General features: G+C 53.8%; 55 protein-coding genes and 1 tRNA gene (1 of these 56 only partly in view). 19 read left to right on the top strand and 37 right to left on the bottom strand.

The genetic code is table 11. The features are described 5' to 3' along the window. Window positions 1-56 precede the first annotated feature (56 nt). The gene (gene proC / locus AK59_RS0107780) at window positions 57-866 is read left to right on the top strand and encodes a pyrroline-5-carboxylate reductase (protein WP_013095814.1); all 810 of its coding nucleotides are present in this window, start codon (window positions 57-59) and stop codon (window positions 864-866) included. Between the two features lie 17 nt (window positions 867-883). Here proC and adrA read toward each other — a convergent pair whose 3' ends face one another. The 5 genes from adrA to AK59_RS0107755 form a co-directional block, all read right to left on the bottom strand. Next, window positions 884-1,987: a diguanylate cyclase AdrA gene (gene adrA / locus AK59_RS0107775; RefSeq protein WP_029882459.1), complete on the bottom strand. Its 1,104-nt coding sequence runs from the start codon at window positions 1,985-1,987 to the stop codon at window positions 884-886. A 103-nt stretch (window positions 1,988-2,090) separates the two neighbouring features. After that, complete coding sequence (psiF, locus tag AK59_RS0107770; RefSeq protein WP_013095812.1) at window positions 2,091-2,411, bottom strand: phosphate starvation-inducible protein PsiF; 321 nt, start codon at window positions 2,409-2,411, stop codon at window positions 2,091-2,093. A gap of 292 nt (window positions 2,412-2,703) precedes the next feature. Further along, window positions 2,704-2,964, bottom strand: a complete 261-nt coding sequence (gene iraP, locus AK59_RS0107765; RefSeq protein ID WP_013095810.1) for an anti-adapter protein IraP — start codon at window positions 2,962-2,964, stop codon at window positions 2,704-2,706. 211 nt (window positions 2,965-3,175) lie between these two features. Continuing rightward, window positions 3,176-4,390, bottom strand: coding sequence for a multidrug efflux MFS transporter (locus AK59_RS0107760; RefSeq protein WP_029882458.1), 1,215 nt, complete (start codon window positions 4,388-4,390; stop codon window positions 3,176-3,178). Window positions 4,391-4,559: 169 nt separating this feature from the next. Continuing rightward, window positions 4,560-5,243 carry an extensin-like domain-containing protein gene (locus tag AK59_RS0107755; RefSeq protein ID WP_029882457.1) on the bottom strand — a complete coding sequence of 228 codons (684 nt, stop codon included), beginning with the start codon at window positions 5,241-5,243 and terminating at the stop codon, window positions 4,560-4,562. 102 nt (window positions 5,244-5,345) lie between these two features. Here AK59_RS0107755 and ddlA point away from each other — a divergent pair, with 102 nt between their 5' ends. Beyond that, the gene (ddlA, locus tag AK59_RS0107750; RefSeq protein WP_029882456.1) at window positions 5,346-6,446 is read left to right on the top strand and encodes a D-alanine--D-alanine ligase; all 1,101 of its coding nucleotides are present in this window, start codon (window positions 5,346-5,348) and stop codon (window positions 6,444-6,446) included. Here ddlA and AK59_RS0107745 read toward each other — a convergent pair. Continuing rightward, window positions 6,443-6,679, bottom strand: a complete 237-nt coding sequence (locus AK59_RS0107745; protein ID WP_013095806.1) for a DUF2754 domain-containing protein — start codon at window positions 6,677-6,679, stop codon at window positions 6,443-6,445. The genes ddlA and AK59_RS0107745 overlap by 4 nt on opposite strands. Before the next feature lie 247 nt (window positions 6,680-6,926). On the opposite strand from AK59_RS0107745, the gene AK59_RS0107740 reads away from it, so the two are divergent. Beyond that, complete coding sequence (locus AK59_RS0107740; protein WP_013095805.1) at window positions 6,927-7,229, top strand: DUF2755 family protein; 303 nt, start codon at window positions 6,927-6,929, stop codon at window positions 7,227-7,229. Here the strand turns inward: AK59_RS0107740 and AK59_RS0107735 are convergent. From AK59_RS0107735 to AK59_RS0107725, 3 genes are all read right to left on the bottom strand, one after another. Then, complete coding sequence (locus AK59_RS0107735) at window positions 7,226-8,323, bottom strand: DUF1615 domain-containing protein (protein WP_029882455.1); 1,098 nt, start codon at window positions 8,321-8,323, stop codon at window positions 7,226-7,228. The genes AK59_RS0107740 and AK59_RS0107735 overlap by 4 nt on opposite strands. Before the next feature lie 14 nt (window positions 8,324-8,337). Then, window positions 8,338-9,558, bottom strand: a complete 1,221-nt coding sequence (gene sbmA, locus AK59_RS0107730; RefSeq protein ID WP_013095803.1) for a peptide antibiotic transporter SbmA — start codon at window positions 9,556-9,558, stop codon at window positions 8,338-8,340. A gap of 115 nt (window positions 9,559-9,673) precedes the next feature. After that, the gene (locus AK59_RS0107725) at window positions 9,674-10,207 is read right to left on the bottom strand and encodes an isochorismatase family protein (protein WP_029882454.1); all 534 of its coding nucleotides are present in this window, start codon (window positions 10,205-10,207) and stop codon (window positions 9,674-9,676) included. A gap of 204 nt (window positions 10,208-10,411) precedes the next feature. Between AK59_RS0107725 and ampH the strand changes: the two genes are divergently transcribed. Continuing rightward, window positions 10,412-11,578 carry a D-alanyl-D-alanine-carboxypeptidase/endopeptidase AmpH gene (gene ampH, locus AK59_RS0107720; RefSeq protein WP_013095801.1) on the top strand — a complete coding sequence of 389 codons (1,167 nt, stop codon included), beginning with the start codon at window positions 10,412-10,414 and terminating at the stop codon, window positions 11,576-11,578. On the opposite strand, the gene AK59_RS0107715 is transcribed toward ampH, so the two are convergent. After that, window positions 11,575-12,198, bottom strand: coding sequence for a helix-turn-helix domain-containing protein (locus AK59_RS0107715; protein WP_013095800.1), 624 nt, complete (start codon window positions 12,196-12,198; stop codon window positions 11,575-11,577). The two genes, ampH and AK59_RS0107715, sit on opposite strands and share 4 nt — an antisense overlap. A gap of 87 nt (window positions 12,199-12,285) precedes the next feature. Next, a complete protein-coding gene (locus AK59_RS0107710) occupies window positions 12,286-15,060 on the bottom strand; it encodes an autotransporter outer membrane beta-barrel domain-containing protein (protein ID WP_029882453.1) in 2,775 nt (924 codons plus the stop codon). 451 nt (window positions 15,061-15,511) lie between these two features. Here AK59_RS0107710 and hemB point away from each other — a divergent pair, with 451 nt between their 5' ends. After that, window positions 15,512-16,486: a porphobilinogen synthase gene (hemB, locus tag AK59_RS0107705; RefSeq protein ID WP_013095798.1), complete on the top strand. Its 975-nt coding sequence runs from the start codon at window positions 15,512-15,514 to the stop codon at window positions 16,484-16,486. A 127-nt stretch (window positions 16,487-16,613) separates the two neighbouring features. Next, window positions 16,614-18,314: a lysophospholipid acyltransferase family protein gene (locus tag AK59_RS0107700; protein WP_029882452.1), complete on the top strand. Its 1,701-nt coding sequence runs from the start codon at window positions 16,614-16,616 to the stop codon at window positions 18,312-18,314. A 105-nt stretch (window positions 18,315-18,419) separates the two neighbouring features. Here the strand turns inward: AK59_RS0107700 and tauD are convergent, their stop codons facing one another. The 7 genes from tauD to AK59_RS0107665 all read right to left on the bottom strand — a co-directional run bounded on the left by tauD (window position 18,420) and on the right by AK59_RS0107665 (window position 25,472). Next, complete coding sequence (tauD, locus tag AK59_RS0107695; RefSeq protein WP_013095796.1) at window positions 18,420-19,268, bottom strand: taurine dioxygenase; 849 nt, start codon at window positions 19,266-19,268, stop codon at window positions 18,420-18,422. Continuing rightward, window positions 19,265-20,092, bottom strand: a complete 828-nt coding sequence (gene tauC / locus AK59_RS0107690; protein WP_020686348.1) for a taurine ABC transporter permease TauC — start codon at window positions 20,090-20,092, stop codon at window positions 19,265-19,267. Before tauC ends, tauD begins: the two co-directional genes overlap by 4 nt. Beyond that, entirely contained in the window at window positions 20,089-20,856 is a 768-nt protein-coding gene (tauB, locus tag AK59_RS0107685) for a taurine ABC transporter ATP-binding subunit (RefSeq protein WP_029882451.1), read from the bottom strand. Before tauB ends, tauC begins: the two co-directional genes overlap by 4 nt. A gap of 10 nt (window positions 20,857-20,866) precedes the next feature. Then, window positions 20,867-21,829 carry a taurine ABC transporter substrate-binding protein gene (gene tauA / locus AK59_RS0107680; protein ID WP_020686346.1) on the bottom strand — a complete coding sequence of 321 codons (963 nt, stop codon included), beginning with the start codon at window positions 21,827-21,829 and terminating at the stop codon, window positions 20,867-20,869. A 177-nt stretch (window positions 21,830-22,006) separates the two neighbouring features. Then, the gene (mmuM, locus tag AK59_RS0107675; RefSeq protein WP_029882450.1) at window positions 22,007-22,939 is read right to left on the bottom strand and encodes a homocysteine S-methyltransferase; all 933 of its coding nucleotides are present in this window, start codon (window positions 22,937-22,939) and stop codon (window positions 22,007-22,009) included. Beyond that, entirely contained in the window at window positions 22,926-24,326 is a 1,401-nt protein-coding gene (gene mmuP, locus AK59_RS0107670; protein ID WP_013095772.1) for an S-methylmethionine permease, read from the bottom strand. The genes mmuM and mmuP overlap by 14 nt, the downstream gene beginning before the upstream one ends. Window positions 24,327-24,563: 237 nt before the next feature. Further along, window positions 24,564-25,472, bottom strand: coding sequence for a LysR substrate-binding domain-containing protein (locus AK59_RS0107665; RefSeq protein WP_013095771.1), 909 nt, complete (start codon window positions 25,470-25,472; stop codon window positions 24,564-24,566). A gap of 127 nt (window positions 25,473-25,599) precedes the next feature. Here AK59_RS0107665 and AK59_RS0107660 point away from each other — a divergent pair, with 127 nt between their 5' ends. The 4 genes from AK59_RS0107660 to AK59_RS0107645 all read left to right on the top strand — a co-directional run bounded on the left by AK59_RS0107660 (window position 25,600) and on the right by AK59_RS0107645 (window position 31,113). Beyond that, window positions 25,600-26,787: an MFS transporter gene (locus AK59_RS0107660; RefSeq protein ID WP_029882449.1), complete on the top strand. Its 1,188-nt coding sequence runs from the start codon at window positions 25,600-25,602 to the stop codon at window positions 26,785-26,787. 11 nt (window positions 26,788-26,798) lie between these two features. After that, complete coding sequence (locus tag AK59_RS0107655) at window positions 26,799-27,980, top strand: amidohydrolase (RefSeq protein ID WP_029882448.1); 1,182 nt, start codon at window positions 26,799-26,801, stop codon at window positions 27,978-27,980. Between the two features lie 118 nt (window positions 27,981-28,098). Beyond that, window positions 28,099-29,208, top strand: a complete 1,110-nt coding sequence (locus AK59_RS0107650; RefSeq protein WP_013095768.1) for an AI-2E family transporter — start codon at window positions 28,099-28,101, stop codon at window positions 29,206-29,208. Between the two features lie 120 nt (window positions 29,209-29,328). Beyond that, complete coding sequence (locus AK59_RS0107645) at window positions 29,329-31,113, top strand: diguanylate cyclase (protein ID WP_029882447.1); 1,785 nt, start codon at window positions 29,329-29,331, stop codon at window positions 31,111-31,113. A 31-nt stretch (window positions 31,114-31,144) separates the two neighbouring features. Here AK59_RS0107645 and AK59_RS0107640 read toward each other — a convergent pair whose 3' ends face one another. Beyond that, window positions 31,145-31,654, bottom strand: coding sequence for a hypothetical protein (locus AK59_RS0107640; protein ID WP_029882446.1), 510 nt, complete (start codon window positions 31,652-31,654; stop codon window positions 31,145-31,147). 16 nt (window positions 31,655-31,670) lie between these two features. Further along, window positions 31,671-32,570, bottom strand: a complete 900-nt coding sequence (locus AK59_RS0107635; RefSeq protein ID WP_029882445.1) for a LysR family transcriptional regulator — start codon at window positions 32,568-32,570, stop codon at window positions 31,671-31,673. A gap of 99 nt (window positions 32,571-32,669) precedes the next feature. Here AK59_RS0107635 and AK59_RS0107630 point away from each other — a divergent pair, with 99 nt between their 5' ends. The 6 genes from AK59_RS0107630 (at window position 32,670) to AK59_RS0107605 (ending at window position 38,030) form a co-directional block, all read left to right on the top strand. After that, window positions 32,670-33,464, top strand: coding sequence for an SDR family NAD(P)-dependent oxidoreductase (locus AK59_RS0107630; protein WP_013095764.1), 795 nt, complete (start codon window positions 32,670-32,672; stop codon window positions 33,462-33,464). Between the two features lie 24 nt (window positions 33,465-33,488). Continuing rightward, on the top strand, window positions 33,489-34,703 hold the full coding sequence (locus tag AK59_RS0107625; protein WP_029882444.1) for an L-dopachrome tautomerase-related protein: 1,215 nt from the start codon (window positions 33,489-33,491) through the stop codon (window positions 34,701-34,703). A 218-nt stretch (window positions 34,704-34,921) separates the two neighbouring features. Beyond that, window positions 34,922-35,593: a hypothetical protein gene (locus AK59_RS0107620; RefSeq protein ID WP_029882443.1), complete on the top strand. Its 672-nt coding sequence runs from the start codon at window positions 34,922-34,924 to the stop codon at window positions 35,591-35,593. Window positions 35,594-35,986: 393 nt separating this feature from the next. After that, window positions 35,987-36,244, top strand: coding sequence for a YjhX family toxin (locus AK59_RS0107615; RefSeq protein ID WP_013095761.1), 258 nt, complete (start codon window positions 35,987-35,989; stop codon window positions 36,242-36,244). Window positions 36,245-36,254: 10 nt separating this feature from the next. Beyond that, complete coding sequence (locus AK59_RS0107610) at window positions 36,255-37,001, top strand: SAM-dependent methyltransferase (RefSeq protein WP_029882442.1); 747 nt, start codon at window positions 36,255-36,257, stop codon at window positions 36,999-37,001. A 234-nt stretch (window positions 37,002-37,235) separates the two neighbouring features. Then, window positions 37,236-38,030, top strand: coding sequence for a DUF4225 domain-containing protein (locus AK59_RS0107605; protein ID WP_029882441.1), 795 nt, complete (start codon window positions 37,236-37,238; stop codon window positions 38,028-38,030). Here AK59_RS0107605 and AK59_RS0107600 read toward each other — a convergent pair. The 7 genes from AK59_RS0107600 to proB all read right to left on the bottom strand — a co-directional run bounded on the left by AK59_RS0107600 (window position 38,027) and on the right by proB (window position 44,707). After that, window positions 38,027-38,347: a hypothetical protein gene (locus AK59_RS0107600; RefSeq protein ID WP_029882440.1), complete on the bottom strand. Its 321-nt coding sequence runs from the start codon at window positions 38,345-38,347 to the stop codon at window positions 38,027-38,029. The two genes, AK59_RS0107605 and AK59_RS0107600, sit on opposite strands and share 4 nt — an antisense overlap. 162 nt (window positions 38,348-38,509) lie before the next feature. Then, a complete protein-coding gene (locus AK59_RS0107595) occupies window positions 38,510-38,824 on the bottom strand; it encodes a hypothetical protein (protein ID WP_029882439.1) in 315 nt (104 codons plus the stop codon). Between the two features lie 368 nt (window positions 38,825-39,192). After that, the gene (locus tag AK59_RS0107590) at window positions 39,193-39,786 is read right to left on the bottom strand and encodes a hypothetical protein (protein WP_029882438.1); all 594 of its coding nucleotides are present in this window, start codon (window positions 39,784-39,786) and stop codon (window positions 39,193-39,195) included. Window positions 39,787-39,789: 3 nt separating this feature from the next. After that, window positions 39,790-41,304, bottom strand: coding sequence for an RNA-directed DNA polymerase (locus tag AK59_RS0107585; protein WP_029882437.1), 1,515 nt, complete (start codon window positions 41,302-41,304; stop codon window positions 39,790-39,792). 847 nt (window positions 41,305-42,151) lie between these two features. After that, window positions 42,152-42,227 (bottom strand) — tRNA-Thr (locus tag AK59_RS0107580). Window positions 42,228-42,338: 111 nt separating this feature from the next. Continuing rightward, entirely contained in the window at window positions 42,339-43,592 is a 1,254-nt protein-coding gene (gene proA, locus AK59_RS0107575) for a glutamate-5-semialdehyde dehydrogenase (protein ID WP_029882436.1), read from the bottom strand. Between the two features lie 11 nt (window positions 43,593-43,603). Beyond that, window positions 43,604-44,707: a glutamate 5-kinase gene (proB, locus tag AK59_RS0107570; RefSeq protein ID WP_013095745.1), complete on the bottom strand. Its 1,104-nt coding sequence runs from the start codon at window positions 44,705-44,707 to the stop codon at window positions 43,604-43,606. Window positions 44,708-45,011: 304 nt separating this feature from the next. Here proB and phoE point away from each other — a divergent pair, with 304 nt between their 5' ends. Then, window positions 45,012-46,064: a phosphoporin PhoE gene (gene phoE / locus AK59_RS0107565; protein ID WP_029882435.1), complete on the top strand. Its 1,053-nt coding sequence runs from the start codon at window positions 45,012-45,014 to the stop codon at window positions 46,062-46,064. A gap of 101 nt (window positions 46,065-46,165) precedes the next feature. On the opposite strand, the gene crl is transcribed toward phoE, so the two are convergent. From crl to gpt, 3 genes are all read right to left on the bottom strand, one after another. After that, entirely contained in the window at window positions 46,166-46,567 is a 402-nt protein-coding gene (gene crl / locus AK59_RS0107560) for a sigma factor-binding protein Crl (RefSeq protein ID WP_023620943.1), read from the bottom strand. Window positions 46,568-46,624: 57 nt separating this feature from the next. After that, window positions 46,625-47,869, bottom strand: a complete 1,245-nt coding sequence (gene frsA / locus AK59_RS0107555; RefSeq protein WP_023620942.1) for an esterase FrsA — start codon at window positions 47,867-47,869, stop codon at window positions 46,625-46,627. A 104-nt stretch (window positions 47,870-47,973) separates the two neighbouring features. Then, entirely contained in the window at window positions 47,974-48,432 is a 459-nt protein-coding gene (gene gpt / locus AK59_RS0107550; protein ID WP_003863205.1) for a xanthine phosphoribosyltransferase, read from the bottom strand. A 260-nt stretch (window positions 48,433-48,692) separates the two neighbouring features. Here gpt and pepD point away from each other — a divergent pair, with 260 nt between their 5' ends. Next, window positions 48,693-50,150: a cytosol nonspecific dipeptidase gene (gene pepD / locus AK59_RS0107545; protein WP_029882434.1), complete on the top strand. Its 1,458-nt coding sequence runs from the start codon at window positions 48,693-48,695 to the stop codon at window positions 50,148-50,150. A gap of 61 nt (window positions 50,151-50,211) precedes the next feature. Here pepD and dinB read toward each other — a convergent pair whose 3' ends face one another. Next, window positions 50,212-51,270 (bottom strand): DNA polymerase IV, encoded by a 1,059-nt coding sequence (gene dinB, locus AK59_RS0107540; protein WP_029882433.1) that lies wholly within the window; start codon window positions 51,268-51,270, stop codon window positions 50,212-50,214. A gap of 157 nt (window positions 51,271-51,427) precedes the next feature. On the opposite strand from dinB, the gene AK59_RS0107535 reads away from it, so the two are divergent. After that, window positions 51,428-52,291, top strand: coding sequence for a glycerophosphodiester phosphodiesterase family protein (locus AK59_RS0107535; RefSeq protein WP_020686316.1), 864 nt, complete (start codon window positions 51,428-51,430; stop codon window positions 52,289-52,291). 48 nt (window positions 52,292-52,339) lie between these two features. On the opposite strand, the gene nqrM is transcribed toward AK59_RS0107535, so the two are convergent. The 6 genes in view from nqrM to AK59_RS0107505 are tightly spaced (at most 10 nt apart) and all read right to left on the bottom strand, a layout consistent with a single transcriptional unit that may run on beyond the window. Beyond that, window positions 52,340-52,546, bottom strand: coding sequence for a (Na+)-NQR maturation NqrM (gene nqrM / locus AK59_RS0107530; protein ID WP_020686315.1), 207 nt, complete (start codon window positions 52,544-52,546; stop codon window positions 52,340-52,342). Continuing rightward, window positions 52,546-53,769 carry an NADH:ubiquinone reductase (Na(+)-transporting) subunit F gene (nqrF, locus tag AK59_RS0107525; RefSeq protein ID WP_013095735.1) on the bottom strand — a complete coding sequence of 408 codons (1,224 nt, stop codon included), beginning with the start codon at window positions 53,767-53,769 and terminating at the stop codon, window positions 52,546-52,548. Before nqrF ends, nqrM begins: the two co-directional genes overlap by 1 nt. Window positions 53,770-53,779: 10 nt before the next feature. Beyond that, complete coding sequence (gene nqrE / locus AK59_RS0107520) at window positions 53,780-54,376, bottom strand: NADH:ubiquinone reductase (Na(+)-transporting) subunit E (RefSeq protein ID WP_013095734.1); 597 nt, start codon at window positions 54,374-54,376, stop codon at window positions 53,780-53,782. A gap of 6 nt (window positions 54,377-54,382) precedes the next feature. Continuing rightward, on the bottom strand, window positions 54,383-55,021 hold the full coding sequence (locus tag AK59_RS0107515; RefSeq protein ID WP_013095733.1) for an NADH:ubiquinone reductase (Na(+)-transporting) subunit D: 639 nt from the start codon (window positions 55,019-55,021) through the stop codon (window positions 54,383-54,385). Continuing rightward, complete coding sequence (locus AK59_RS0107510) at window positions 55,014-55,808, bottom strand: Na(+)-translocating NADH-quinone reductase subunit C (RefSeq protein ID WP_013095732.1); 795 nt, start codon at window positions 55,806-55,808, stop codon at window positions 55,014-55,016. Before AK59_RS0107510 ends, AK59_RS0107515 begins: the two co-directional genes overlap by 8 nt. Continuing rightward, window positions 55,801-56,474, bottom strand: partial view of an NADH:ubiquinone reductase (Na(+)-transporting) subunit B gene (locus tag AK59_RS0107505; protein WP_029882432.1) — the 3' portion only. The gene runs 562 nt beyond the window's last position; only the last 674 of its 1,236 coding nucleotides appear in the window; its start codon lies off the right edge, out of view — the gene reads right to left on this strand; the stop codon is at window positions 55,801-55,803. Before AK59_RS0107505 ends, AK59_RS0107510 begins: the two co-directional genes overlap by 8 nt.

Here is a 56,474-nt window from a genome sequence, read left to right as displayed (position 1 = left end):
ATTTCGTTGTTAAGCTATCAATCAGAGAAAACAACGCATAACGACGGAGAAACGTGATGGATAAGAAAATCGGGTTTATTGGCTGCGGTAACATGGGCAAAGCCATCCTGGGTGGCCTGATCGCCAGCGGGCAGGTCCTGCCGGGTCAGATTTGGGTCTATACACCATCACCGGATAAAGTCGCGGCGTTACGTGATGAGTATGGTATTAACGCAGCCGAAAGCGCGCAGGAAGTGGCCCAGGTCGCCGATATCGTCTTTGGGGCGGTTAAACCGAATATCATGATCAAAGTCCTGAGCGAGATCACCTCCAGCCTGAATAAAGACACGCTGGTGGTGTCGATTGCCGCAGGCGTGACGCTCGATCAGCTGGCCCGTGCACTGGGTCATGACCGTAAAATTGTTCGCGCAATGCCCAATACCCCTTCGCTGGTCAACGCCGGGATGACCTCCATCACCCCTAACGCGCTGGTGACCACGGAAGATGTGGCCGATGTGCTGAACATTTTCCGCTGCTTCGGCGAAGCGGAAGTGATTGCCGAATCGATGATCCATCCGGTTGTGGGCGTGAGTGGTTCTGCTCCTGCGTATGTCTTCATGTTCCTGGAAGCGATGGCGGATGCTGCGGTGCTTGGCGGTATGCCACGTGCGCAGGCCTATAAATTTGCCGCACAGGCGGTGATGGGCTCAGCCAAAATGGTGCTGGAAACCGGTAAGCATCCAGGGGAACTGAAAGATATGGTCTGCTCGCCTGGCGGTACCACCATCGAAGCGGTGCGTGTGCTGGAAGAGCGCGGGTTCCGTGCGGCGGTCATTGAAGCGATGGCGAAATGCATGGAAAAGTCAGAGAAGCTGAGTAAGTCCTGACCAAACTAAGCCGGATGTCAGGCGGCCACCTCGGTACGTCCGCGTCCGGCATTTTTGGCTTTATAAAGCGCGATATCTGCCGCTTTTAACCATTCGCGGTAGTGGGCAAACTGTGTTCCCCATGGCGCAACCCCCACGCTGATGCGAAGCCGTTCGTTCGGGGCACAGGGTAACGACAGTTTTTTTAACCGCTCGTGGACACGGGACATCGCCGCAATTGCACTTTCTGCCGGGGTCCCGGACATGATGATCGCGAACTCATCGCCACCGAAACGGCCAATATAATCCCCGGCCCGCAGCGTCATCTGCAGTTGACGAGTGATAGCAATGATCGCTTCATCGCCCACATCATGTCCCCAGGTATCATTGATGCTCTTGAAGTGATCGATATCGATAAGCAGGATAGTGGTCTGACCATGATCCCGTCGGCACTTTTCATACTCCATCCGCAGCAACGTTTCCCAGTGGCGCCGGTTATAAACGCCCGTCATGCCATCGCGGGTACTCATCAGCTCAAGTTTTCGCTTATTTTCCGCCAGGCGAATGGCCGTCTGATGGCTCACCCAGGCAAAGAGTATTGGGTAGATCATCAAGACCGGCAGCGTCAGCCACCACTCCAGCGATCCGGAAGAGAGCACCACAACATTTCCGGTTAGCTTCAGCGTCACGACAGCGGATAACGTGGTTATGGCAATGCCTGAGAGAAACAGGCGACAGCCGCCGGATCCCATCATATTCATGCCCATCATCATAACCAGCGCAGCCGATGGCAGAGCGTTCACGCCCATCAGGCCAATCCAGATGCCGGTAAAAATAGCGTCGATCTTCAGATTGAAGATTTCACATTGATAAGGTTGAGATGAACGGCAGGTGAACTGCCAGGCAAGATGCGGCCAGATAAAAACCCAGCTCACCAGTAATAACCACCAGCCGCCGGGCAGAAAATGCGTTACCAGCACACCGGCAACAGGAAAAAACATCGCCGCCAGACCCACAATCCGCCCCAGCCGGACGCGCCGGGCAAAGCGTATGCCGGTACGGTGCGCGTCATCCTGAGAAAGGTTTTGAAGCCACTCTTCCCCAATACGCTCTTTATTGTAAAAGTTTTCGTCGTTCATCATATTTTGGGAATATTCTGAAACATTTTCCCAAATTATAGAGAGGGGGGATGCGGAGAAAGTATGAAATTTCGGGTGAGTCACCGTAAGGACTCACCCGATAGGACTATGCCTGTTTCTTCAGACAACCACTCATAAACTTGCTGCGATCGTCGCCTTTCAGCATTTGTTGCGTGGCCTGAGCGTTACATTCACGCATTTTTTGCTGCTGCGGCGTCAGGCTTTTTTCATCTGGTTTGGATGCACCATTTTTGAGGCAATCGCTCATATATGTCTTACGGGCATCCCCTTTCAGCGCTTTTGCTGTCGCCTGTTGGTTGCAGGTTGTCATACGCTGCTGTTGAGGTGTTAAGGTTTTCTCTTCCGCATGCGCTGAGGCGATCAGGCACAGGCCGGAAAACAGGGTAACCAGTATTGTTGTTTTCATTGCACCATCCTTTATGTGAAGTTCCACATTAAGTCTGGTTCGTTGCGGGAAAAAAACCACCCTGCGACAATGATTTTCTTCGGGTTTATGCATTATTTCATCTCTGGCGCGGCACGCTGTTCATTACCCGGTTTCGCCTGACGCGTTAGGGTATTTAATAGCGAGAGGCATGAGATGAAATAGAGGCTCTGTTTAAATTCTTTTCTCCCAGTGCGAAGGCCAAAAATAAAAACAGAGCGACGACAGGCATCCTGCATGACCATTCTATGACAGGCCATTCTCTTTCAGCAGGCTAGCTGCGAGGATGCCTTAATAGCTTCTTTACGTATTGCTGAAGCATCTCCGCATCTTCAGCGGGGACCAGCGAATCGGGGCGAGCCTTGTCCAGCGCGCTTTCTACATTATCGATTAACGCCTGTTGCTGCGGTTGTGTCATTTGTCGGAGCAACGCCGTAACGACAATTTCCAGCGCCTCGACCTGGGCGACCAGTTCTTTTGACTCTTCTTCCTTTTGTGCAAGCTTGACCAGCAACTCAGCAATGAGATTTTTCATCGTGCTATTTCCTTATGCGTTTTTTCTGAACTTAGCATTCAGAATGAATAATGCAAAGAGGAGAAAAGTATTATCTTATGCAAAAGTGATGCTGCTGCCAAAATAAAGATGAATGGCAAGCAGCGAAACGTTTTTCTCTTTAGAAAAAGCCGCATTTAGTTATATAAAAATGCGGCGACCATAAGAATATATAATACATTCCGACAGAAAATTAACGCGCTGCTCTCGTCTGCTCTAATTGGCGACGGCGTCTCAGCGCAATCGCCAGCTGGATAATATTGATCAACACCACAATCGCCGTGGCCGCAAATACCCAACGAAAACCGGCCATCGCCGAAACGGATGCGCCAATAAGCGGACCGGCAACGTTACCTAAATACATAAATGACTGGTTATAGCCAAAAATACGCCCTGTCACCTGGTCACTTGAATATTTCACCAGCAAGGTCTGCACCGCAGGTAACATGGCGCCATCGGCAAAGCCGAGCAGGAATCGCAGCACGCCGAGCTGAAGCGGTGAGGTGACGAACGACATCGCAAAAAAGAGCACCACGGCAAAAATCAGCGTGGCCATCAGGATACGCGCCGTACCGATCCTGTCGCCCAGTTTTCCCAGCCGCGGCGCAGAGATTAACGCCGATACGCCCGGCACGGCAGCAATCATCCCGCTGAGAAACGCAATATTGCTGCTGTCTGGCTCCATCGATTTTATAAACAGCGCCAGAATCGGGCCTACCGAACCATTACAGAGCTGGATCACCATGGTGGTTACGAACAGGCTTATCATCAGCCCGGGATATGGCAGCGAGGCGAAGACCGCTTTGCCGCTCAGGCGTTCAGATTTACTGACAACCGGGCGCCCCCCCTCCTTGATCAGAAACAGCGTCACCAGAAAACTGATCACCAGCAGGATAGCGGTAATGAAGAAGACGGCGCGCAACCCTACGTGGTCGGCCAGAAAGCCGCCTAACAACGGGCCGCCGATAACGCCACTGATCTGTGCGGTGGAGAGCGTACTCAACGCCCAGCCGCTACGTTCACGCGGCACCTGTGAAGCGACCAGCGCCATGGCGTTCGGAATATAGCCGGATGTCAGCCCCATGATCGCCCGCAGGATAAACAGCTGCCAGACGTTAGTGGCAAAGGCCTGCAGCAGGATGGCTATTGCCATTCCCAGCGAAGCGCGCAGCAGCATCAGTTTGCGCCCTTTTCGATCCGCCAGGCTCCCCCACATGGGTGACACAATGGCGGAAACCAGAAACGTCACGCTGAACGTCAGCCCCGACCACATGGAAAGGGCTTCATGCGAGGTCACACCCAGCTGCGAGACGTACAGCGGCAGAAAGGGCAAAATCTGGCTGATGGCCAGCCCGGTGAAGAAACACCCGAACCAGACCGAGATGAGGTTAACTTTCCAGGATTCCATAAAAGAAATAGTCTTCATTTTTAGGCAAATGCGCCGACAGATTAGCAAGTTACCGGCATCTACGCCGTGCCAGAGATGCGGCCTTGCTGACTTTGGTGTTTTATCTTCCCAGTCATCATATTTGTGAAATATGTCACAAATCATCCAATTTCTGGCGGAAGATTATGCTTTAGCGGCAGAGTCCAAAGCCGCGCATTCCCAGATGGAAATGGTTGGCGTGCGCCGCGTTATACTCCGGCCCCAGGCCGTTCCCGTAGTAGCCGCAGCTCGCCGTCAGCAGCGCCTGTAGCCACGGCTGCGTTTTGGTCGATCTCCAGCCGTGCAGAATGGTGACTCGTTCACCGTTCGCCAGCCGAAACGCGCTGATATCCAGCGCCTCTGCCGTGGCATGTTCGCTGCGTCTTGCATCAGGGCGGTGGTAAATATTGCGACAGGCGTAGCTGCCCAGGTGCTCAATGCGCACCAGCTCGCTTCCGGTCCAGGTTTTGGTGAGTGGCCGGGCCTGCTGGCTGACAAACAGTGCAGAACTCAGCGCCAGCGGGCAGCTGGCAAGAAAGCTGCTGTTCAGGCTGACCGGCCCGAAGTCACGCACGCGCACCACGTTGTGAAGGGGGCATGCTCCGGCGCTGTCGGCGACAGGCTGTGTGCGAATAAGGGCCTTATGATTGGCCTGCGATAACAGGCTGGCACACGCCTCGGGGGTAAGGCGCCGCAGTTTGTACTGAGTAATTGGGCCTGGCGGGTCGTCAAGCGAGAGCGGCGTAAAAGGGTTGTAGTGAGACGGCAACCAGCGGTAACCCACCGTTGCGACTGCCACCAGAATGAAAACGATCAGCAACGTTTTGCCTTTCACACTCCCCCCTCTTTACTCCCAAAACATTATGGCAGAAGGTCGCGAAACCCGCAGGGCATCGTGGTATGTTATTGGCTTTTCGTCAGACTGGAAGAGAGTGAGATGGCAAAGCAGCGCGTAGGTATTGTCTTTGGGGGAAAATCAGCGGAGCACGAGGTTTCATTGCAGTCGGCAAAAAATATTGTCGATGCGATTGATAAAAACCGTTTCGACGTAGTGCTGCTGGGCATTGATAAACAGGGCCAGTGGCATGTGAACGATGCGAGCCAGTATCTGTTAAACGCCAACGATCCGGCACATATCGCCCTTAATCCTTCTGAAATCAGCGTCGCCACCGTCCCTGGCGTAGTGAAGGGGCAACTTATCGACGCCGGTAATGCGCAGGCTCTTGCTCAGATTGACGTCGTGTTCCCAATCGTCCACGGCACGCTGGGTGAAGATGGTTCGCTGCAGGGTATGCTGCGCATGGCTAACCTGCCGTTTGTCGGCTCCGATGTGCTGGGCTCCGCCGCCTGTATGGATAAAGACGTCACCAAACGCCTGCTGCGCGATGCCGGGCTGAACGTTGCCCCGTTCGTGACACTCACCCGCGCCAACCGCGATAAATACACCTTCAACCAGATTTCCGCCCAGTTGGGTCTGCCGCAGTTCGTGAAGCCTGCGAACCAGGGCTCCTCCGTTGGCGTCAGCAAAGTGACAAGCGAAGCGCAGTTCACCGAAGCCGTTCGTCTGGCTTTTGAGTTTGACCACAAAGTCGTGGTTGAGCAGGGTATCAAAGGCCGTGAAATTGAGTGCGCGGTGCTGGGCAATGATTTCCCACAGGCAAGCACCTGCGGTGAAGTGGTGTTAAACAGCGATTTCTACTCTTACGACACCAAATACATTGATGATAAAGGCGCTCAGGTCGTCGTGCCGGCAAATATCGATCCGGCCATCAACGATAAGATCCGGGCGATCGCCATCAACGCCTATCAGGCTCTTGGCTGCTGCGGCATGGCGCGTGTGGATGTGTTCCTGACGCCAGATAATGAGGTGGTGATTAATGAAATCAACACTCTGCCGGGCTTTACCAACATCAGCATGTATCCAAAACTGTGGCAGGCCAGCGGTCTGGGTTACTCTGAGCTGATCACCCGTCTGATCGAACTGGCGCTGGAGCGTCACGCCGCTGACAGCGCACTCAAAAGTTCAGTAAACGGTTAATCGGTTCTTTTCACCGTCTCCGCCTCATCCGCTGTCGTCTCTTCCGGACGACGGCGGATAATTAACCCAGCCAGCCAGAAACTGATCACCCAGGTCACCAGCCCGACAGCATAGGTTTGCCATCCTTTGGCTTCAAACCCCAGCAGCCCTACGACACCGTTAAGAATAAAGATCAGCCCGATAGCAAAGGCGTAGTAGTGCCAGTCACGGCGTAGTTTGGACGTGAGCTTCATAACAACTCCGGCAGGAAAAAAAGACATCCTCTCACAGTTTTACGATCGGGTCTGTGGCAGATGCGGAAAATCTGAAACACGACGCAATTTCAGTTAAGTAATGAATTTGTGATGTGCTGCAGAAATCGACAATCCAGGAGAATTCCGCAGGGGAAATTACCACGATTCTGATATTGACAAATGCTATGACCTGTCAAACTCACCGTGTGCGAAGCGTATTAACAGAGTGATATTTCCGGAGGTCTTTATGGCTGACTTTACATTGTCGAAACCGATTTTTGGCGGCACACCACCAAAAACCTCCACTGCGGGTAATATTGCGTATGCCCTGTTTGTCCTGTTCTGCTTCTGGGCAGGCTCTCAGCTTCTCAACATGCTGGTTCACGCGCCTGGCGTCTATGAACATCTGATGCAGGTGCAGGATAACGGACGCCCACGGGTTGAGATTGGTTTGGGTGTGAGCACCTTGTTTGGCCTTGTCCCCTTCCTCGCGGGTTGTCTGATTCTCGGTGTTGTCGCGTTAGTCGTACGCCTGCGTCGTCGCCATTAACGTCCCATACAACGAGCCCGACGATCGTCGACGCGTTTGGCGAACCATGCCGTTGTCAGGTTACGCGTGATTTTCGGGCTTTCCAGTTGAATACCCGGCAGGATTGCCCGCGGTAACGCTTTTCCACTCTTCTTCTCGGCCAGCGCGAAAACCTTGTTGTAGAGATCCGTCTTCTCGAACGCCAGGCTATCCCCTTTCTCCAGCTGACGGCGAATGTCGCTATCGCTCATGCCAAGCGTTGTTGACAGTTTGCGCACCGCCAGTTCCGTAGTGCCCGCCTTGCTGCTGCCGTAGGCGATGAGATCGCCGTCCAGCGCCAGTTTCACCCCGCTGGCACGGCTGACCGCACTCTGAAACGCCGCGTTTCGGCTGGCATACCAGCCCGCGTTAAAGTCAGCAAAACGGTACAACGGCTCGCTGTAGCTCGCCGGATAGTTCAGCAGATGGTACGTGCCAAACCACAGTCCGCCACGCAGGGAGAAGACTTCCTGGCGCACCGTCCCGTCGATTTTCCATGGATAGCCGTCCGTATGCTGCTCGGCAAACGCAATGCTGACTTGCATCGGGCCGCCGGTATGCACCGGATTAAGCGAGCCGAACAGTTTCTGCCCCATCGGCACCATATTGATGAAATCATCAAAAATGGCGCTGAGCTGTTTCTCGGTTTTCACCGTGTCCAGCCGATCGCTATAGCTTTTGCCGTTTGGCGAGGTAATTTTAAGGGCGGTATGCACCAGGAACACAGGGATATGCATCGATTCCGCGCGACGGTCGATCTCTTTCCAGGCAATTTTGTTCAGCCCCGGCACCACCGGGTCTGACTGGTACATCGACTCCTGCTGCGCCACTGCCAGCACCGAGCAGATATTCTCCTCGGTAGGGGCAATTTTCTGACTTTCAAAGGTCTTCGCTAATGCCTCGGCCCACGCATTGCGGTCTTTCACCGTAGAGGGCATTTTTTGCCGCACCACGCTCGCCACATCTACAGGTTTCTCACCTTTTTTAAGCGGGACGGCCCCTTTTTCGGCACACCCCGCCAGCACGAGTGCGGCGAGTAAAGAGAGCGATAATGTACGCGGTACGGCAAAAGACATAGCAATTCCCTGTTTTAGCTAAATGTATTGGTGACTTCCTGCAGATCCCGATCGTCCAGCTCGCGTTCAAAGCTGCGCAGACGTTTGTAGATGGACATCAGTTCCACCAGCGTGGTCCAGGAGCTAATCAGATACTGGAACGACCCGCGAACCTGACCAAATACGTTGGTGATCTGAGTCATCAGACCCAGCGTTATCGTACCCGCAACAATGGACGGGAACAGCAGGAACAAACCGAAAACGTTATCCACCTGCAGATACAAAATGCGCGCAATGTTGAAGTACATATAGTGGAAGTAAAGACGGAAATAGTTGCGACGCACGGCGCCAAACAGTTCACGTACGGTTGGCGGCGAGGCGCGGTTGGCGTCATCTTCACCATACACCAGCTCTTTACGATACGCCGCTTCGACGCGCTGATTTTTAAACTCCAGCCCAGGTAGCTTGATCCCCACCACGGCCAGCAACCCCGTTCCCATTAATGACCAGACAATAGCGGCAATCACCAGGCCATACGGCAGATGACCAACAATCGGCAGGTCCGGCACGTGCGCCGAGAGCGTCACCAGCACCGGCAGGAAGGCAATCAGGGTCATAATGGCATTGATAAAGCTCACGCCCATGTCTTCAAGGGTCGAGGCGAAACGCATGGTGTCTTCCTGCACACGCTGTGCGGCGCCTTCGATATGACGCAGGTGTTGCCAGTGCGCCATATAATGTTCGTTCATCGCGGTACGCCAGCGGAAGACGTAGTGGCTGACAAAGAAATTGTTCATGACGCCAATCACTACCGCAATAAGGGCAATACCGAGGAAGATGCCAACTTCATGGTAGAACTGATTGATAGTCACCTTATGCGGTGAACTCAGCGCACTCTGGATCAGATCGTAGAACGGGGCATACCAGGCGTTAACCGCCACCCCCACTTCCACCAGAAACCAGGTGACAAAGATGATCAGCGACGTGCCCAGAATCGACCAGTATTGCCAGCGATGTGGCGAATAGACAAACCAGAACAGGGCAAAGAGCCCTACGCAGACCATGTAGTAGGCATAAAACAGCAGATAGCTCAGCGACCAGAAACGCGCCGCGCTAATGGGAACCTCGCCCGTCGCGCCCGTGATGCGCGTCAACCACGCTCCGCCGCCGGCCTGCCAGAAAATGACAGCGATCAGTGCCCAAATAAATGCCGACAGGAAAAATGGCCCCGGCTTTGGGAAAAAAGACTTAAACATGATACATCCTTCTTGTTGTTATGGCTGTTGCTGTGCTCAACACATCACCACACGAAAATCTTGCCTGGGCCAGGTGCCTGGCGCAGGCAAAAAGGTCAGACCCGAGGGTTTATTATTAGTTCGCTTTCCAGTTTTCAAGAATTGTTTCGGTGCGTTTCACCGCGGGCGGGTTTGCGGGCGCAATGAAGTTGCGCCAGACGTCGTTGTAGTGGTTAATCAGAATGCGGGCTTCGGCCGCCGGGCGATTCGCGGTGGTATGCGCATCCTCCGCCACGGTGATGTGGTAGCCCCGGCTGACGCCATTCTTGAACGTGGCATCGACACAGTAATCGGTGGCGCAACCGCAGATGACAAACTCCCGGATCCCCTGCTCGCGGAGCAGCGTTTCAAGCGAGGTGTTATAGAACGCATCGCAGGCCGTCTTGGTCACGTAGAGGGCATCAGCAGGCTGATGCAGTTCTGGCAGCAAGGCAAACCCGTCACTGCCCTCTTCCAGACCGCCAGGCTCAGTATGCTGAATAAAAATCACCCGATCGGCTGCCTGCGTAAGCTGATTGATCAATGAAACACATTTTTCACGCTGATGACGAGGCGTTTCGAACACCCCCTGCTGCATATCGACAACCATAACTACACGCTTTCCGGACATACTCTTCTCCGCAAGATTGAGTAACACAGCCCTCTATCATAAGGCCGATGTCACAAAATGGGAGACTGACAGTAAGTAAATTCTTCTGATTTACTCGCAGTTACGTTTTTCTGGTTATCGTTATGTAATTCGGGGCATTGCACCGTACGGTTTAGTAGTATAAATACCCATTACTTTCCTCATTCACACTATGGATGCTTTTCGTTGAAACGTTGTCTGCTCTTTTTCGCCGCGCTGTGTGCGGTGAGCTTCTCAACCGCCCAGGCAGCCCAACCGCTGACGGCGCCCGTTCTGGCATCAGATATTGCCGATCGCTACGCGAACCTGATTTATTACGGCAGCGGCGCGACGGGAATGGCGATGGTCGTCATCGACGGTAATCAGCGCGTGTTTCGCAGTTTCGGTGAAACGCGTCCCGGTAATAATGTTCATCCGCAGCTGGATTCCGTCATCCGCATCGCGTCCCTGACCAAGCTGATGACCAGCGAAATGCTGGTGAAATTGCTGGACCAGGGCGTGGTGAAACTCGACGATCCGCTCAGCAAGTATGCTCCGCCGGGCGCACGTGTCCCGACGTATCAGGGGACGCCGATAAGGCTGGTCAACCTGGCAACGCATACCAGCGCCCTGCCTCGCGAACAGCCAGGGGGTGCGGCGCATCGCGACGTTTTTGTCTGGCCAACGCGTGAACAGCGCTGGAACTACCTGAGCAAAGCCACGTTGAAGTCCGCGCCCGGTTCTCAGGCCTCTTACTCCAACCTGGCGTTTGACCTGCTGGCCGATGCGCTGTCGACGGCAGCGGGCAAACCGTATACGCAGCTGTTTGAAGAGCAGATCACGCGCCCGCTGGGCATGAAGGACACCACCTTCACCCCATCACCGGATCAGTGCCGCCGTCTGATGGTCGCCGAAAAAGGTGCCAGCCCGTGTAACAACACGCTGGCAGCCATCGGCAGCGGCGGGGTTTATTCCACCCCTGGCGACATGATGCGCTGGATGCAGCAGTTCCTCTCATCAGACTTCTACTCACGCAGCCATCAGGCCGACCGAATGCAGACGCTGATTTACCAGCGCAGCCAGTTGCACCGCGTGATCGGTATGGACGTGCCGGGCAAAGCCGACGCCCTCGGTCTGGGCTGGGTATATATGGCACCTAAAAATGGCCGTCCGGGCATTATTCAGAAAACGGGGGGTGGTGGAGGATTCATTACCTATATGGCAATGATCCCCCAGTCCAACGTAGGCGCTTTTGTGGTGGTCACCCGCTCGCCAAATACCCGTTTCGTCAATATGAGCGATGGGATCAATAACTTAGTGGCTGAGCTCAGCGCCAATAAAGCCCAGGTGCTTACCGCCTCCGTCCAGCCTTAATATTCCGTGGGCAAACGGTTGATGCTAACCAGTTTGCCCCGGCTCATATTGATGTAGTTACCCTGTCGAAGCGCAGCGAGCACCTCAGCCACAACCGAACGCGAAATGCGCGTACTTTGTTGAATATGATTCATCACACCAATTTTTGAGCGCAGGGTTTCATCCCATTCGGCCATATTCAGCAGCATGGCGCGGATTTGGTGATAGGAGTTATTTCCTACCAGTTGCCTGTCCCGCTTTTCCAGAATGGATTTAATCCAGGACAGCCAGCAGAAAGCTTCTTTCCAGAGAGAACTTTGCTGAATAAGCTGCAGAGAGGTCGAAGCAGGTAAATAAAAGCCTGTGCACGGATTTTTGGCAACGACCCGATATTCCTTGCTGTAATCAAGCATGCCTGCAGTCAGCCCCAGAATAAAGGGCGCAGTAGCAATGCCAATCAGCAACTCGTCTGAACGGCGATAGATTTCAATAACGCCGGTCTGTAATACAAAGGTGCTGGGTTCATCATTATCATCATTTGAAATAATCTGCTGGGGAGCAGATTTAAATGGGGTACTGGCTACTTTCAAACACTGTTCGAGCCGGCTTAATTCAGAAAGTGGTTTCGCATTAACTTTCATGCAGACCTCTGGACATCCGTATTTGTCGGTTCAATATTATTTTTTTTAGATGACAAAGCGGGGGATATATTCCCCCGCTTTTATACTTTACCAGGTATATTTCACACCCAAATTGGCGCCCCAGTTCTGGTCAACGTCGCCGCCGCCCAGGTAAGTGGCATCCGTGTACGCACTGAAGTTTTTGGTGAAGCTGAACTGTGTGCCCAGGCCCACACGCACCGCAGAGCCTTCAACGCCGTTATCAATGCTGTCGCCATTCACGTTCGCATTGTTATCAGCATCGTCATACACATATGCCAGTTTGACGTATGGCGTCAGAGCCTGATCGCCGCCGTAGTTGAAGGTATACCCTGCGTCGACACCGAGTTCATAGCGCAAGCTGTCGTAAGACTGGCCATCAATTCGCATGTCGTTGCTCAAGCGGTAGTCGTCACCCGACTGGAACAGCCCAGACACTGCCGCATAAGGCGTGACGTAGCCGGACAGGTTTGGTTTCCAGTCATAACCCAGTTTCATACCGAAACCAACCGCATCTGTCGTGGTATTACCGTCCACGTACTGACCGTTACTCATGGTCGCGGAGAGATCGTTATTGAAGCGGGTGTAGCTCAGGGAGCTGTCGAGGAAGACATCGTTGGCAAACTTCGCAGAGGCATAGATCATCGCCGTCTGGCTATCCTGATCAACCTGACCGGTACGATCGCTGATATCACCCTTCGCGAAACCTGCCGCGCCACCCACGATCCACTTCGCGTTGTTACCGTCAATCTGCGTATCCAGACCAACCATAATCCCGCTTACGTCCTGATCGTAGCTGATAACACCATTGTCAGCGTCAAAGTTGCCGCCGAAGTAGCTCACCCACGCCCCGCCGTTATCGGCCAGACCGTGACGGCTGTTAGTCAGACGGGTTCCAACGGTATCCTGCTGCAGATCCCAGATATTGGTATTCGCTGACGGAATGCTCAGCGCCATATTGGCGTAGTCAGTCAGCGCTTTCTGCTGCAGAACAACCGTGTCACCCTTCTGCTGCGCCTGGTAGGTATAGGCACCTAAATCGGCTTTGTTTGCTGCCGTAAAGCGGGCCGCAGTGTCTGCGTTATTGTCATAAACGCGGATGATCTCTTTGTTTTTATAATCAGCAACAGAACCGGCGCCGGTCGCATCGTCGATACGCACGGTGTAGTTACCTGCCACATCACCGTTCACCGCCAGATGACCGTCTGAGTTAAGCGCCACGACGCCATAGTCGTAATCTGCTTTGCTCTTGTCGTTGGTGATAAAGCGGGCGTTGTTCAGATCGCTGTTCAGCACGTAGTCACGGCTGGCAACGTTCAGCACACCGCCATCGGTCAGCACCATGTTGTGCGTGTCCACCTGACCCAGGCCCAGTGCCAGTTCCGCACCGTTGTCGACGGTGATGGTGTTGGCATACAGTTCAGCCGTTTCTTCCGTCAGCGCGGCACGGCTATAGCTGTCCAGATACAGGCTGTCTGTCGCCACTGCACCGCTGTCGCCAATATTCAGGGTAGAGGCGTTGGTCAGGGTGATGGAATCCGCCAGCAGGCCAGAGTTTTCAACATTGACCTGCGACTGGTTATTCACTGCCAGCGTGTCGATGTTAGACAGTTTGCGGGTATCCCACTCTGAACCGTTGTTCAGGGTGACGTTGAACAGACCGCTCTGGTAGACCTCTTCACCTGCAACGTGACCGTTGGTGTCGTAGGTGGAATCAGGCCAGATGCTGTTTGGCGACAAGGTTCTCCAGTCAACGCTGCTGTAACCCTCACCATACATCTGCGCGGTGCCGATCGCTTCAACGCTGGATTGTGCAGCGCCAACCCATTTGCTGCCGTTGGTCAGTGTAACATCCAGCTTATCGGTACCATCCCAGCCGTTGGTGGTTGGGTTATACACACCGTCTTCAGTGGTATCGGTTGCCGGGTCGCCATTCTCGTAGAAGTTATTGTCGAAGGTGCTGGAGAACAGGATATCGCCGGTAACGGTAGAGTGATCGAAGGTGGCGGTGGTTTGCATAGCGTTGTCAGACGCGCTGGCCGCGACGATCAGTGCCGCGTCATCTGCGCCGGTCGCGTTGGTTTCACCGTAGTCGCTCGGCTTCGCGGTTTGACCATAGAACCCGCTGGTACCCAGATCGCTGTATGCGCCAGAGGTCAGAACAGAGTCTTTGACCACCAGGGTGTTAGTAAAGACATTACTGCTATCCGCAACGCCTTCAACGCCGTCATACGGGGTATTGTCCAGCTCATGGTAACCCTGAGTCAGCGTGATACCTGCAACGTGGGAGTTGTTCTGGATAACAATATCCGATTCCACATCCAGCGTAATCGCATTACCCAGTCCGTAGGTATCCAGATAGTGGGTTTCGGTGTTGTCACCATTGAGAACATCATACGCATAATGCTCATAGGTATCGTTAATGGTGGAGTGATCGACGGTCAGGCTAAAACGATCGTACTGCGTATGGGTCGTGCCGTCCGTATCAACCCCATCAGCACACGTGGCGGTCATGCACTTTGAGGTGATCATGCCATTAATGGTGCTGTTAGAAATGCTCAGCGCATTCGCTCTTCCATTGACACCATCGTCAAGGTAGTACGTCGAAATAACACCGTTCACCGTTGACTTATTAATCACCGGATAAATATCACCGTCGTGGGTGGCATCCGAGTAATCCCAGTCAGCGTAGCCATAATACCAGGGTGTTGATGCTGTATTATCATATCCGAAGGTATTATATGTGGCACCAGAAATATCTTTCGCATTGGCCTGAGAAGCGATAGCCAGGGTGCAGGCTAATGCAAGTTGTGATACAACCAGTTTCTTTTTCCATGTTTGCATTGGGTCATCCCTCCTCAGGGACGTAAGCAAGTTTGTCCATCAAATCATTTGGCAACATTGTATTGCGGAGGGAATTATGCATTTTCATTTCGAAAAGGTTCAATGAATGATTCCATTAAGTCCGTATCCAGACTAATAACATGAAAAAAATGCAACGACATTAAAAATTATAAATAAACACTATAAAAACAGCGAATTAAAATCATCTGACATAAATATAGAAAATATAATAAAGAATAATAGATCATTATTAATGATGTATTTACTTCAATTTAGAAATAGCACCAATATCTCGAGCGTTTGAAAAACAGGCTGACGCTGGTTATATATATTGACCATGTGAAACATCGCAACCCCCATTTCGCATTAACAAAAAGCCTACTTTCGTAAAACCCTCTCCCCCACTTTCATGTACACTAGCCTTCTTTGTTCCACAAACGTCAGGCATATCATGACCGATTTAATTGCTCGTCCCCGTCGTCTGCGCAAGTCACCTGCACTGCGCGCTATGTTTGAAGAGACAACACTGACCTTAAACGATCTGGTGTTGCCGATTTTTGTTGAAGAAGAGATCGATGACTACAAAGCCATCGACGCCATGCCAGGCGTGATGCGCATTCCGGAAAAATATCTGGCGCGTGAGATCGAACGTATCGCCAACGCGGGGATCCGCTCGGTGATGACCTTTGGCATCTCCCACCACACTGACGCTACCGGCAGCGATGCCTGGAAAGAGGACGGTCTGGTCGCCCGGATGTCGCGGATCTGCAAAGAGACCGTGCCGGAAATGATCGTCATGTCAGACACCTGTTTCTGTGAATATACCTCTCATGGCCACTGCGGTGTGCTGTGCGATCACGGTGTCGATAACGACGCCACTTTGCTGAATCTCGGCAAGCAGGCGGTGGTAGCTGCAGCAGCCGGTGCGGATTTCATCGCACCTTCCGCTGCCATGGACGGGCAGGTTCAGGCGATCCGCCAGGCGCTTGATGCGGCCGGATTCACTGATACCGCCATCATGTCCTACTCCACCAAGTTTGCCTCTTCGTTCTACGGTCCGTTCCGTGAAGCGGCCGGTACAGCGCTGAAGGGCGATCGCAAAACCTATCAGATGAACCCGCTGAACCGCCGTGAAGCCATCCGTGAATCGCTGCTGGATGAAGCCCAGGGCGCAGATTGCCTGATGGTGAAACCGGCTGGCGCGTATCTGGATATCCTGCGCGACATTCGCGAGCGCACCGAGCTGCCGCTGGGTGCATACCAGGTGAGCGGCGAGTACGCGATGATCAAATTCGCCGCGCAGGCGGGTGCGATCGACGAAGAGAAAGTGATCCTGGAAAGCCTGGGCGCGATCAAACGTGCCGGCGCGGATCTGATCTTCAGCTACTTTGCGCTGGATCTGGCCGAGAAGAAAATTCTGCGTTAATCCGCTTTAGCGCCGGGTGGCGGCTTCGCCTTACCCGGCCTCCTCTCTGCGCTAATCTTCACCAAACTGCAATACAACCGACATCTCTCCCTTCTACTGTCTGAGCAAGACGGCAGGAGGAGTAACCATGTTTAGTCTCGATAGCGTTCTCGACGACCTTTGGCCTCAGGCGAGGCCTGCACCCTGGCAAAAAAGTCTGTTAAAAAGACTGTTCTACGAAGAAGAATTCCAGCAATTTGCCGCGACACACCGCCATCTGAAAGGCCTGGATATGGTGGAGCAGGTTCTGGAGCACCTCGATATACTCTGCACCGTTTCCGCCCGCGATCTCGAACAAATCCCTGAACATGGCCCGCTGGTCATTATTGCCAACCACCCAACCGGAACGCTGGACGGGCTGGCGCTGATGTATGCCGTTTCCCGTGTACGGCGCGATGTGAAAGTCGTCACTAACCGGATGCTGACCCACCTTGAACCGCTTAGCTCGCTGTTTATTCCGGTGGACAATATGGGCGGCAGAACGGCAAAAACGTCCCTGATGCAGATGGAACAGCATCTGCAAAACGCAGGGGTGCTGATCTTCTTCCCGGCGGGAGAAGTGTCCCGTCCTACGCGCAAAGGGATCCGCGATAAAAAATGGCACCCCGGCTTTATTAAACTCGCCAGTAAGCTGCGCGTACCGCTGCTGCCGGTGCATATTCAGGCACACAACAGCCTGCTCTTTTATGCCAGCACGCTGGTGTCCCCCACCGTATCGATGCTCTTACTGATGCAGCAGATGTTCCGCCGCCGCCACAGCCAGCTACCGATAAAGATCGGCCAGCAGATAGCCTGGCATCACTGGTATAGCACAACCCTTTCATCGCGTGAGATGGCCGAGCAGTGCCGTCAGCACGTGATACGTCTTGGCAAGGGAGTACCTGGCGTCTTTAAAACCCAATGCGCCATTGCCCGTCCGGAAGACCGGGCCACGCTGAAGCGCGAGCTGGCCCAGGCCGAATGTCTGGGCAAAACCAGCGATGGCAAAACCATTTATCTATGGCAACGCAACGGGCAGGAAGAGGCTCCCCTGCTGCGCGAGCTGGGACGCCTGCGCGAGGTCGCGTTTCGCGCCGTGGAGGAAGGGAGCGGTAAACGTCGGGACACCGACAGTTACGACGATGACTATCTGCACCTGATCCTGTGGGATGAAGACGATCTGGAGATCGTCGGCGCCTATCGCTTTATGCCCACTGCCAGACAGGTCGAGCAACGCGGTCTGGAAGGGCTTTATAGCTACAGTCTGTTCCACTACGACGATAAAATGCAGGACGTGCTGGAACACGGTATTGAACTGGGGCGCAGCTTTATTCAACCGCGCTACTGGGGTCGTCGCGGTCTGGACTATCTGTGGTCCGGTATTGGTGCCTATCTGGCACGTTATCCGCACTACCGCTACCTCTTTGGCCCGGTCTCGATTTCCGGTGGCTTACCGCCTGCCGCACGGGATCTGCTGGTGGCGTTTTACCGCCTCTGGTTCCCGGCGACACATCCCTTAGCCGCGTCACGTCAGCCTTATCCGGCCTCACTGCCGGACGTGTTGGCGCAGTTTGGCGGGGTCGATTACGTGGATGACCTGACGAAGCTGAAATCCCTGCTCGGTAATCTGGGGTGCTGTATTCCACCGCTCTACAAACAGTATTCCGAGCTGTGTGAACCCGGCGGCGTGCAGTTTATCGATTTTGGCAGCGACCCGGCGTTCAACAACTGCATCGACGGGCTGGTACTGGTGGACTTGTGCTACCTCAAGGCAAACCGCTATCAGCGGTATATTGAGGCGCACCTTTAACTGTGCGGTTTTTTGTAGGCCGGGTAAGCGCAGCGCCACCCGGCAAGAACGGTGCACAATTGCCGGGTGGCGGCTACGCCTTACCCGGCCTACGGGTGCGATGGTTCAAGGACGGTAAAACGGCTTATCCCCCAAAATTGTCGCCCGCTGCATAATCCGACGCTGTGGCAGATAATCCGCATTCGCATAGTGCTGCGTCACGCGGTTATCCCAGATCGCCAGATCGTTCTCCTGCCAGCGCCAGCGCACCTGAAACTCCGGTTTGGTGATATGCGCAAACAGGAAACGTAACAGCGCCTCGCTCTCTTTTTCCGTCACGTCCACAATCCGCGTCGTGAATCCCTCATTCACAAACAGCGCCTGCTTGCCGGTTACCGGATGGGTGCGCACGACCGGATGCAGCAGCGGCGGATGTTTCGCAACCGCCTCCTGCCAGCGCTGATGCTCCGCTTCTGTTTTGCGGTACTTGTACTCCTGGAACGATTTTTTGAAGTCATGCTCCGCCCGCAGGCCGCTCAGCAGGGTACGGAAGGGTGCGGATAGCGCCTCAAAGGCCGCAATGCCGCTGGCCCACAGCGTATCGCCGCCCGTCTCCGGCAGCAGCTTCGCCGAAAGAATCGCCCCTGCAGGTGGCGTCTCGATAAACGTCACATCCGTGTGCCAGTTGTCGTTGTCCGGCGGGTTATCGTTATGCGTGTCGAGCACAATAATCTCCTCCACCCCTTCCGCATGCGGATAAACCGGATGGATATGCAGATCGCCAAAGCGCAGTGCCAGGGCGCGCTGCTGCTGCGGGGTGATTGCCTGTTCGCGCAGGAATACCACCTGATGGCGCAGCACCGCATGATAAAGCTGCTCAAACTGGTTATCGCTCAGCGGACGGGTCACATCCAGGCCCGACACCTGCGCACCAATATATGGCCCCAGCGGGGTAATGGTCAGACGTTCACTCATTGTATTTCTCCATGCCAGGGCGTCAGACGACGCTGCAGCGCGCGCAGCCCCAGTTCTAATCCAAAGGCGATCACGGCGATAACCGCAATCCCGGCCAGTACCACGTCAGTCGCCAGAAACTCCCCCGCCGACTGCACCATAAACCCTAACCCTCGGGTGGCGGCGATCAGCTCTGCCGCCACCAGCGTTGACCAGCCCACGCCAAGGCCGATGCGTAATCCGGTTAAAATCTCCGGCAGTGCGCCCGGTAAAATCACAAACAGCAGCACCTGTGTCCGGCTGGCTCCCAGCGACTGCGCCGCGCGGATCCGCACCTGCTGAGCGCTTTTAACACCCGCCAGAGCCGACATGGCAACCGGGGCGAAAATCGCCAGATAAATCAGCAGGATTTTTGACGTTTCACCGATGCCGAACCAGATCACCATCAGCGGCAGATAGGCCAGCGGCGGCACCGGACGGTAAAGCTCAATCAGCGGGTCGAGGATCCCGCGCACCGTCGGGCTTAAGCCCATCGCGATCCCGACCGGAATGCCGATTATCACCGCAGCCAGTAGCGCCACCAGAATGCGCGCCAGGCTTGCCCCTAAGTGCTGCCAGAGCGTGGCGTCCATAAAGCCCTGCGGCCCGGCAATGGTGATGAGTTTTGCCAGCACCTGCCCCGGCGGCGGCAGAAACAGCGGGCTGATCCATGCCTGCGCGGCAACCAGCCACCACACCGCCAGCAGCACCAGCAGCGTGCCGACACTGAGTGTTATCTGGCGCGAGAAAGGCCAGCGTAATGCCGGGCGAGCGCGTCGCGTTTTCTCGCTGAAGACGATGCTCATGAGAAGGCCTCCCGTTGTTCAAACACACGGCTTAAGACGTATTCACGCTGTTCAATAAACCGCGGATCGGATTTGATGCTGCGCACCGGCTCCCCCGCGACATAGCGACGGGCAAACTCAAGCGGCAGCCGCTCCAGCACGCGCCCCGGGCCAGGGGACAACAGCACCAGCTCGGTCGCCATAAACACCGCCTCTTCGATATCGTGGGTAATCAGCAGCACCTGTTTACCCGTTTCATGCCACAGGCGTAAAAGCAGGGTTTGCATCTGCTCGCGGGTAAAGGCATCCAGCGCCCCGAACGGCTCATCCAACAGCAAAAGCTGCGGATTGGCCGCCAGCGCGCGGGCAATACCAACCCGCTGACGCTGGCCGCCGGAAAGCTGCCAGATAAACCGTTTTTCAGCCCCTTCAAGACCGACCTTTTTGAGCATGTCCCGTGCTGTTGCCAGCCGTTGCTCGCGGCTTACGCCCACCAGTTGCAACCCAAACGCCACGTTTTCCTGCACGTTGCGCCAGGGAAGCAGACCTTCGTTCTGAAAGACCACCCCACGCTCAGCGCCCGGGCCTTCCACTTTTTTCCCTTCCAGTTGAATGGAGCCATGCTGATATGGCACAAACCCGGCAATCAGATTCAGCAGCGTGGTTTTCCCGCACCCGGACGGGCCAAGCACAACCAGCAGCTCACCGCTCTCCAGCGTCAGGTTGATGTTCTCCAGGGCCGGTTTGCCACCGTAATCAGCAGACAGATTTGTAATAGTCAGCATCGCAGCCCCCTTATTTCACAAAGCGATCGGTCACGTACTGGCTGTAGTCCGCCGCCACCGCCGGCACTTTGCCCTGCTCTTTCAGGAACGTGGCGGTATCGACAATCGCTTTGTTTACCGGCCCGGTCAGCTGTTGTACCTGCTGGGCAGGCGTGAGATAGGTATTCCCTTTCACCAGCCCCGGAACGTCCGCTTGCGGCACGCCGCTCAGACGGGACAGTTTTTCGAGATTGGCAGGCTGCTTCAGCCATGCATCCGGGTTGCTGATATAGGGCTGCTGAGCGTCGATGGCGCTTTTGGCAAAGGCCTTCACGACCTCAGGATGTTTCTCGGCAAAATCTTTGCGCACCACCCACACGTCAAGCGTTGGCGCGCCCCACTGGCCCACTTTTTCGGAGTCGGTCAGCACGGTGCCGTCTTTTTCCAGCTCATTGACGGCCGGTGCCCAGACGTATGCGCCATCAATATCGCCGCGCTGCCAGGCCGCAATAATCGCCGGTGGCTGCAGATTAATGATTTGCACCTGGCCTGGCTTGATGCCCCAGTGTTTCAGCGCCGCCAGCAGGCTGTAGTGAGTGGTCGAAATGAACGGCACGGCGATGCGCTTGCCGATCAGGTCTTCCGGTTTGGTGATGTTTTTCTTCACCACCAGCGCTTCGGAGTTGCCCAGCTGTGAAGCGAGGAGGAAAACTTCAATCGGCACCTGCTGGCTGGCCGCTACCGCCAGCGGGCTGGAGCCGATATTACCAATCTGCACGTCGCCGGACGCAAGCGCACGCACCACGGCCGCCCCGCTGTCGAACTTACGCCAGTCGACGTTTGCGCCGCTCTCTTTGGCAAAGGTGTTATCCGCCTGCGCGACTTTCGCAGGCTCTGCGGAGGTCTGATACGCAACGGTGACGTCCACCGCCTGCGCCTGAAATGCCCACAGCGCCAGCGCGCCGAGTAATGTAATTCGCGATGTAATTGCCATCCTGTCTGCTCCCCTTGTTGTTATGAGGGCAGTATTTCCGGCGCGGGAATTTTGATAAAGGAATTAAAACGAATCGCTAATAACGATTCGTTTTTAGAAAAAAAGCGGGAAAGGATAGTTGGTTTTGTGCGGTTGTTTTTTTCCCTCTCCCTGTGGGAGAGGGTCAGGGTGAGGGCTTCAGCGCTGCGCGTTAAGCTCAGCAATATCTTTCGGCGTGGTGCGACAGCATCCACCGATTAATCTGGCACCGGCCTCCAGCCACTGGGGCAAATATCCCGCCAGCGTCTCGCACGCTTCACCGTGATGGTGCCAGGTTTTGGTCACCGCATCATAATGCTCGCCCGAGTTCGGATAGACCACCAGCGGCAGTCTCGTCAGGCTGTGCAGGTGTTTCAGCGCCGCGGTGGTGTTTTCCAGCGCGATACAGTTGATGCCCAGAGCCACGACCTGCGAATTATCTTTCAGGGCCGCGACAACTTCCCGCAGCGGTGTCCCGTCGCTCAGGTGCTCGCTGTCGCGCAGGGTAAACGAGAACCATGCCCGGGTGCGGGGATACTCAGCCACAAGTGCTGCCAGCGCCTTGATCTCCTCAAAGGAGGGCAGCGTTTCGCAAGCCAGCAGATCCGCCCCCGCATCCAGCAACGCCTCAATGCGCGGACGATGAAACGCGGTAAACTCTTCGGCGCGACGCACATAATCTCCGCGATACTCAGAGCCATCCGCCAGATAGGCGCCATACGGCCCAACGGACCCCGCCACCAGCAGCGTGCCCGCATGCGGATTTTCCGCCAGATACGCTTCACGCGCCTTACGCGCCAGCTCCACGCTTTTGCCGACCAACGTGCGGGACTGCGCCTCATCCAGACCGCGCGCCGCAAAGCCCGCAGGCGTGGCCTGATAGCTGGCGGTGATCGCCACCTGCGCACCCGCACGGTAGTAGTCGAGGTGGACTTCACGGATAAGCTCCGGGTTTTCCATCAATACTTTGGCAGACCAGAGGTTGTCTGCAAGGTTGCACCCGCGCGCTTCCAGTTCAGTTGCCATTGCGCCATCCAGCACCACAAACGGCTGCTTTTCAAGGAGGGCGGTAAGCGGATTATTCTGCGACATGTTCAGGCTCCTGCGATGTCAGGTTTCGGGTCAGGTAGTAGGCACCATAACACAGGGCGACGAACGGCAGGCCACAATAAAGGGCAATGCGCTGGCTCGGATCAAACCACAGACCGATACATGCCACCACGCAGAGGATAAACCCGAGCACCGGCACCAGCGGATACCACGGCGCGCGATAGTGCAGAGCAGACAGCGGCTGTCCGGACTGCAGATGACGACGACGGAAGACAAAGTGCGACGCGCAGATGCTGATCCACACCGCCACCACCGCAAAACCGGAAATGGCCGACAGCGCCACAAACACCGTGTCCGGCGCAACCACGCTTGAGAAGAGCGCCAGCACGCCACCGAGCATGGAAACGGAGAGCGCCGTCAGCGGCACGCCGTTTTTATTGACGCGGGCAAAGCAGCGCGGCAGCGTTTTCTCGTTAGAAAGCGACCACAGCATGCGCCCTGAGGCGTACAAGCCGGAGTTTGCCGCCGAGAGGATCGCGGTCAAAATCACAAAGTTAAAGATATCTGCCGCATACGGGATCCCGACTTTTTCAAACACCAGCACAAACGGGCTCTTTTCCACCCCGGCCTGCTGCATCGGGATCAGCGCCGCCAGCACAAACACGGTGCCGATAAAGAAGATGATCAACCGGGCAATGGTCGCACGGATCGCCACCGGAATAACCTTATGCGGGTTTTCCGTTTCGCCCGCCGCAATGCCGATAAGCTCGGTGCCGGAGAAGGCAAAGTTCACCGCCACCATGGTCATCAGGATCGGCAGGCCGCCATGCGGGAACCAGCCTTCAGCGGTAATGTTGCTCAGACCCGGCGCAGGCGAACCGTCCTGCATTGGAATAAAGCCAAAGATCGCCGCGCCGCCAAGAATAATAAAGGCGATGATGGTGATAACTTTCACCAGCGAGAACCAGAATTCGCCCTCGGCAAAGAAACGCGTGGAGATAACGTTAAGGCCAAAAATTACCACGCAGAAGACCACGCACCATACCCAGACGGGCACCTGTGGGAACCAGTACTGCATACAAAACCCGGCGGCGGTAAAGCTCGACCCTAGCGCCACCGTCCAGGTGAGCCAGTACAGCCACGCCACGGTATAGCCCGTCGCCGGGCCGAGGTAACGAGCGGCATAGACGTGAAACGCGCCGGTTTCCGGCATCGCCACCGACAGTTCGCCCAGACACTGCATCACCAGCCAGACTACCAGTGCGCCAATGAGATAGGCCAGCAGCGTGCCTGCGGCCCCGGTTGTCGAAATGATATAACCGGTATTAAAGAATAACCCTGTGCCAATCACGCCACCCAGCGAGAGCATAATCAGGTGGCGTGTTTTCATGGTGCGCTTTAGCTGCCCATTTTCTTGTTGTGTTTGCATATTACCTTCTATACGTATGGACATCTAAACATCCAAAGAAGGTGTGTTATACCGCGATTAACATAAAAAAGCTAGACGACCAGACGCAACCGGGCGCGTCGCGCACTGAGTCGGGGATGGGTTGTGAGGATCACATACAGAATCGGACGCCAGGCCATAAGCACCTCCGCAAGCAGATACTTACAGCATGGCGCGGACGGCTGTGATTCTGGCTCAGACAAAAGTCGTATCTGTCCGCTACCAGCTAAACCCTCTGCATGCTTCGCGCAGGCGAATCAAAAACTGACGCGCGTTGGTGGTCATCGCCGACTTTTGCGACCACACCGCGCAATACTGCGCCGACGGCAGTTGGGTGATGGGCAACGCCACCAGCTTGTCATCAAGCTGCAGCGGCTGACACATTGCCCGCGCGACCACCGTCAGATAGTCCGCGTTAAGCACCATATTCAGCCCCGTGATGACGGAATCGGTGCGCAGCGGGGTGATATCCACCTGTCGATAAAAATGGCTGAGCTCATTTTGTAGCTGCTGGTAGTAGCCCATGGATGACTCCGGCAGCAGCCATTTGGCCTGACGCAGCGCCATCAGATCGCGGGCTTCTGCCAGTGGGTGCCCCTTGCGTGCGATGATGCAAAATGGCGAGGTAAACAGCGGTTCGATCATCACCCCTTCCGGCGGCGCCATCGGATCCACAGAGCCGATAGCCATATCTATTTCACCGTTTCGTACGCCAGGCAGGAGCGAGGAGAGCTGCCCCTCCTTCACCGTCAGCAAGACCTGGGGCAGCGTTTTCTTGAACGCCTCGGCCACATCGGGAAAGACGGTCAGCGCAATAAGCGAAGAGAACCCCACCGTCAGACGCCCGTGAGTAAAATGGTTAATCTGCTCCACTTCATCCGCCGCACGCCGCAGCTCTTCAAGCACCCACTCCGCCCGTTGGGAAAACGCCATTCCCGCCTCGGTAAGGGCAATCCCCTCTTTGCTGCGCAATAAAAGTTGGGTGCCTAAAGTTTGCTCAAGCTCACGCAATGTACGGCTCAATCCGGGCTGCGAAACGCCCAGTTCCCGTGCGGCCGAACGGATACTGCCGCTGCGCGCCACCTGACGAAAGGCCTGAAGATGGCCGAGTTTTGGCAGATATTTCATCGCTCGCCCTATAACAAAAAAGCATCACCTATAGCAAAATTATATCTTCCCGCCTGTCTGGTAAACCCCTAGATTCAGAGTGCACACAACAATTCTCATCACACTCTGACGTCAGGCGGAAAACACAATGAAAAGCCAGTCACAGATGATTTTTTTACTTTTTATCGGCTATGTCGTGGTCTACATCGATAAAACCGTAATGGGTTTTGCCCTGCTGCCGATCGAAAAAGAGTTCGGGCTTACCACCGCGCAGCTGGGCTATATCACCGGGATCTTCTTTCTCGCCTACTCTCTCTTTCAGGTGCCTGCTGGCTGGCTAAACGACCGAATCGGCTACAAAACCATGCTGATCCTTTCTCTGTGTGCACTGGGGATCTTCGCCCTCTGCTTTGGCGCGCTGGGTATGAGCGTTGGCCTGCTGCTGGTGTTTCGCTTTCTCTCCGGCGTGGGGCATTCCGGCTATCTCTGCTCCTGCGCGAAAGCGGTGGTCAGCAATTTTACGCTGGAAAAACGCACCTTCGCCCAGTCGGTCCTGCTCTCCTCCGCCGGGCTGGCGATGACCGTCGGGCCGATTGTGGCCGTCTCGGCGCTGGAACACCTGGGCTGGCACGCCTCGTTTGTGGCATTAGGGATCGTTGCCTGCGCCATCGCCCTGCTGATCGCCTTGCGCGTGCCGTATCAGAAACCCGCGCCACGCCAGGCCGCACATGGCCAACGCGAGGCGCTGTGGCGTAACCCCACGGTGCTGCTGCTGTTTTTCTCGGTGTTTTGCATCAATATCCCAAGCTATGGCCTGTTGGCCTGGCTGCCTAAATTCTTTGTCCAGAGCATGGGCATGCCGATTGAGGTGTCCGGTTATATCGTGGCGGCTGGCGGCGCGGGGATCTGGCTTTCGTCGTTGTGCACCGGCTGGCTGGTCGGAAAATACTTCCACCACCGCGAGCCACAGGTGATTTTGATCTGCGCACTGGTGAGCGCTGCTGCTATTCTCGGCATCTTCCACACCGCCACGGCGGTGAGTGCCAGCATCCTGCTGTTTGTGGGGGAGATCTTCCTGATGGCCACCTTTGTGACCGCGTTTACCCTGCCAATGAAACGCCTGCCGGAGAACATCATGGGCTCGGCCATCGGGCTGATAAACACCGGAGGGACGCTGGGGGGCTTCGTTTCACCGGTTGTTATTGGCTATCTCGTTGGAAAAAGCCACAGTTATGAAAGCGCATTTATTTTCTTGTCACTGGCAATGGTGTGCGCGGGCGTGGCGATAGTGCCACTGATAAAAAAACCTGCGCCCTCACTGCCGGTGACTGACTGAAGGAGACTGTCATGAAAAGTAGCACTGAAAACCTTATCCGCGACGTTCACGACGAGGTGATCCGCTGGCGCAGGCATATTCATGCCAACCCGGATCTCTCATTTCAGGAAAAGCCGACCGCAGATTTTATCGCCCGTGAACTGGCTAATCTGCCGGAGCTGACGATTAGCCGCCCGCTGGAGAACAGCGTGGTGGCGGTATTACAGGGTGAAAAACCCGGCCCGATGTGGGCACTGCGTGCTGATATCGACGCCCTGCCGCTGCAGGAAGAGAGCGGTGAAGCATTCAGCTCAACCAAACCCGGCGTAATGCACGCCTGCGGTCACGATGCCCACACCGCCATGCTGATGGGCGCGGCGAAAGTGCTTTGCCACCTGCGCAGCCAGCTGTGCGGCAGCATCAAGTTTATCTTCCAGCCTGCCGAAGAAGTGCCGCCGGGCGGCGCGCGCGAACTGGTGGAGAAAGGCGTGGTTGACGATGTCGAGAAGATCTTCGGTCTGCACGTTTTCCCGACCAGTCCTACCGGTAACATTACGCTGAAAGAAGGGGTCTATGTCGCCTCCAGCGATAATTTTGATATCACGATCTTCGGCCGGGGCGGACATGGCTCAATGCCGCAGTTCTGCATCGACCCGGTGGTAATCGGCGCTGAAGTTGTCACCGCGCTGCAAAACGTGGTGGCGCGTAATCTCGACCCGATTAACGCCCCGGTGCTGACCATCGCGACCTTCCAGGCCGGTGACAGCTATAACGTGATTCCGGACAGCGCCCGCCTGGCCGGAACGGTGCGTACTCATAATCAGCAGGTACGCGAGCAGGTACCGCAGCTGGTGCAGCGTATTGTCGAGGGCGTCGTCAGTGCCCACGGCGCGCGCTGTGAGATCCGCTGGCAGCAGGGTTACGCCGTTGGCAACAACCATGCCGACACCAATGCCATCGCCAAAGCGGCGATTGCAGCGCACTTCGAAGAAGGAACGCTGCAGCTTGCCGATCGGGCCCTGTTTGGCAGCGAGGATTTCTCCTCGTATCAGGAGAAAGTCCCGGGAACGTTTCTGTTCATCGGCTGCGGCAACGAGGAAAAAGGCGCGGTCTGGAACGTCCACAATCCACACTTTCGCATCGACGAGGCCGCGCTGGCAGTGGGCGTGAAAACGCACGTTGCGCTGGTGAGCCCGCTGTTTGAGGAGATTTGACCCCTCCCATCCTGACATTGCCCGGCGGCGCGTCGCCTGCGCAGGCCGGCGCAATGGTTGGTAAATCCGTCAATCAGTTCTATAGTCGTCACAGTTTCTTAGTAACCAGGACTGACTGATGCGCTTTAACGGACTGACCAAAGGTTTCTTTATCTTTATTCTCGCCCTCGTGACGTGGGCGTTTTTCGACGTGCTGTCGCCCTACTTTTCCGCCATTCTGTGGGCCGCCATTCTGACCGTTATCTTTAACCCGGTAAAAAACAAGCTGCGCGCCGCGCTGGGGGATCGCAACGGGCTGGCCTCGCTGCTGACCATCGGCATTATCTGCCTGATTGTCTTTATCCCGTTGATGGTGATCTTCTCCTCGCTCGCCATAGAGCTGAACGTGGTGTACACCAAACTGCAGGAGAACAACACCCAGTTCCCGGAGGTGGTGGCGAGCATCTTTAACCATCTGCCGGACTGGGCCAGCGGTTTCCTCGCGGATCACAACCTGACCAACGCCGCGCAGATCCAGAAAAAACTCTCCGATGTCGCTCTGCAGGGCGGGCAGTATCTGGCGGGCAGCGCGTTTCTGATCGGCAAAGGGACGTTCGGCTTTGCCATTAGCTTCGGCATCATGCTGTATCTGCTGTTCTTCCTGCTGAAAGACGGGCCGTTCCTGGTGCGCCAGATCCTCGACTCCCTGCCTCTGTCCGATTTCGCCAAGCAGCACCTGTTCGCCAAGTTTGTCGGCGTCTCGCGGGCGACGGTAAAAGGCACGGCGGTTGTCGCTGTGGTTCAGGGTACGCTTGGCGGGATTGCGTTTGCCATTGCCGGTATCGACGGCAGCATCCTCTGGGGAGCACTGATGGCCTTCCTCTCCCTGGTGCCTGCGGTGGGGTCGGCGATTGTCTGGGTTCCGGCCGCCATTTTCCTCTTCGCGACGCATCAGATCTGGCAGGGGCTGTTCATTGTCGGCTTCTTCGTGATTATCGTCGGGCTGGTGGACAATATCCTGCGCCCGCTGCTGGTAGGCAAAGACACCAAAATGCCGGACTACCTGATCCTGATCTCAACGCTTGGCGGCATGGAGCTGTACGGCATTAACGGCTTCGTGATTGGCCCGCTGATTGCCGCGCTGTTTATCGCCTGCTGGAACCTCTTCTCCGGTCGCGATCACGCGGGTAACGCCGAAGAGCTGGATGCCGCGTTTATTGAAGAAGGGAAAAATCCTCCAGATTTATAAACCGCTGACGATAACCTTCCCAACAGGCGGCGCTGTGCCGCCTTTTTTTTCGCCTTAAATCAAACGTTTTCTATAATTTGAAAGAACGCCATCCTTCTTTGGTCGTAAAAGGATCACCAGGTGCGAATCGCGACGATAACAAACTGGGCCTACGGTGCCACGGTCTGCCTGACCCTCGCTTCCGGCATCATCATGCTGATGGCGTCCAATGCTGACACCCTTGAGCGTCAGGCCGTTGAACAGCGGCAGATATTTGATCAACTTACGGAAGAAATCGAAATCGAGGTCTGGGCACAGTCCGATTTAGCCCGCCTGTACGTGATTAAAAAAGATCCGCAAATTCTCAGGGAATATAACCAGTCAGAGAACAAGCTGAAGAGTACCGAACTCCGGCTGGAAAAACTGCAGGATGTCGGCGCGTCAGACGATGAGCTGTCCCTGCTGCATGAAGGGATAAAAATCGTCGATGCGTTACAGGACGAACAGCAGGCCGCCCTCACCCACACGGCGCAGGGAGAAGATGCGCAGGCCATCGCCCTGCTCTACGGTGCGCCCTATGAGCAGGAGCTGGAACGCGCCCAGAATCAGATCGATCACTTCCGCCAGATACTCGACAAGCGGGTGATCGCTTCCGTTCAGGAGGCAACCAAAAAATCAAAAACGCTGCGGACAATCTCTGAAATGATGGTTGGCCTGACCGCCCTGCTGTTCCTGTTTGTGCTTGGCTTTATCTTAAAACGCCGCGTGCTGCGCCCGGTGGTACGCCTGAGCGATGTGGTGCACCGTCTCGCGTCGCAGGATTACGCGGTTGAAACACCCAATTTCAACCAGATCGATGAGATTGGCGATATGGCGCAGGCAATTCGTATCTTTCGTGAGAATGGCCTTGCGCGGCAGCGTCTGGAAAAAGAGCGCGACGCCGACTGGGCCATCCGCGAGCTGCTGGCGCGCATGACCCAGCGGCTGCAGGGGTGTGAGAACTTTGCGGACGTGATTAACGTAGCGGAGCTGTTCGCCCCCAATATCGCGCCGGGAATTGCCGGGCGGCTCTATATCCTCGACCGCGATCCGTGGCAGATGCGCTGCGTCGCGCAGTGGCTTTCGCCGCCAGGAGAGGATACGCCTTTTCATCCCGATGAGTGCTGGGCGGTCAGACGTGGGCAGAGCCATCCTCCGGTGAACGGCGAGCCGGATATCGCCTGCTACCATCTGCCGGCGTCGCACACGCATACGTCGCTCTGCGTTCCTATGATTGCCCAGGGCGAAGCCATTGGGTTGCTCTCCTTCCAGAACATCACTGCGGACAATGCCCCTTCCCGCGCCTATCTGGAGCTGATGGCTGAAGCGCTCGGCCTGGCGCTGGCCAACCAACGTCTGCGCGATGCCCTGCTGGAAAAAGCCCTCTTCGATCCGCTCACCGGCTTGCGTAACCGCCATCATCTGGAAGATACCCTGCGCACCCAAATGGCGCAGGCGGTGCGCAATGAAGAGCCGGTAAGCTGCCTGATGATCGACATCGACCACTTCAAAAGCATCAATGACCGCTTTGGTCATGAAGCGGGCGATCAGGTCATCAAAAGCGTGGCCACCATCATTCAACGCGCCGTACACGACAGCGGTCTGGCATTCCGCTATGGCGGCGAAGAGTTTCTGGTGCTGCTTTCCGGCGTCGATGAAGAGGCGGCGCAGGCGTGCGCCAAAGAGATTTATAACGGCGTGCATGAACTGTCGCTGCGCTATGGGCTTTCAGAGATTGGCCCGGTGGATGTGTCGATTGGCGTCGCCAGCTATCCGCAGCACGCTCAGAGCGATAACCTGCTGCGCGCTGCCGACGTGGCCTTATACCGGGCGAAAGAGCTGGGCCGTTCGCGTATTGTAAGCTTTGGGATGCTGGAGGCGGGCTAACGGTGATTTTCGCGCCCTGAGCTTCACCGATTCAGGCGCGCGTGATCGCCCAGAGCACCACAATCCCCAGCGCATTACTCCGCTTTTCCACGTACAGGGTAGAGTTGGAATAGACGTTACCCTTCGGGTTACAGATGCGGATCTCTTTTTTTAACTCCGGCTCGTAAACATCTGCCCCCGAGCAGCTGTGGCGGGTACTGGATTCATACCGGTAAGGTTTGCTCCATGAGGAATAGTCTCCCTCCAGTAGCCAGGCCGTTGTAAAAATCACGAACATGGCAACCGGCAGGCTGCAAATGAAGAAGCCGAGGTATAGTTTTATCGCGCCAGCAATACGCTTGCCTTTCAGTCGTCCCTTTCTGATAAAAATAACCATCGGCACCAGCGCCAGCAGCAACGCCCCTCCGGCCAGATACTGCTCCCCGCGGATCGTAAGGTATGTCACGCGATAAACGTTAACTGACCAGACCACAAAACCAGATAGCAGGGCTATACCGCCCGCGATGAGTGGGAGCCAAAAGGTATAAGTCTCTTTTTTCATGGTGGACATATCCTTGTCATTTTTGGGTGGTGAGAAGATCAATCATCGCCCGGGTGGCCGCCGACTGGCGTCGATGTGGCGCAAAGAGCACGGAGAACGGCCGCGACCGTCCACGCAGGTGTGGCAGCACCTCGACTAACTGACCGCGCTGTATCCTGTCGCGGACGATAAATTCATAGCTCTGGCAGATCCCCATCCCCTGCTCCGCCAGCGAAACCACGCCGAGTACATCGTCTGAGATTTCGATAGTTGAACCCGGCAGCCAGTCAATATCACGTTCCTCATCACGAAACACCCAGGGGGCAATGCGTCCGGTACGCGGCATGATAAAGGGCAGACAGGTGTGACGATGCAACTCCTCCAGCGTCTGCGGGCTCCCCATGCGGTGCAGGTAATCAGGCGATGCGACCAGCAGCAGCGCCGCGTCCTCCAGCTTGCGCGCAACTAACCCACTGTCGGGCAACTGCCCCAGGCGAATCGCCAGATCGAATCCCTCCGCAATCAGATCAACGTTGCGATTGGTGATGTTCAGCTCCACCTGAACGCGTGGATAGTGTTGGGCAAAGCGCGCCAGCAGCGGCGGCAGACGGTAGTGCCCGTAGGTGGTTGGAACGCTCATTCGCACGCGACCGGTCAGATCGCCTTCCTGGCCCCGCCCCTCGCGTTCGGCGTCATCAAGCAGTGCAAACGCAGACCGCGCCTGCTCCAGATAAACGCGTCCGGCCTCCGTCAGCCCCACGCGGCGGGTCGTTCGCTGTAATAACTGCCGTCCAAGCCGCGCTTCCAGGCGGGAAACCGCGCGACTCAGGACAGAGGGTGTGGTGGAAAGGACAACCGCTGCGGCAGTAAAAGAGCCGTGTTCAACGACAGTAATGAAGACTTCAACGTCTCCGAGATAATCGAATTTGCGGCTCATTTTGCTCTTTCAGGAACAAATGTTTTTCAATCTGGCTAATTTATCCCCTCCGGAGTGATGAGTAAAGTGAGCTGCATTCATCATCAGAGGGTAAACACTATGGATCTTCAACTCACCGGTAAGACCGCGCTGGTTACGGGCGCAACCGCAGGCATTGGTTTGGCCATCGCCCGCACGCTCGCTCAAGAAGGGGTTGCCGTCACCCTTACCGGACGCGACCCGGCAAAGCTGCAAAAAGCCGCGGCCACCATCACCGACGCGACGCCTGACGCACAGGTCTCCACCGTTGTCGTTGACCTCGGTACCATGAATGGAGCAGAAGCCCTGTTCGCCGCCTGCCCTGATACCGATATTCTGATAAATAACCTGGGGTTCTACGAAGCCAAAGCCTTCGCGGATATTAACGACGAAGACTGGCTGCGCATGTTCAACACCAATGTGATGTCCGGCGTCCGCCTCTCACGCCACTACTTCCCGCGCATGCTGGAACGGAACTGGGGACGGGTGATTTTTATATCCAGCGAAGTGGGCGCCTTTACGCCGCCAGATATGGTGCATTACGGCGTCAGCAAATCAGCGCAGCTTGCTGTTTCGCGCGGTATGGCCGAACTGACCCGGGGAACCGGCGTGACGGTTAACAGCGTGCTGCCGTCGGCGACGCGCTCGGACGGCATTATTGAGTACCTTCGCCAGACCGCGCCTGCCCCGGATATGACCGATCGGGAGATCGAAGCGCATTTCTTCCAGACCTACCGCCCCAGCTCGTTGATCGCCAGAATGATTGAGGCAGACGAGATCGCGGCGATGGTCGCTTTGTTAGCCAGCCCCCTGGGCGCGGCATCCAACGGGGCGGCTGTACGCGTTGAGGGCGGCACGTTCCGTTCCATCCTTTAATGCTGAACTCACCGGAGCCTTTCCATGTTCATTCGCACCCGTAGTCTGTCCGCCATTGCGCTGGCGGCGCTGATCGCTTTCCCGAGTCTCGCCAGTGCGGCGACGCTCCAGCCCCTTGAACGCTGGCGCAGCTATGCTGGCGTGAGCTGGGATACCCCGCAGAATGGGCAAACGCCGACGCGCTTTTCCGGCTCGGTTAACGCGCCCATTGCCGGTATCCATTTTGATGCAAAGGGCCGGGCCTTTGTCAGTACGCCCCGGCTGGTTTCTGCCGCCGCCCCCGCCACGCTGAGCATTCTGGATACGACTGTTCAGTCCGGCCCTGCCCGCCTGACGGCGTTTCCGTCCCGCGAGGGGAACGCGGTAAACACCGATCCCGCGCAGAACCTGCGCAACGTGCTTGGCTTTTATATTGATCGTCAAAACGGCTGGCTATGGGCGCTGGACATGGGGTTTGTCGCAGGCGAAACAGAGTCGCCCGTGGGCTCGCAGAAACTGGTCGTGCTGGATCTCAACACAGGCCGCACCCTTAAACGTATCGCCCTGGATGGCGTGGCGGACCGCAAAGCCAGCTTCCTGAACGATGTGGTTGTCGATGAGAAACGCCGCGTCGCCTATATCTCCGACAGCGGCTCGCGGAGCGCACCGGAAAACCGCGTGGGCCTTATCGTCGTAGATTTCACCACCGGCACGGCGCGACGCGTGCTCGACCGTCACCCTGCGCTACAGATTGAGCCGGGCGTCAACGTGGTTTCACACGGTGCGGAGGTCTGGCCGGGTAAACCCTTATTAATTGGCATCAACGGTATTGCGCTCTCCCCGGATGCGGACACGCTGTACTGGACGGTCACAACGGGAACCCATGCCTGGGCAGTGCCCACGGCATTGCTGAGGCAGGCAGGATCAACCGATGCGCAGATTGCCGCCAGTATCCAGGATCTTGGCGTGGTGGGCGGTAACACCGACGGTCTTGTAACCGATGCAAAGGGCAACCTCTATATCACGGATGTTACCCGCAACGGCATTGTCCGGTTTGATCCGAAGCACCGCGCTATGTCGCTTATCGCCGCCAGCGAAGACGTTTACTGGCCAGACACACCGGCAATCCGTCCGGACGGGGATTTGATCTTTACCTCGAGTCGCCTCAATGACCACTTCGCGGGAGCCGTTAAACCCGGAGAGGAACGCTATGATTTGTGGCGTTTGCCTCTCGGTGCGTCACATAATACGGCCGAATAATAAAATACCCGTGGCTGGATAATCGCGAACGATTATTGATGCGAGTCAAAGGAATGTGGCTGATTGACTAAAGAACAGGGTCAGGGAGTCGATATTTATCTGGATAGTTGTCAGCCTGTGTCTGCAGGCTGGCAACTCTGTCGGGCAAGATAAACGGCCCTTTTCGGCTCAGGATCATCCACGCAGCCACCTAAATAAAATTATCTCATGGAGAGAAAATGAAAGTTCGTCTTCTAGCGATTGTATTTGCATCCTTAATTCTTGCGGGCTGTGCTGGCTCGGTAAAACCCGACACCGTGAAAGCGGCAAATGGCAGCGCAATTGATATTTATAGCGTATCAGCACTGCCGGAACTGAATGACAACCGTATCGCCGACAACACGCTGCGCGAAGTGACCCCGACGCATGCCGCAGCCGGTATGGGGCTTGCCGTTCTCGGCGCGTTAACCGGTAACATTAACTCCGGTGACTTTGATAAAGAGAACTATAAAGGGACATCCATTGAAACCCTGCAAAACCCGACGAACAGCTGGTTTGTTCCTAAAGCGAAACAAAATATCAGCAAGTGGCTGAACGAAAAAGGCAATGGCCACGTTTACAAGCAGCCGCTCTATATTGGTAAAGCAACCTGGGCGCTGATCTATAAAGACGCCACCGCGACCACGCCTCTCTATCAGCTGAAATACAAAGTCCTCTTCTATAAGCGCCCGGAAAGCGGAAATATGTTCTCTGCATTTACGGTAGCGGAATGCGCCCCTACGCCAGTTGAAGCGCCACTGAGCGAGTGGAGTGCAAATAATTACCAAAAAGTGACCAGCCAAACTGAAAGCTACATGAAAAGCTGCCTGCTTGAGCTGGACAACCAGCTGCCGCGTTTGCTGAAGCTGTGATGTGATGTACGGCCCGCTTCGTGCGGGCTTGTGTGGGAGTACGCTCATCCTGAAATACCATGGGGTTTCAGGATAAAAAAGATAGATAGCCGGACCACAGGCTTACCTTTTCACTTCCAGCCTGCCGGGAATACAACATTCTGGCGCCGCACCCTACCCTTCTGGATCACACTTTTTATCCCTGGCTATTCACTTACCAAAAAGCGGTGTTATCATTCGCCTCGTAAATACCTTTCAACTCTACCCGAGGCTTTGATGCTGGAGAATGTAATCATCTGATAATCAGCACCCCGACCTTTCAGGCCGGACTGATTATCAATGCGCTGAAATCGAATGCGGACACCGCTGTGTGTTTGCACGTTTTGCACATGATGATTAAACAGGTTTTCCAGTATGAATTTATCCCGTCAGGAACAACGTACCTTACACGTTCTCGCTAAAGGTGGACGTATTGTGCACGTCCGCGATGCATCTGGCCGCGTCACTTCTGTTGAATGCTACAGCCGGGAAGGGCTTCTGCTCACCGACTGCACACTCGCTGTCTTTAAAAAACTCAAAACCAAAAAGCTGATCAAATCCGTCAACGGTCAGCCCTACCGCATCAATACCACCGGGCTGAACAACGTTCGCGCCCAGCCTGATAATCGATAAGGAGAGGATTATGGATATCCCACGTATTTTTACTATCAGCGAAAGTGAACACCGCATTCACAACCCCTTCACGCCAGAGAAGTACGCCACGCTGGGCCGCGTGTTACGCATGAAGCCAGGCGCGCGCATTCTCGATCTCGGCAGCGGCTCGGGAGAGATGCTGTGTACCTGGGCACGTGACTACGGCATTACCGGTACCGGCATCGACATGAGCCCGCTCTTCACCGCACAGGCAAAGCTGCGCGCAGAAGAGCTTGGCGTCAGTGAATACGTTCATTTTATTCATAACGACGCGGCGGGCTATGTGGCGGATGAAAAATGCGACGTGGCGGCCTGCGTAGGGGCCACCTGGATTGCGGGCGGCGTCGCCGGGACGATCGAACTGCTGGCAAAGAGCCTTAAGCCAGGCGGACTGGTGCTTATCGGCGAACCGTACTGGCGTCAGGTACCTGCAACGGAAGAGATTGCCCAGGCCTGTGGCGTTTCATCGGTGGCCGATTTCCTCACCCTGCCCGACCTTGTCGCCTCTTTCGCTGAACAGGGCTATGACCTGGTCGAAATGGTACTGGCAGACCAGGAAGGCTGGGATCGGTATGAAGCGGCTAAATGGCTGACCATGCGCCGCTGGCTGGAGGAGAACCCTGACGATGACTTTGCGCATGAGGTTCGGGCAGAGCTGACGAATGCGCCTAAACGCCATGTGACGTATACGCGGGAATACTTTGGTTGGGGCGTGTTTGCCTTAATCGCACGATAAAAAGGAGCAGGCGATATAACCCAAAGGTTATATCGCCTTTTTGCAGGGTGCGCACAATATTATGCCTGTCGTACTTAATTATCGTTAATTGTTCCCTTTATTCGTCATCGTAATTACGGGTGGTTATTCTTTTACTGGCGTGAGATGAATACCAGGGGATCGTCTATTGAGAAAAACCGATGAGGAGAATATATTGCCCATAAAACAGCCAGGCACATTAATGAAGGAAGCATGATGGATATTGCGCTGCTTAACAGGGGATGGAATAGAACCTGGTCAGATACGATGGTGAATCTGGAAGCCCGAAAGGTCATCGAAACTGCAAATCGACTGTCAGCCTACTATTTACAAGATGGTCTAACACGCATCAAGTTTGTTGAGGGAATAAAACAGGTCGTAGAAAAAGAGTTCGCGACAGCACGGCGGGCGAAAACCGATGAAGAATGCATTGAATGCCTCAAAAATCTGCGTGCTGAAAAAGAGAATCTTCTTGAGCAAGAGCGCTTGTTAAGGACCAGGTCCGCTCAGCTTTATGCGAAGGTCGAGTTTGTTTGGGAAAACAATAAAATTGTGGGGTATGTGATTTCGGCAGTAAATATTGTGATATCCGGAGTGACCACATTTGGTGGGGCTATGCTCATGTTTACCGGGACACCTATTGGTATTCTTGCAGGTGCAATTCTTGTTATAGATGGTATGAATGGAATATCAAAAGAGTTTATTAATTTTAAAAGAGACAGCAATGCAAAGTCAGAGGGAATAGCTGCTGATCAATCAATGGAAATAGCAAAATTCATGGGATTTAAGCCTGAAACTGGACTCGCTGTTTACAAATCTTTTTCTTTAAGCGCAAGCGTTTACACCATCTTTGGCTTGTCGAGGAAAGCTGAAGCGTGGAGGCTTTTCCGTTATATACCAAGCGACTACTATCGGAAAGTGACAACTATGAGCACTCCAAAACTCACAATGAAAATCGTGGGATATGGTTTGAAGGCCAAGGTCATCTTTGATCTGATGAGTATTGATTAACTTTTTTCAGACCTGACATGCCGCCATGATTTGTAGGAAATGATTGGTGGCTGAGCAAAACTACATATCAAGAAAACAATCAGTATTGAAATCCCTCCTGAGAAAACATACCAATGATCATCCTGTTTTGAAAAAACGAGATAGATGAAAAAAAGTATGCCACAAGAGAAAATCCATAGTAGAGTTTTAAATCTTCTTGCTAAATCGTGGACTACCTCATCAAGATCCCCGCCATAATTCGCGATATTATTATTCAACTTTTGTATTTCTTTGCGAGTAAATCCAGAATGCAACAAAGAGTCTTCTGTGATCTTCATCCTTCTCTCCTCTGTTCATGCAATGTCCGTTTCGAGGGATGAGTATACTGATGTACTTTATCGCAATCCAGCCGAAACTTTGCGGCAAGCACCACGCTAGCCCTCTTGCTATGGTGAACAATCATAATTGTTTGTTCTTCTGACGACTGAGAATGGTACTGATTATTTTTTACTCACCCTACAGAATCGCCACGATTTATAGGCAAGCAAAGGTGGTTGGATAATAATTGCAACCGCGATACCACAAGAAAGGCCAATACCACCAGAAAAAACACTTTCTTCAGATGCGAATATCATCAGAAAAATGAATACAGCAAGGCAACCAGATACAACCCACACAGTGAGAACAAAACGCGTGGCCAGATCCTTGATGGCATTCCCCAGCGTTCCACCGTAGCTTTCAACGTTGTTCTTCATCTTCTGCAAGTCCGATCGTGTAAACCCAGAATTCAACAAAGTCTCATCAGTCACTTTCATGTCGTATCGTCCTTTATATTCCAGAAAGGTATTTTTCATTCACTGATTGTGCGAGCAATCATACTGATGAACTTTGCAGCAATCCAGCCGAAACTTTGCGGCACTCTCTATCCCTTTTATTATAGCTATCCCCCGTGATGTATCACTATGCGCATGTAGATTCTAGGATAATCCAGTAGAATTCAGTTGTGGGCTTTAATTAGAAGGTTCCAATGGATTTGAGAAGACTTTGTGAGATGCTTGAGTGGTGCGATTATAGGAATAAAAATAATAATATAACACTATGTTTTTATGATTATTTTATTTTAGATAAATCCAAAGTGCCCCCTTAAGTGCCCCCATTGGGTTGCTGCTTAGGGGCATTTAGATCAAGTATGGTCTCTCTTGTAGTTGCGGGTAAACTCAACAAACATATTATGAGCAGCCTGCTCATCTCCTAACGCCACTTCGCGCATGACCTGTAAGAGAAGTACGGTCATAGGCATCACTTCATTAAGATCCAGATCTGCGGGATAGCTCTCTGGGTCAATGGCCATATCGAGATTATAAAACCACCATAATTCAATCTTTCGTGTGAGAGAAATTATTGTATTAATCTCATCGATTACATTAAGCAAATCAGCCTCAGGAATTAAATAAAACATTTCGTGAGAAAGTTTATTCCTGATTTTTTTTAGGCGTTCAATTGTTTCGATATCACACTTGTCTAAGGCATTATGTTCCGTCAACCAGCTTATCGATGCATAAAGCCTACTTTTATTTCTATCTAAAACTTTTTCCCTGTACTCTACGAATTCATCTTCGTTTCCAAAACTTAAGTAAAATCGTTCTAACTTTCCAATTACTATTTCTTTTAGCAATTCAAAGGAAGCAATAAAAATAGAATAAGAAATAACTCTTTCCTTCAATGCTTTTGGCTCTAATATTCGTGCCCATTTTTTATAATTCTCATCTTCATTCATAACTTAATCCCTTTTAAATAAATCAACATATTCAATCAACTTAATCTCGTTAAGATCTTTAGGCTTTTTAAATAATGCATATTTATTATCAAGGAATATGGATTTATTATTAACAAGGCATTGATAAAATTTATTACCATTAATAAATAAACTATCAACATACTTAGATACATCACCTATTCCGAATTGTCTAAACTTGGTAAAAAAAACCAGCCAAAGAACATCAAAAACAGAGTCTTTGGCTGAAGAACGTTTAACATCATCAATAATAATATTTTTAATAAAGTCTTTTAATTCTGGATGCGTTTTTTTGTGCTCAAGAAAAATCAGATCGATAATAGCAAGAACATTTCCCATTACTTTCTCAGACTCTCTTTTTATCATGAAAAGCAGACTTATTAATTTCTTAATTTCCTTGAACTGCTTGGCTTTATCTTTGGAAAAAATAATCTTTAATCTATCTTTTTTAGTTAATTCAGAAATAAATTTATTTAGTATACTTGTGCCTGGATATTCATAATGAATGTCCAACGCCTTGAGTGCCGCTTGCTCAAATTCTCTAAATGAAAAAGATTCTGCTCCAGACAATGAATATGGGTGATACTTTTTAGAATGCTCTCTGTACAACCCATTCGGCAGCTTATTTATTTTTGTTTTAGCTTCGTTGATATTTAAGTTGTACTTACCCAGTTCAAGAGAAATAACTTTTAAAATTTTCTTAGCATCAGATTCACTATTACAAAGGATCCTATAATCATCCTTAAATCTCACGCCAACAAATTCGATATCCTTGAGTTTTAATGACACATCTCTATCAACTTTAGAAAGAATTATTTCCGCAATCAAATCACTTAAAGCAGACCCAACTGATATACCATTTGTTTTTTTATCATTTGAATATTGTAGCAATCTATCAAGCTTATTACCTAACAGAGTGTATTCTTTATCGTCACGTGACTCATTCTTCTCATGTAATGCCCAAGGAATGCTATGAGTATATATTGAGGCATAAAAATTGGTAATATCAGTTCTAACTAAATAACTATAATTCACAGCATCAACAATCAGATCCCTTTCTGCCATCTCAATCCACTCATATATCATCCTCCCAGATCGTATGGGTGAAAGATATATTCCCTCAGTCTTAGTAACGGGAATAGGCAAACTGTATGTAAAAATTTTAGTTTCATCATTAAAAAGGTGATTTATTACTAACTGCCAATCTTTGAAAAGCCAATAAACCATATCATGATAAAATTTGGGATGCTGTATACCAAAAATACGATGAGTGAGTGATGTTTTAGGATATGAAACATTAACAATCTCTTTCTCTTTGAGAGTATTTAAATTATCAAAAAACGGTTTTCGGTTTAATTTAACCCCTCCGACTTTGAAGCAAGGGGGTAAAACATATTCCTCTGGAAAATAGCCATCATTCAATAACCATTTACCAACTACTCTTGGCTTAATATTATTGAGAAGTTTTTTAGTTTCTTGATAGTGTTCCCTAACTAACATGCAACCCTCGCCTACTCAAACGTTATCATTTTGCCATGAAAATAGTAGTTTTATTCTACATCACTTTTCAAGTGAAACATCACCATAGTTACTGACTGGCATTGATTTTTACCACACATTGAAAGCATGCAATGCAGCAGACTGGCAAAAAATACTTCCCTGACCAAAATCGCGCTACACCGCACCCGCCTCAGGTTTTCAGATCGCAAAAGTTTTCAGTTGGGATTTATTATAAATAATAGCGCCAGACCGCGCCACAACTGGGGATATACAGCGAACAGGGAATTGAAAAGAGAGAAAAGAATTTCAGCTTTTTCAGTTCAGTTTTACTCCAGCATTTTAATCACTTCAGTTAAACTATTGATAGTAAAGAGATATAAAATTTCAAGTGAAACTATTCATGCTACTAACGAGAAATTTAAATTATAAAAACTTGATTCTTATATATATTTTTTCTTAAGCACTTGAAATTTTATGAACCGAAGCCGGGAAAATTTTCGCTATTACCGGCGAGTCGTTTACTGGCTTTCTTTGGCTGCCAGTCAGAGTTCTAATGCTTTTTGTCGCTCGTTCGGTGGCAAGGCATCATTAGCTCTTTAATCCGTCCCTGGCCGCTCAGAGCGCCACGGCTAATCATGTGTGAGAAGGATACGTTCATCACAAACATATACCCGTACTCTACATTTGAAAAATAGCAGTACACATCTGTCATATTAGGGGGCGGTTTGTTTTCATCACTGTAGACCGACATGCGCAAAGAAATAACTCAATTTCGGGTCTTCTGTCCCAAATCTGTCCCACAGTCAAAATAAGGAAGGTACAAATGATGCGAAACTTCTTGAAAAGATGGTGCCGATAATAGGAGTCGAACCTACGACCTTCGCATTACGAATGCGCTGCTCTACCAACTGAGCTATATCGGCCCTGAGAGGCCGGTTACGAGCGTAACCACGGGGCAAAAGGTTAGATCTATCCGGGTGATGCGTCAATGCCCTTTTGAATCAAACGGCTATTTTTGCATCACCCGTGATTATTTACGCACGAATCGTATCGTCGCCGATGCCAATCCACTTGTAGGTGGTCAACGCTTCCAGGCCCATCGGACCCCGCGCGTGCAGTTTCTGCGTGCTCACGGCCACTTCCGCGCCCAGACCAAATTGTCCACCGTCGGTGAAGCGGGTTGATGCGTTCACGTACACGGCAGAAGAATCCACTTCGTTTATAAAGCGGTCGGCATTGCGCAGCGTGCGCGTCAGGATGGCGTCAGAGTGCTGAGTACCATGCTCACGGATGTGCGCGATAGCGTCGTCGAGATCGGCTACGATCTTCACGTTCAGATCCAAAGACAGGAACTCGTCGTCATACTGCTCCGCGTTTACCGGCACCACCGTCGCCGGGCCGTCTTTCAGCAGCGCCAGCGCCTTCTCGTCCGCGTGCAGCGTGACGCCACTCTCGTCCATCTGCTTGCTCAGGGCTGGCAGGAAGGTGTTTGCAATGCCCTGATGCACCAGCAGCGTTTCCACCGTATTACAGGTGCTTGGACGCTGGGTTTTGGCATTCACAATAATCTTCAGCGCCGGTGCAATTTCGGCGCTCTCGTCCACCACGATATGGCACACGCCGATACCGCCGGTGATCACCGGGATCGTCGACTGCTCGCGGCACAGCTTGTGCAGGCCCGCGCCACCGCGTGGGATCAGCATGTCGATGTATTTGTCCATGCGCAGCATCTCGTTCACCAGCGCACGGTCCGGGCTTTCGATAGCCTGCACGGCACCTGCCGGTAAACCGCACTCCTGCAGCGCCTGCTGGATGACTTTCACGGTCGCGGCGTTGGTGCGCCAGGTCTCTTTCCCACCGCGCAGAATGGCGGCGTTTCCGGTCTTCAGGCACAGGGAAGCGACATCCACCGTCACGTTCGGACGGGCTTCATAAATCACGCCGATAACGCCGAGCGGCACGCGACGGCGCTCCAGACGTAAACCGCTGTCGAGCAGTCCGCCGTCAATCACTTGCCCGACCGGGTCGGCCAGATTACAAACCTGACGGACATCGTCGGCGATGCCTTTCAGGCGTGCCGGGGTCAACGCCAGACGGTCGAGCATCGCTTCGCTCAGACCATTGCGGCGCGCTTCCAGCAGATCCTGTTCGTTGGCGAGGAGGATTTCCTGCGACTGCGATTCCAGATAATCAGCGATTTTTTCCAGCACGCGGTTTTTCTCGCGGCTGGAAAGGAGCGCCAGTTTGTAAGAGGCGGCCTTGGCGGCGGCACCCATTTGTTCCAGCATTTTCTGGCTCCTTAACGAATAATCATATCGTCACGATGCACGGCAACCGGGCCATACTCGTAGCCCAGAATGGCGTCGATCTGCTGCGAGTGGTGACCCGCAATACGGCGCAGAGCATCGCTGTTGTAGCGGCTGACGCCGTGAGCGATGTCGCGACCTTCAAGGTTACGGATACGGATCACTTCACCACGGGAGAAGTTGCCTGTCACGTTTTTAATTCCTTTAGGAAGCAATGAACTCCCTCTTTCCAGAATCGCCGCGGTCGCCCCTTCATCCACGGTCAGTTCACCTGCCGGCGGCGCGCCGAAAATCCAGCGTTTGCGGTTTTCCAGCGGGGATTCCTGGGCGTGGAAGCGCGTGCCAACTGAAATGCCTTCCATCACGTCGCCAATGACGCCAGGACGGCTGCCCGCCGCAATGATGGTGTCGATCCCGGCGCGGCAGGCCACATCCGCCGCCTGCAGTTTAGTGCCCATGCCGCCCGTTCCCAGGCCAGAGACGCTGTCGCCGGCGATGGCGCGCAGCGCATCGTCAATGCCGTGTACATCGGTAATCAGTTCAGCTTCCGGGTTGGAGCGCGGGTCTGCGGTAAACAGCCCCTGCTGGTCGGTCAGGAGCAAGAGCTTGTCGGCACCGGCCAGGATCGCCGCCAGCGCAGAGAGGTTATCGTTATCACCCACTTTGATTTCAGCGGTAGCCACGGCGTCGTTTTCGTTAATCACCGGGACGATATTGTTGTCCAGCAGCGCGCGCAGCGTATCGCGGGCGTTCAGGAAGCGTTCTCTGTCTTCCATATCCGCGCGCGTCAGCAGCATCTGCCCGACGTGAATGCCATAGATTGAGAACAACTGTTCCCAGAGTTGAATGAGTCGGCTTTGTCCCACGGCGGCCAGCAGCTGTTTAGAGGCGATCGTCGCGGGGAGTTCGGGGTAACCCAGATGTTCACGCCCGGCGGCAATCGCCCCGGAGGTCACGATAACAATACGATGCCCTGCGGCATGCAGCTGAGCGCACTGACGTACAAGCTCAACAATGTGGGCGCGATTTAGGCGGCGCGATCCGCCTGTTAAAACACTGGTGCCGAGTTTTACCACCAGCGTCTGGCTGTCACTCATGATTCTCTGCCGTTCAACGATAAGGGAAAGTGATGTCGAACGAACGTTTTAACAGGTGTCAGGCCCGTTGCCAACTGCCACAGCACATCGCGAAACACTTTGTTGCGCGGGATCAGGAAGCGTAGCGGCGGATTTTGACAATTTTATTACCGAAATAATAAATCACAGTTTTTTAAAATTAATCTTAATTTGTCATAAAAGTTTCATTCCGTAACGTTAAAACCCTTTCTGTTTTTTCACGGGACTTAAGCATGAGCTTATCGTCCAGCGAATTTTTAAGCGCGTTTATAAGACAGGATCGAAAATGAAAAAGAGCACTCTGGCATTAATGGTTATGGGCGTTGTGGCTTCCGCATCTGTTCACGCTGCCGAAGTTTATAATAAAAACGGCAACAAACTGGACGTGTACGGCAAAGTTAAAGCAATGCACTACATCAGTGATGACGATTCAAAAGATGGTGACCAGACATACGTGCGTTTCGGTTTTAAAGGTGAAACTCAGATTAACGATCAGCTGACGGGCTATGGCCGTTGGGAAGCGGAATTTGCAGGCAACAAAGCAGAGAGCGATTCCACTCAGAAAACGCGTCTGGCGTTCGCCGGTATTAAACTGAAAGATTTTGGTTCTTTTGATTACGGTCGTAACCTGGGCGCACTGTATGACGTCGCTGCATATACCGATATGTTCCCTGAATTCGGCGGTGACGGCCTGGCGCAGACCGATAACTTCATGACGAAACGTGCTTCCGGTCTGGCCACATACCGTAATACTGACTTCTTTGGTCTGGTTGACGGCCTTGATATGACCCTGCAATACCAGGGTAAAAATGAAAACCGTGACGTCAAAAAGCAGAACGGTGACGGCTTCGGTACGTCTCTGAGCTATGACTTCGGCGGTAGCGATTTTTCTGTGATTGGTGCATATGCCAACTCTGATCGCACCAACGAGCAGAACCTGCAGGCACGCGGTGAAGGTAAAAAAGCGGAAGGCTGGGCAACCGGTCTGAAGTATGATGCCAACGATATTTATCTGGCCACGATCTATTCCGAAACACGCAATATGGCGCCAATCTCCGGCGGTTTTGCCAATAAAGCGCAAAACTTCGAAGTGGTCGCACAATATCAGTTCGATTTCGGTCTGCGTCCGTCCCTGGGTTATGTCCAGTCTAAAGGCAAGGATATCGAAGGCATTGGTGATGAAGATATCGTGAAATATATCGACGTCGGCGCGACCTATTATTTCAACAAAAATATGTCCGCGTTTGTTGATTATAAAATCAACCAGATTGATGACGATAACAAACTGGGCGTGAGCAGCGATGATATCGTTGCCCTGGGTATGACCTACCAGTTCTGAGTCGGCAGTAATAAAAAAACCGGCATTAAGCCGGTTTTTTTGTGCCCGGTGGCGCTGCGCTTACCGGGCCTACGGGATCATCACCCGGCATTATTTCATCTTTACGCCGTCAATTTCGCCTTTTCACTGGAAAAATCATCGGCAGGCTCAAGCTTCAGGTCCAGCGTGGCCAGTAAATCGCGCGCCTTGTCGTGGAACTCTTTCAGGGTATATTCCAGGCGGTCAATTACTTCCTGATCTTTGATGGTAGTGGCCTGCCAGTTGCCGTCTTTATTAAACAGGCCAAACTGGTAGCTATAGGTAAAACGTTTCTCTTCTGCTTCCATTTCCATCCACCAGCCCCAGAATTCACGTTTTTCGGGTGCAGGCTTCACGTTGACGCATACAGCCAGGCAGTCGAAAAAAAAGCGATTCTCTTCACACTGCTCTTCTCGAATATACGGGCCAAGAGCCATGAACTTCTTAATCAATCTACTTTTCGGGTGTCCACTCGGTAACGTCATTACGATCTCCTTTTGTGAAGCCACTGTTTTACCAAACCATCAAAATTTAGCAATCTCTTAACACAATCTCTGGGCGATCCAACGCGTAATCTCTTTTAATGCTTTGTCAAAATTCTGATACACCGGGCTGAAGGGAACTTCCAGCAATTTGCCATCCGCAGATGACGATGTGATTAAGCGTGACTCCTCTTCCGGGCTGAACGGATCGTTTTTCCAGAAGCCGGACAGCATCGGCGTTGGACACCGGCGTCCCAGCAGGCCCTGCGTTTTTAACGAATAGCGATTGAGTTCCACGCGCAGCGCTTCGTCTGAAGCATCATGCATGCCAAGGCGGCTGGCCAGTACGTCGAGGTACATTTCCGGCACGCTGCCCTGACGGGCAGGATCGCTGAGCAGAGCGTGAACCACCGGCCCAAGACAGGCTACGGCCTTCAGGCGTGACGCCTCAAGATAGGCCAGACGCACGGCCACGTTCGCCCCAAAGCGGAAACCAAACGCCGCGACGCGGGTGTGGTCGACCCAGGGAATGTTTTCCAGCGCTTTTAGCGCATGCTGGTGCAGAAGACTGGAATCCTGCGTCAATTTCCATTTAGAGGAAAAACCGATAGAGGGCATATCAAGCGTCAGCATCGCGATCCCTTTTGGGGCGAAGTAACGCTCATACAGGCTGTAATAGTCGATTTGCAGCGAATCCAGCCCACCGCACATCAGCACGGTCGGAAACGGGCCGTCGCCTTCAGGCATATGCAGGAATCCGGTCACGGGCGCGCCGCCGGGGATGGTGAACTCAAGCTCGCGCATCCGGCCCGGCAAGCGTTGGGCAGCCTCTTCATAGGCACGGTTTGCCAGCGCCTGCGCCTGCTCCGCCAGCTCATCCCCTTTTAAGTGCGGATAGGCGGCAATGGCGTAAAGGTTGGCTGCGTGCAGCCAGTGCTTGCCGCTGAGGGTGGCGTCCTCTTCCTGGCTGGCTTTTTGCTGCCAGAGCATCGCCTGTTTCGACCATTCGTAGATCCAGTTGCCGCCGCGGTAACCCACCACCGTATCGTAGAGTTCGCTGTCGGTACGCTCGGCTTCACTCATGACGATACGCGCCTGCACATCGAGGATTTCACGCGGATCAATACCGCGCCAGATCCACATCAGGCGGTTAATCATGCGATACCAGTGAGGCACGTTTTTACCGTCTAATGCAGACTGGACGGCAGGCTGGTTCCCCGGATTGAAGCGACGCACCAGCGTCGAGGTTTCAGGGTGCTTGAAACGGGGTTTGAAGAGTGTCTCGGTGAGATTCGCCTGCGTCATTGCGTTGCCTCCATGGATACGTCATATAGTGTCCATTGTAACGCGTGGCAGGATAAAAAGAACAACGCCCGGCATAGCCGGGCGTGTAAAGTTACGTACGGAAATTAACGGCCGGAAATAGGCGGTACGAAGACCACGCCCATGTCCCATGGCTGTTCAATCCAGGTATCCTGTGGGATATCAATCACGTAATCATCCACCAGTGGGCGGCCCGCCGGTTTCGCGAAGATGGTGACGAAGTGTGCTTTTGGGTACATTTCGCGGATAGCCACCGCGGTACCGCCGGTATCCACCAGGTCATCAATAACGATGAAACCTTCACCGTCGCCTTCCGCGCGTTTCAGCACTTTCAGCTCACGCTGGTTGTCGTGGTCATAGCTGGAGATGCAGACGGTATCGACATGACGAATACCCAGCTCACGCGCCAGCAGCGCCCCCGGTACCAGACCGCCACGGCTAACGGCAATAATGCCTTTCCACTGTTCAGAAGGCATCAGACGCGCGGCCAGTTTGCGTGCGTGGATCTGCAACATGTCCCAGGTGACGACGTATTTTTCGCTCATGTGAAGTGTCCCAGCCTGTTTTTATACGGCTTAAAAAGTGTTCGAGGGGGAAATAGGTTGCGCGAGATTATAGAGATCTGACGCACTAAAAACCAGTGTTTAGCGCCCTCTGCCTGAGTTTTTACATGCTTTATGCTACCAGCCATCGGAGAAAGTGGTATTCTCAGTTGCATCTCGCAAGCCTGACTTGTGGTAACTATTAACCTGCTAACCCTGTGACCTGCAACTCGCTTTGCAGGGCATCGACAAGGAGACTTATCGTGTCTGAACTGTCTCAATTATCTCCCCAGCCGCTGTGGGATATTTTTGCCAAAATCTGCTCCATTCCACACCCGTCTTACCATGAAGAACAGCTTGCCGAACATATTATGGGTTGGGCGAAGGAAAAAGGTCTGCACGCTGAACGCGACCAGGTTGGCAACATTCTGATCCGCAAACCGGCGACCGCAGGCATGGAAAACCGTAAACCGGTTGTGCTGCAGGCGCACCTGGACATGGTGCCACAGAAAAACAACGACACCGTTCACGACTTCACGAAAGACCCGATCCAGCCGTACATCGACGGCGACTGGGTGAAAGCGCGCGGTACCACGCTGGGTGCAGATAACGGTATCGGTATGGCCTCTGCGCTGGCGGTACTGGCGGACGACAGCGTTCAGCACGGTCCACTGGAAGTGCTGCTGACCATGACCGAAGAAGCGGGCATGGACGGTGCGTTCGGTCTGCAGGCGAACTGGCTGCAGGCGGATATTCTGATCAACACCGACTCCGAAGAAGAAGGCGAGATCTACATGGGCTGCGCGGGCGGGATTGATTTTATCTCTACCCTGCCGCTCTCCCGTGAAGCGGTGCCTGCTGGCTTCCAGACCTTCAAGCTGACGCTGAAAGGGCTGAAAGGCGGCCACTCCGGCGGTGATATTCACTTAGGCCTGGGCAACGCCAACAAACTGCTGGCACGCTTCCTGGCGGGCCACGCGGCTGAGCTGGACCTGCGTCTGGTCGATTTCAACGGCGGTACGCTGCGCAACGCAATCCCACGTGAAGCGTTCGCGACGGTAGCCGTTCCAGCCGCCAAAGCGGACGAGCTGAAAAAGCTCTCCAGCGTCTATCTGGATATCCTGAAAAACGAACTGTCCGCGAAAGAGAAGAACCTGACCGTGGTGCTGGAGTCCGTGTCCACGGATAAAGCCGCGCTGACCACCCAGTCTCGTGACACCTTTATTCAGCTGTTAAACGCGACGCCAAACGGCGTGATCCGCAACTCAGACGTCGCGAAAGGCGTGGTTGAAACCTCTCTGAACCTGGGCGTGGTCACCATGGGCGACGACAGCGCAGAGATCATCTGCCTGATCCGATCGCTTATCGACACCGGTAAAGAGTACGTAGTGAGCATGCTGGAATCTCTGGGCACGCTGGCTGGTGCGAAAACCTCTGCCAAAGGCAGCTACCCAGGCTGGCAGCCGGACGCAAGCTCTCCGGTGATGGCACTGGTGCGTGAAACATACCAGCGTCTGTTCAACAGCACCCCGAACATTCAGGTGATCCACGCGGGTCTGGAATGTGGTCTGTTCAAGAAGCCGTACCCGAACATGGATATGGTCTCCATTGGGCCAACCATTACCGGGCCGCACTCGCCGGATGAGCAGGTTCACATTGAAAGCGTGGGCCATTACTGGACCCTGCTGACTGAACTGCTGAAAGCGATTCCTGCTAAGTAATACCCTCACCCCAGCCCTCTCCCAAAGGGAGAGGGTGAACAACGTCGCGCCACTGGCCTTTTTACAATCCCAATACCAGTTGACGTTCCAGCTGCGGATCCAGCAAGGTAACGTGTAACCCCACCAGCCTGACCCCTCGCCCGCCCCGACGTTCATCCCAGGCCCTTTTCGCCGTCGCGATGAGATCCTCTTTATTCAGGCGCGGCCAGACGTGCTCCTGAGTCGTCTGCTGAAAATCATTGAACTTAAGCTTCACGCCCTGACGGGCAATCAGCAGGTCCGGTTTTACCTTGATTAAGCGCCGTTCCAGCTCAGGATAGAGCTGCTCCGTAATGATGGTTTCGCATTCAGACCAGGCATGAATATCTTCAATCAGTGTGCGTTCAACCCCGACCGACTTTCGCAGCCGTTCGCTGCTGACACTGCGCTCGTCTATCCCCTGACTGCGCTCCCACAGCACGCGGCCAAATTTTCCAAAGCGTTTAAGCAGCATGGCTAAATCGCTGCGCTGTACATCTTCGCAGGTTCGCAGCCCCATGCTTTCCAGCTTTGCCGCAGAGACTTTGCCTACGCCCGGGATTTTGCCGAGCGGCAGCGTTTTTAAAAACGCCGGGACCTCTTCCGGGGTAATAACGTACTGGCCGTCGGGCTTGTTGAGATCGGACGCTATTTTGGCGAGGAATTTCACCGGTGCGACACCTGCCGACGCGGTCAGATTCAGCTCCTGGAAGATAGTCCGGCGGATCTCCTGCGCCATCAGCGTCGCGGAGCCGTGACAGTGCACGCTGTCGGTGACATCAAGATAAGCTTCGTCCAGCGACAGAGGTTCAATTAGTGAGGTGTAGCGAGAGAAGATTTCGCGGATATGCAGGGACGCTTCTTTGTACGCCTCAAGGCGACCGGGTAAAAGCGTGAGATGAGGACAGAGCTTAAGGGCCATGGCGGTAGGCATGGCGCTGCGCACGCCAAATTTGCGCGCAGGATAGTTGGCGGTGCTGATTACACCGCGCTGGACACGGCTACCGCCAATGGCAATAGGAATATCCCGCAGCGCCGGGTTGTCACGCATCTCCACTGCGGCAAAAAAACAGTCCATATCGACATGGATTATTTTGCGCATTACGACCACCACACATGTATTTATATACAGTATATCAAAGTCTAAAAAATGCGACAGCAGATTTACCTTCTCTTATTTGTCATAAAAATATGATACAAAAAACAACACGTAACTTGTTGTATATATTAATTTTTTATGTGAATAAGGATATAGATTCATGAGAAAAATACTCGCGCTCTCTCTGCTGCTCGTGACGGGAACGAGCTTCGCTGGCCCACAGATCGTTGCCCACCGGGGCGGAACAGCCGACGCACCAGAAAACACAGTACAAGCGATCAAACTGGCCTTAGAGAATCAGGCTCAGGCAGTCTGGATAACCGTGCAGCTCAGTAAAGATGGCGTTCCGGTCCTGTATCGTCCTTCTGATTTAAAAGCGCTGACGAACAAAACAGGCAAAATCTCGGACTACACGCTTGCGGAGTTATCGGCAGTTGACGCTGGCTGGAGCTGGGGCGGTGAAACCCATCCGTGGCGTGGCAAAGGGGTGACGATCCCCACCCTGAAAAGCGTACTGGAAACCTGGCCACAAACCCGGTTTTATATTGATATCAAATCACCTGATGCCGATCCGGCCACGATGGGAAAAGCGCTTCTTGCGGTGCTTAATGAGACCCAGAGTCTGGGGCGGGTGAGGGTTTATTCTACTGAGGACCGTTATCTTGCCTCGCTTCCGGCAGCAATCCCACGCTTTGTTACCCGCAGTGAAACGCGCTCCCGGCTGGTAACGGTATCGCTGAGCCACCAGTGCCTGCCACCAGAGCAGACGATGCAGGAGTACTGGTACGCGCTAGAGCTGAACAGAACCGTTGACGTGGTTGAGAAATTCACCCTTGGTGAAGGGGTGTCCCGCTCAACCCTCACCTGGGATAAAGAATCCATGGACTGTTTCCGCTCGCAGGGCAACAGTCACGTTATCTTGCTGGGCGTGAACACCGCCGAAGATTATAAAAAGGCAGAGGCGCTGCAGGCGGATGCGGTGATGGTCGACTCGCCCGCCGCCGCAAAAGCATGGGCTAAATAAGCCAGCAGGCCGCAATAATGCGGCCTGCTGTTATCGTTACGTCGCGATTTACAAAATTCGGCGCTGCTGCTCCCGCGCCATCCTTTTTTTACGGGCATCGCACGGTTCCGGGCAGTCGCAGACTTTTTCCATGCCAATGGACGAGATCCCACCGCAGCTGCCCTGAATGCTTTTGCGCTTGATGATCCAGCCTAACGACATGCCGAATATGACCAGTACAAAGACCGCGAAGGTTGCCAGAAACGTCAGCATCATCAGCCTCCAAAATCATCCAGCAGGATGTTCTCATCTTCCACGCCCAGATCTTTAAGCATCTTGATCACTGCGGCGTTCATCACTGGCGGACCACACATATAAAACTCGCAGTCTTCCGGCGCAGGATGCTGTTTGAGGTAGTTTTCATACAGCACGTTGTGGATGAAGCCCGTATGGCCGGTCCAGTTATCTTCCGGCTGCGGATCGGAGAGCGCCACATGGAAGGTGAAGTTAGGGTTTTCACGCGCCAGCTGTTCGAACTCATCGTCATAGAACATCTCACGCAGCGAACGCGCCCCGTACCAGAAACTGATTTTACGCTGACTGCCAAGCCGCTTGAGTTGGTCGAAAATGTGCGAACGCATCGGCGCCATACCTGCACCACCGCCGATAAATACCATTTCGGCATCTGTTTCTTTCGCAAAGAACTCGCCAAACGGGCCGGAGATGGTCACCTTGTCGCCCGGTTTTAATGACCAGATATACGATGACATGATGCCCGGCGGCGCATGCGGTACCGCTGGCGGCGGCGTGGCGATACGCACGTTAAGCATGATGATACCCTTCTCTTCCGGGTAGTTCGCCATGGAGTAAGCACGAAGCGCGGGCTCTTTAACCTCAGAGACAAAGCGGAAGAGGTTGAATTTATCCCAGTCGGCACGGTATTCATCAGGCACATCGAAGTCAGCATAGGCTACGGTGTGCTCCGGGCATTCAATCTGGATATAGCCCCCCGCCCGGAACGGAACGCTCTCTCCTTCAGGCACCCGCAGTTTAAGCTCTTTGATAAACGTGGCTTTGTTATCGTTGGAGATAACTTCGCATTCCCATTTTTTGACGCCGAAAATCTCCTCCGGCAGTTCAATTTTCATGTTCTGGCGCACCGCGACCTGGCAGGCCAGACGGCAGCCCTCTTTCGCCTCACGCTTGGTGATGTGCGACAGCTCAGTGGGCAGAATATCGCCACCGCCCTCTTTCACCTTTACGCGGCACTGCCCGCAGGAGCCACCGCCGCCGCAGGCCGAAGAGACGAAGATGCCGTTGCCGGCAAGCGTATTCAGCAGTTTATCGCCGGCTGGTGTGCGGATCTGGTTTTGCGGTTCATCGTTGATATCGATAATGACATCGCCGGAATTCACCAGCTTCGCGCGCGCCACCAGAATCAACCCCGACAGCACCAGTACAATCAGCGTGAACATCGCCACGCCAAGCATAATTTCCATCAGTTAGCCCTTATAGCTGCACACCGGAGAAGGACATAAAGCCCAGCGCCATGAGACCGGTGGTGATAAAGGTGATCCCTAAGCCACGCAGGCCTGCAGGCACGTTGGCATATTTCATTTTTTCGCGGATCCCCGCCATGGTGACGATAGCCAGCATCCAGCCGATCCCGGAGCCGAAACCATACACAATTGATTCGCTGAAGTTGTAATCACGCTGAACCATAAACGAGACGCCACCGAAGATGGCGCAGTTCACCGCGATCAACGGCAGGAAGATCCCCAGTGCGTTGTAGAGTGACGGGAAATACTTATCAAGGATCATCTCAAGGATTTGCACCAGCGCCGCAATCACACCGATAAAGGTGATGAAGTTCAGGAAGCTGAGATCCACCCCCTCCACCAGCGCGCTGTCACGCAGGACAAAGTTGTACACCAGGTTGTTGATCGGCACCGACAGGCCAAGCACCACGGTAACCGCTATGCCCAGGCCAAATGCTGTCGATACCTTTTTGGACACGGCAAGGAACGTACACATGCCGAGGAAGAACGCGAGCGCCATGTTTTCAACAAACACCGCGCGCACAAATAAACTCAGGTAATGAGCCATTGTCGGTTACTCCTTTTCCTGCTGTTCTGGCTTCAGGGTACGAATCAGCCAGATCAGCAAACCGATAATGAAAAATGCGCTTGGAGCCAGCAGGAACAGGCCGTTTGGCAGATACCAGCCGCCGTTCTGTACCGTGTCCAGCACCGTGATGCCAAACAGCTTACCGCTGCCAATCAACTCACGCAGGAACCCTACGGACAGCAGGATTACGCCGTAGCCGAGGCCGTTGCCGATGCCGTCCATAAAGCTCGCCAGCGGGGGCATTTTCATGGCATAGCCTTCTGCACGTCCCATCACGATACAGTTGGTGATAATCAGGCCCACAAATACCGAAAGCTGTTTCGATATTTCATAGGCAAAGGCTCGCAGCAGCTGATCGACCACGATCACCAGCGAGGCGATGATCGCCATCTGCACGATGATCCTCACGCTGTTGGGGATATGGTGGCGGATCATCGAGATAAACATGCTGGAAAACGCGGTTACCAGCGTTACTGCCAGCGTCATCACCACCGCCGTTTCCAGCTTGGTGGTCACCGCCAGGGCTGAACACACACCCAGCACCTGCAGCGTTATCGGGTTATTGGCTAAAAGTGGGCCAATCAGCACCTTTTTAACTTCTTTCAGTTCACCCGTATCAGCCATGGTTCAGCGCTCCTTCACGTACATTTTTCAGGAAAGGACCAAAACCGAGTTCGCCCATCCAGAAATCAAAACTGTGCTGCACCCCTTTGGAGGTGAGCGTGGCCCCGGATAGCCCGTCAACAGCATAGACATCGTCAGGACGCGCAGACCCTTTCATCACCTTCAGCGCAGGCGCTCCGCTGTCGTCGAGCACTTTCTTCCCGACAAACTGCGCGCGCCAGTTAGGGTTCTCCACTTCACCACCGAGCCCCGGCGTTTCACCCTGGTCATAGTAGGTGATGCCTTTCACGGTGCGGCCATCCGTATCAAGCGCCACGAAGGCGTACATCATTGACCACAGGCCGTTGCCGTAGATGGGCAGCACCACTTCCTGCACCTGTTTTTGCTCATCACGTACGAGGTAGATTTCAGCCAGATTGCTGCGACGCTTAATACCCGCCGGATCCTGAGATGCGTCCAGCGTCATGCTCATCTGCGGGTCTTTTAATGCCAGCGCCTGGTTATATTTCGCCGGATCTTTATCCAGCAGTTGACCCGTTTTTAAATCCACCAGACGCGCGGTAATGCGCTCAGCAAAGACGGCCGACACATCGTCTGCACTCATCCCTTCCTGCATCAGCCCTGCGACGGCCAGGATGTTGCGCTGTTTATCCAGCGCGCGCTGCTCCTGCTGTCGCGGCTTTAACCCCACGGCAGAACCAGCCACCACAATGGAACAGACCAGACACAGTACCAGCACCACCAGCAGCGTTTTGCCGATGCTGTCGTTATTTTTGATTTCAGCCACGTGCCTTCCTCCGCTTAATGTTGGCGCGCACGACCAGATAATCGAACAGTGGTGCAAACAGGTTGGCAAACAGAATGGCCAACATCATCCCTTCCGGATAGGCCGGGTTGACCACACGAATCAGGACACACATCACCCCGATGAGCACGCCATAGCTCCATTTCCCTCTGTCAGTAAAGGAAGCAGAAACCGGATCGGTGGCCATGAACATCATGCCGAAGGCGAAACCGCCCAGCACCAGATGCCAGTACCAGGGCATGGAGAACATCGGGTTGGTGGCGGAACCGATAAGGTTGAACAGTGTGGCAGTCAGCACCATGCCGATCATGACACCGGCGACAATCCGCCAGGAGGCCACGCGACCAAACAGGATGATCGCCCCGCCAATCAAAATCATCAGCGTGGAGACCTCCCCAATGGAGCCCGGGATGTTGCCCATAAACGCATCAAACCAGGTCACGGGTTGGCCTGTCGCATTGTTCACCAGCGTTTCACCGCCGTGCGCCGCCCATTGTGAAAGCGGTGTCGCCCCAGAGAAGCCGTCCGCAGCGGTCCAGACCAGATCGCCGGAAATTTGTGCCGGATAGGCAAAGAACAGGAACGCACGCCCTGCCAGCGCAGGGTTGAGGAAGTTACGCCCGGTTCCCCCGAAGATCTCTTTCGCGA

This window comes from Enterobacter sp. T1-1 (genome assembly GCF_000710795.1).
Taxonomy (GTDB): Bacteria; Pseudomonadota; Gammaproteobacteria; order Enterobacterales; family Enterobacteriaceae; genus Enterobacter; species Enterobacter cloacae.
The sequence above is the reverse complement of the archived record's forward strand: the minus strand, read 5'-3'. Positions and strand labels throughout refer to the sequence as shown.

What these genes read in the sequence shown, in the direction of transcription:
- proC (WP_013095814.1), top strand. Translation starts at nt 57, where the DNA reads ATGGATAAGAAAATCGGGTTTATTGGCTGCGGTAACATGGGCAAAGCC.
- adrA (WP_029882459.1), bottom strand. Translation starts at nt 1,987, where the DNA reads ATGATGAACGACGAAAACTTTTACAATAAAGAGCGTATTGGGGAAGAG.
- psiF (WP_013095812.1), bottom strand. Translation starts at nt 2,411, where the DNA reads ATGAAAACAACAATACTGGTTACCCTGTTTTCCGGCCTGTGCCTGATC.
- iraP (WP_013095810.1), bottom strand. Translation starts at nt 2,964, where the DNA reads ATGAAAAATCTCATTGCTGAGTTGCTGGTCAAGCTTGCACAAAAGGAA.
- AK59_RS0107760 (WP_029882458.1), bottom strand. Translation starts at nt 4,390, where the DNA reads ATGGAATCCTGGAAAGTTAACCTCATCTCGGTCTGGTTCGGGTGTTTC.
- ddlA (WP_029882456.1), top strand. Translation starts at nt 5,346, where the DNA reads ATGGCAAAGCAGCGCGTAGGTATTGTCTTTGGGGGAAAATCAGCGGAG.
- AK59_RS0107745 (WP_013095806.1), bottom strand. Translation starts at nt 6,679, where the DNA reads ATGAAGCTCACGTCCAAACTACGCCGTGACTGGCACTACTACGCCTTT.
- AK59_RS0107740 (WP_013095805.1), top strand. Translation starts at nt 6,927, where the DNA reads ATGGCTGACTTTACATTGTCGAAACCGATTTTTGGCGGCACACCACCA.
- AK59_RS0107735 (WP_029882455.1), bottom strand. Translation starts at nt 8,323, where the DNA reads ATGTCTTTTGCCGTACCGCGTACATTATCGCTCTCTTTACTCGCCGCA.
- sbmA (WP_013095803.1), bottom strand. Translation starts at nt 9,558, where the DNA reads ATGTTTAAGTCTTTTTTCCCAAAGCCGGGGCCATTTTTCCTGTCGGCA.
- AK59_RS0107725 (WP_029882454.1), bottom strand. Translation starts at nt 10,207, where the DNA reads ATGTCCGGAAAGCGTGTAGTTATGGTTGTCGATATGCAGCAGGGGGTG.
- AK59_RS0107715 (WP_013095800.1), bottom strand. Translation starts at nt 12,198, where the DNA reads ATGAAAGTTAATGCGAAACCACTTTCTGAATTAAGCCGGCTCGAACAG.
- AK59_RS0107710 (WP_029882453.1), bottom strand. Translation starts at nt 15,060, where the DNA reads ATGCAAACATGGAAAAAGAAACTGGTTGTATCACAACTTGCATTAGCC.
- hemB (WP_013095798.1), top strand. Translation starts at nt 15,512, where the DNA reads ATGACCGATTTAATTGCTCGTCCCCGTCGTCTGCGCAAGTCACCTGCA.
- AK59_RS0107700 (WP_029882452.1), top strand. Translation starts at nt 16,614, where the DNA reads ATGTTTAGTCTCGATAGCGTTCTCGACGACCTTTGGCCTCAGGCGAGG.
- tauD (WP_013095796.1), bottom strand. Translation starts at nt 19,268, where the DNA reads ATGAGTGAACGTCTGACCATTACCCCGCTGGGGCCATATATTGGTGCG.
- tauC (WP_020686348.1), bottom strand. Translation starts at nt 20,092, where the DNA reads ATGAGCATCGTCTTCAGCGAGAAAACGCGACGCGCTCGCCCGGCATTA.
- tauB (WP_029882451.1), bottom strand. Translation starts at nt 20,856, where the DNA reads ATGCTGACTATTACAAATCTGTCTGCTGATTACGGTGGCAAACCGGCC.
- tauA (WP_020686346.1), bottom strand. Translation starts at nt 21,829, where the DNA reads ATGGCAATTACATCGCGAATTACATTACTCGGCGCGCTGGCGCTGTGG.
- mmuM (WP_029882450.1), bottom strand. Translation starts at nt 22,939, where the DNA reads ATGTCGCAGAATAATCCGCTTACCGCCCTCCTTGAAAAGCAGCCGTTT.
- mmuP (WP_013095772.1), bottom strand. Translation starts at nt 24,326, where the DNA reads ATGCAAACACAACAAGAAAATGGGCAGCTAAAGCGCACCATGAAAACA.
- AK59_RS0107665 (WP_013095771.1), bottom strand. Translation starts at nt 25,472, where the DNA reads ATGAAATATCTGCCAAAACTCGGCCATCTTCAGGCCTTTCGTCAGGTG.
- AK59_RS0107660 (WP_029882449.1), top strand. Translation starts at nt 25,600, where the DNA reads ATGAAAAGCCAGTCACAGATGATTTTTTTACTTTTTATCGGCTATGTC.
- AK59_RS0107655 (WP_029882448.1), top strand. Translation starts at nt 26,799, where the DNA reads ATGAAAAGTAGCACTGAAAACCTTATCCGCGACGTTCACGACGAGGTG.
- AK59_RS0107650 (WP_013095768.1), top strand. Translation starts at nt 28,099, where the DNA reads ATGCGCTTTAACGGACTGACCAAAGGTTTCTTTATCTTTATTCTCGCC.
- AK59_RS0107640 (WP_029882446.1), bottom strand. Translation starts at nt 31,654, where the DNA reads ATGAAAAAAGAGACTTATACCTTTTGGCTCCCACTCATCGCGGGCGGT.
- AK59_RS0107635 (WP_029882445.1), bottom strand. Translation starts at nt 32,570, where the DNA reads ATGAGCCGCAAATTCGATTATCTCGGAGACGTTGAAGTCTTCATTACT.
- AK59_RS0107630 (WP_013095764.1), top strand. Translation starts at nt 32,670, where the DNA reads ATGGATCTTCAACTCACCGGTAAGACCGCGCTGGTTACGGGCGCAACC.
- AK59_RS0107625 (WP_029882444.1), top strand. Translation starts at nt 33,489, where the DNA reads ATGTTCATTCGCACCCGTAGTCTGTCCGCCATTGCGCTGGCGGCGCTG.
- AK59_RS0107620 (WP_029882443.1), top strand. Translation starts at nt 34,922, where the DNA reads ATGAAAGTTCGTCTTCTAGCGATTGTATTTGCATCCTTAATTCTTGCG.
- AK59_RS0107615 (WP_013095761.1), top strand. Translation starts at nt 35,987, where the DNA reads ATGAATTTATCCCGTCAGGAACAACGTACCTTACACGTTCTCGCTAAA.
- AK59_RS0107610 (WP_029882442.1), top strand. Translation starts at nt 36,255, where the DNA reads ATGGATATCCCACGTATTTTTACTATCAGCGAAAGTGAACACCGCATT.
- AK59_RS0107605 (WP_029882441.1), top strand. Translation starts at nt 37,236, where the DNA reads ATGGATATTGCGCTGCTTAACAGGGGATGGAATAGAACCTGGTCAGAT.
- AK59_RS0107600 (WP_029882440.1), bottom strand. Translation starts at nt 38,347, where the DNA reads ATGAAGATCACAGAAGACTCTTTGTTGCATTCTGGATTTACTCGCAAA.
- AK59_RS0107595 (WP_029882439.1), bottom strand. Translation starts at nt 38,824, where the DNA reads ATGAAAGTGACTGATGAGACTTTGTTGAATTCTGGGTTTACACGATCG.
- AK59_RS0107590 (WP_029882438.1), bottom strand. Translation starts at nt 39,786, where the DNA reads ATGAATGAAGATGAGAATTATAAAAAATGGGCACGAATATTAGAGCCA.
- AK59_RS0107585 (WP_029882437.1), bottom strand. Translation starts at nt 41,304, where the DNA reads ATGTTAGTTAGGGAACACTATCAAGAAACTAAAAAACTTCTCAATAAT.
- proA (WP_029882436.1), bottom strand. Translation starts at nt 43,592, where the DNA reads ATGCTGGAACAAATGGGTGCCGCCGCCAAGGCCGCCTCTTACAAACTG.
- proB (WP_013095745.1), bottom strand. Translation starts at nt 44,707, where the DNA reads ATGAGTGACAGCCAGACGCTGGTGGTAAAACTCGGCACCAGTGTTTTA.
- phoE (WP_029882435.1), top strand. Translation starts at nt 45,012, where the DNA reads ATGAAAAAGAGCACTCTGGCATTAATGGTTATGGGCGTTGTGGCTTCC.
- crl (WP_023620943.1), bottom strand. Translation starts at nt 46,567, where the DNA reads ATGACGTTACCGAGTGGACACCCGAAAAGTAGATTGATTAAGAAGTTC.
- frsA (WP_023620942.1), bottom strand. Translation starts at nt 47,869, where the DNA reads ATGACGCAGGCGAATCTCACCGAGACACTCTTCAAACCCCGTTTCAAG.
- gpt (WP_003863205.1), bottom strand. Translation starts at nt 48,432, where the DNA reads ATGAGCGAAAAATACGTCGTCACCTGGGACATGTTGCAGATCCACGCA.
- dinB (WP_029882433.1), bottom strand. Translation starts at nt 51,270, where the DNA reads ATGCGCAAAATAATCCATGTCGATATGGACTGTTTTTTTGCCGCAGTG.
- AK59_RS0107535 (WP_020686316.1), top strand. Translation starts at nt 51,428, where the DNA reads ATGAGAAAAATACTCGCGCTCTCTCTGCTGCTCGTGACGGGAACGAGC.
- nqrM (WP_020686315.1), bottom strand. Translation starts at nt 52,546, where the DNA reads ATGATGCTGACGTTTCTGGCAACCTTCGCGGTCTTTGTACTGGTCATA.
- nqrF (WP_013095735.1), bottom strand. Translation starts at nt 53,769, where the DNA reads ATGGAAATTATGCTTGGCGTGGCGATGTTCACGCTGATTGTACTGGTG.
- nqrE (WP_013095734.1), bottom strand. Translation starts at nt 54,376, where the DNA reads ATGGCTCATTACCTGAGTTTATTTGTGCGCGCGGTGTTTGTTGAAAAC.
- AK59_RS0107515 (WP_013095733.1), bottom strand. Translation starts at nt 55,021, where the DNA reads ATGGCTGATACGGGTGAACTGAAAGAAGTTAAAAAGGTGCTGATTGGC.